This is a genomic window from Kitasatospora sp. NPDC057015 (assembly GCF_042673745.1).
GTDB lineage: Bacteria > Actinomycetota > Actinomycetes > Streptomycetales > Streptomycetaceae > Kitasatospora.
Genome location: NZ_JBHUSG010000013.1, coordinates 1 through 57,671, shown reverse-complemented (window position 1 = coordinate 57,671; position 57,671 = coordinate 1). Strand labels below are relative to the sequence as shown.

45 protein-coding genes and 3 pseudogenes (1 of these 48 running past the window's edge) are annotated in these 57,671 nt (G+C 70.7%); 23 read left to right on the top strand and 25 right to left on the bottom strand.

What is annotated here, in order from left to right:
* On the bottom strand, nt 1-1,545 hold the 5' portion of the coding sequence (locus tag ACFTWP_RS15440) for a ricin-type beta-trefoil lectin domain protein (RefSeq protein WP_380265021.1). 99 nt of this gene lie to the left of the window's left edge; the window shows 1,545 of its 1,644 coding nt (coding positions 1-1,545); it begins with the start codon at nt 1,543-1,545; its stop codon lies off the left edge, out of view.
* Nucleotides 1,546-1,934: 389 nt separating this feature from the next.
* Here ACFTWP_RS15440 and ACFTWP_RS15435 point away from each other — a divergent pair, with 389 nt between their 5' ends.
* From ACFTWP_RS15435 to ACFTWP_RS15425, 3 genes are all read left to right on the top strand, one after another.
* Entirely contained in the window at nt 1,935-3,101 is a 1,167-nt protein-coding gene (locus tag ACFTWP_RS15435) for a 4-hydroxybenzoate 3-monooxygenase (RefSeq protein ID WP_380265144.1), read from the top strand.
* A gap of 107 nt (nt 3,102-3,208) precedes the next feature.
* On the top strand, nt 3,209-4,915 hold the full coding sequence (locus tag ACFTWP_RS15430; protein ID WP_380265020.1) for a methyltransferase: 1,707 nt from the start codon (nt 3,209-3,211) through the stop codon (nt 4,913-4,915).
* A gap of 95 nt (nt 4,916-5,010) precedes the next feature.
* On the top strand, nt 5,011-5,625 hold the full coding sequence (locus ACFTWP_RS15425; protein ID WP_380265019.1) for a YdeI family protein: 615 nt from the start codon (nt 5,011-5,013) through the stop codon (nt 5,623-5,625).
* A gap of 198 nt (nt 5,626-5,823) precedes the next feature.
* On the opposite strand, the gene ACFTWP_RS15420 is transcribed toward ACFTWP_RS15425, so the two are convergent.
* The 4 genes from ACFTWP_RS15420 to ACFTWP_RS15405 form a co-directional block, all read right to left on the bottom strand.
* Nucleotides 5,824-6,678, bottom strand: coding sequence for a glutathione S-transferase C-terminal domain-containing protein (locus tag ACFTWP_RS15420; RefSeq protein WP_380265018.1), 855 nt, complete (start codon nt 6,676-6,678; stop codon nt 5,824-5,826).
* A gap of 623 nt (nt 6,679-7,301) precedes the next feature.
* Nucleotides 7,302-8,321, bottom strand: a complete 1,020-nt coding sequence (locus ACFTWP_RS15415) for an LLM class flavin-dependent oxidoreductase (protein WP_380265017.1) — start codon at nt 8,319-8,321, stop codon at nt 7,302-7,304.
* A gap of 230 nt (nt 8,322-8,551) precedes the next feature.
* On the bottom strand, nt 8,552-9,538 hold the full coding sequence (locus ACFTWP_RS15410) for an NAD-dependent epimerase/dehydratase family protein (protein ID WP_380265016.1): 987 nt from the start codon (nt 9,536-9,538) through the stop codon (nt 8,552-8,554).
* A gap of 237 nt (nt 9,539-9,775) precedes the next feature.
* Entirely contained in the window at nt 9,776-10,741 is a 966-nt protein-coding gene (locus tag ACFTWP_RS15405; protein WP_380265015.1) for a GlxA family transcriptional regulator, read from the bottom strand.
* An 82-nt stretch (nt 10,742-10,823) separates the two neighbouring features.
* On the opposite strand from ACFTWP_RS15405, the gene ACFTWP_RS15400 reads away from it, so the two are divergent.
* From ACFTWP_RS15400 to ACFTWP_RS15390, 3 genes are all read left to right on the top strand, one after another.
* Nucleotides 10,824-11,540 carry an MBL fold metallo-hydrolase gene (locus ACFTWP_RS15400; RefSeq protein ID WP_380265014.1) on the top strand — a complete coding sequence of 239 codons (717 nt, stop codon included), beginning with the start codon at nt 10,824-10,826 and terminating at the stop codon, nt 11,538-11,540.
* A gap of 61 nt (nt 11,541-11,601) precedes the next feature.
* Complete coding sequence (locus tag ACFTWP_RS15395; protein WP_380265013.1) at nt 11,602-12,501, top strand: helix-turn-helix domain-containing protein; 900 nt, start codon at nt 11,602-11,604, stop codon at nt 12,499-12,501.
* A gap of 194 nt (nt 12,502-12,695) precedes the next feature.
* Nucleotides 12,696-13,670 (top strand): hypothetical protein, encoded by a 975-nt coding sequence (locus ACFTWP_RS15390; RefSeq protein WP_380265012.1) that lies wholly within the window; start codon nt 12,696-12,698, stop codon nt 13,668-13,670.
* Between the two features lie 123 nt (nt 13,671-13,793).
* Here the strand turns inward: ACFTWP_RS15390 and ACFTWP_RS15385 are convergent, their stop codons facing one another.
* From ACFTWP_RS15385 to ACFTWP_RS15375, 3 genes and pseudogenes are all read right to left on the bottom strand, one after another.
* Complete coding sequence (locus ACFTWP_RS15385; protein ID WP_380265011.1) at nt 13,794-14,594, bottom strand: carbohydrate deacetylase; 801 nt, start codon at nt 14,592-14,594, stop codon at nt 13,794-13,796.
* 351 nt (nt 14,595-14,945) lie between these two features.
* Nucleotides 14,946-15,074 (bottom strand): annotated as a pseudogene (locus ACFTWP_RS15380) (family 1 glycosylhydrolase); the annotation flags it as partial.
* 101 nt (nt 15,075-15,175) lie between these two features.
* Nucleotides 15,176-16,531, bottom strand: coding sequence for a GH1 family beta-glucosidase (locus tag ACFTWP_RS15375; protein WP_380265010.1), 1,356 nt, complete (start codon nt 16,529-16,531; stop codon nt 15,176-15,178).
* Between the two features lie 248 nt (nt 16,532-16,779).
* Here ACFTWP_RS15375 and ACFTWP_RS15370 point away from each other — a divergent pair, with 248 nt between their 5' ends.
* Nucleotides 16,780-17,535, top strand: coding sequence for a DUF5131 family protein (locus tag ACFTWP_RS15370; protein ID WP_380265009.1), 756 nt, complete (start codon nt 16,780-16,782; stop codon nt 17,533-17,535).
* A complete protein-coding gene (locus tag ACFTWP_RS15365; RefSeq protein ID WP_380265008.1) occupies nt 17,468-18,724 on the top strand; it encodes a three-Cys-motif partner protein TcmP in 1,257 nt (418 codons plus the stop codon). The genes ACFTWP_RS15370 and ACFTWP_RS15365 overlap by 68 nt, the downstream gene beginning before the upstream one ends.
* Before the next feature lie 114 nt (nt 18,725-18,838).
* Here ACFTWP_RS15365 and ACFTWP_RS15360 read toward each other — a convergent pair whose 3' ends face one another.
* The 8 genes from ACFTWP_RS15360 to ACFTWP_RS15325 form a co-directional block, all read right to left on the bottom strand.
* Entirely contained in the window at nt 18,839-19,870 is a 1,032-nt protein-coding gene (locus ACFTWP_RS15360) for a hypothetical protein (protein WP_380265007.1), read from the bottom strand.
* A 98-nt stretch (nt 19,871-19,968) separates the two neighbouring features.
* Nucleotides 19,969-20,799 (bottom strand): thiopeptide-type bacteriocin biosynthesis protein, encoded by an 831-nt coding sequence (locus ACFTWP_RS15355; protein WP_380265006.1) that lies wholly within the window; start codon nt 20,797-20,799, stop codon nt 19,969-19,971.
* 14 nt (nt 20,800-20,813) lie between these two features.
* Entirely contained in the window at nt 20,814-22,010 is a 1,197-nt protein-coding gene (locus ACFTWP_RS15350) for a lanthionine synthetase C family protein (RefSeq protein ID WP_380265005.1), read from the bottom strand.
* Nucleotides 22,007-25,051: a lantibiotic dehydratase gene (locus tag ACFTWP_RS15345; protein ID WP_380265004.1), complete on the bottom strand. Its 3,045-nt coding sequence runs from the start codon at nt 25,049-25,051 to the stop codon at nt 22,007-22,009. Before ACFTWP_RS15345 ends, ACFTWP_RS15350 begins: the two co-directional genes overlap by 4 nt.
* 123 nt (nt 25,052-25,174) lie before the next feature.
* Nucleotides 25,175-25,342, bottom strand: coding sequence for an FxLD family lanthipeptide (locus tag ACFTWP_RS15340; RefSeq protein ID WP_380265003.1), 168 nt, complete (start codon nt 25,340-25,342; stop codon nt 25,175-25,177).
* Nucleotides 25,343-25,389: 47 nt separating this feature from the next.
* Nucleotides 25,390-26,613, bottom strand: a complete 1,224-nt coding sequence (gene fxlM / locus ACFTWP_RS15335; protein ID WP_380265002.1) for a methyltransferase, FxLD system — start codon at nt 26,611-26,613, stop codon at nt 25,390-25,392.
* Between the two features lie 300 nt (nt 26,614-26,913).
* Nucleotides 26,914-27,885 carry a hypothetical protein gene (locus tag ACFTWP_RS15330; RefSeq protein WP_380265001.1) on the bottom strand — a complete coding sequence of 324 codons (972 nt, stop codon included), beginning with the start codon at nt 27,883-27,885 and terminating at the stop codon, nt 26,914-26,916.
* Between the two features lie 487 nt (nt 27,886-28,372).
* Complete coding sequence (locus tag ACFTWP_RS15325; RefSeq protein ID WP_380265000.1) at nt 28,373-28,798, bottom strand: ATP-binding protein; 426 nt, start codon at nt 28,796-28,798, stop codon at nt 28,373-28,375.
* Nucleotides 28,799-28,997: 199 nt separating this feature from the next.
* On the opposite strand from ACFTWP_RS15325, the gene ACFTWP_RS15320 reads away from it, so the two are divergent.
* The 9 genes from ACFTWP_RS15320 (at nt 28,998) to ACFTWP_RS15280 (ending at nt 39,244) form a co-directional block, all read left to right on the top strand.
* A complete protein-coding gene (locus ACFTWP_RS15320) occupies nt 28,998-30,134 on the top strand; it encodes a helix-turn-helix domain-containing protein (protein WP_380264999.1) in 1,137 nt (378 codons plus the stop codon).
* Nucleotides 30,135-30,155: 21 nt separating this feature from the next.
* Nucleotides 30,156-30,731, top strand: coding sequence for an HD family hydrolase (locus ACFTWP_RS15315; protein ID WP_380264998.1), 576 nt, complete (start codon nt 30,156-30,158; stop codon nt 30,729-30,731).
* A 485-nt stretch (nt 30,732-31,216) separates the two neighbouring features.
* Entirely contained in the window at nt 31,217-31,486 is a 270-nt protein-coding gene (locus ACFTWP_RS15310) for a hypothetical protein (RefSeq protein ID WP_380264997.1), read from the top strand.
* A gap of 428 nt (nt 31,487-31,914) precedes the next feature.
* Entirely contained in the window at nt 31,915-34,935 is a 3,021-nt protein-coding gene (locus ACFTWP_RS15305) for an ATP-binding protein (RefSeq protein WP_380264996.1), read from the top strand.
* Between the two features lie 736 nt (nt 34,936-35,671).
* Nucleotides 35,672-35,773, top strand: coding sequence for a putative leader peptide (locus ACFTWP_RS15300; protein ID WP_380265143.1), 102 nt, complete (start codon nt 35,672-35,674; stop codon nt 35,771-35,773).
* Between the two features lie 203 nt (nt 35,774-35,976).
* Nucleotides 35,977-36,852, top strand: coding sequence for a transporter substrate-binding domain-containing protein (locus ACFTWP_RS15295; protein WP_380264995.1), 876 nt, complete (start codon nt 35,977-35,979; stop codon nt 36,850-36,852).
* On the top strand, nt 36,852-37,661 hold the full coding sequence (locus ACFTWP_RS15290; RefSeq protein ID WP_380264994.1) for an amino acid ABC transporter permease: 810 nt from the start codon (nt 36,852-36,854) through the stop codon (nt 37,659-37,661). Before ACFTWP_RS15295 ends, ACFTWP_RS15290 begins: the two co-directional genes overlap by 1 nt.
* A complete protein-coding gene (locus ACFTWP_RS15285; RefSeq protein ID WP_380264993.1) occupies nt 37,658-38,455 on the top strand; it encodes an amino acid ABC transporter ATP-binding protein in 798 nt (265 codons plus the stop codon). Before ACFTWP_RS15290 ends, ACFTWP_RS15285 begins: the two co-directional genes overlap by 4 nt.
* Nucleotides 38,456-38,872: 417 nt before the next feature.
* Entirely contained in the window at nt 38,873-39,244 is a 372-nt protein-coding gene (locus tag ACFTWP_RS15280) for a hypothetical protein (protein ID WP_380264992.1), read from the top strand.
* Between the two features lie 123 nt (nt 39,245-39,367).
* On the opposite strand, the gene ACFTWP_RS15275 is transcribed toward ACFTWP_RS15280, so the two are convergent.
* Nucleotides 39,368-42,343, bottom strand: coding sequence for an ATP-binding protein (locus ACFTWP_RS15275; RefSeq protein WP_380264991.1), 2,976 nt, complete (start codon nt 42,341-42,343; stop codon nt 39,368-39,370).
* Between the two features lie 696 nt (nt 42,344-43,039).
* Between ACFTWP_RS15275 and ACFTWP_RS15270 the strand changes: the two genes are divergently transcribed.
* Complete coding sequence (locus ACFTWP_RS15270) at nt 43,040-43,399, top strand: glycosyltransferase (RefSeq protein WP_380264990.1); 360 nt, start codon at nt 43,040-43,042, stop codon at nt 43,397-43,399.
* Nucleotides 43,400-43,463: 64 nt separating this feature from the next.
* Nucleotides 43,464-44,054: a hypothetical protein gene (locus ACFTWP_RS15265; RefSeq protein WP_380264989.1), complete on the top strand. Its 591-nt coding sequence runs from the start codon at nt 43,464-43,466 to the stop codon at nt 44,052-44,054.
* 1,041 nt (nt 44,055-45,095) lie between these two features.
* On the opposite strand, the gene ACFTWP_RS15260 is transcribed toward ACFTWP_RS15265, so the two are convergent.
* A complete protein-coding gene (locus ACFTWP_RS15260) occupies nt 45,096-45,374 on the bottom strand; it encodes a pentapeptide repeat-containing protein (protein ID WP_380265142.1) in 279 nt (92 codons plus the stop codon).
* A gap of 1 nt (nt 45,375) precedes the next feature.
* On the opposite strand from ACFTWP_RS15260, the pseudogene ACFTWP_RS15255 reads away from it, so the two are divergent.
* A pseudogene (locus ACFTWP_RS15255) lies at nt 45,376-45,540 on the top strand (transposase); the annotation flags it as partial.
* Here ACFTWP_RS15255 and fxsT read toward each other — a convergent pair.
* The 4 genes and pseudogenes from fxsT to ACFTWP_RS15235 all read right to left on the bottom strand — a co-directional run bounded on the left by fxsT (nt 45,540) and on the right by ACFTWP_RS15235 (nt 50,172).
* Nucleotides 45,540-48,425, bottom strand: coding sequence for an FxSxx-COOH system tetratricopeptide repeat protein (gene fxsT / locus ACFTWP_RS15250; protein WP_380265141.1), 2,886 nt, complete (start codon nt 48,423-48,425; stop codon nt 45,540-45,542). The pseudogene ACFTWP_RS15255 and the gene fxsT sit on opposite strands and share 1 nt — an antisense overlap.
* Before the next feature lie 95 nt (nt 48,426-48,520).
* On the bottom strand, nt 48,521-49,048 hold the full coding sequence (locus tag ACFTWP_RS15245) for a hypothetical protein (RefSeq protein WP_380265153.1): 528 nt from the start codon (nt 49,046-49,048) through the stop codon (nt 48,521-48,523).
* Between the two features lie 256 nt (nt 49,049-49,304).
* Nucleotides 49,305-49,598: pseudogene (locus tag ACFTWP_RS15240) on the bottom strand (transposase); the annotation flags it as partial.
* A 232-nt stretch (nt 49,599-49,830) separates the two neighbouring features.
* A complete protein-coding gene (locus tag ACFTWP_RS15235; RefSeq protein ID WP_380264988.1) occupies nt 49,831-50,172 on the bottom strand; it encodes a hypothetical protein in 342 nt (113 codons plus the stop codon).
* Nucleotides 50,173-51,154: 982 nt separating this feature from the next.
* On the opposite strand from ACFTWP_RS15235, the gene ACFTWP_RS15230 reads away from it, so the two are divergent.
* The gene (locus tag ACFTWP_RS15230) at nt 51,155-51,634 is read left to right on the top strand and encodes a hypothetical protein (RefSeq protein WP_380264987.1); all 480 of its coding nucleotides are present in this window, start codon (nt 51,155-51,157) and stop codon (nt 51,632-51,634) included.
* A gap of 298 nt (nt 51,635-51,932) precedes the next feature.
* Complete coding sequence (locus tag ACFTWP_RS15225) at nt 51,933-52,943, top strand: FKBP-type peptidyl-prolyl cis-trans isomerase (RefSeq protein ID WP_380264986.1); 1,011 nt, start codon at nt 51,933-51,935, stop codon at nt 52,941-52,943.
* 538 nt (nt 52,944-53,481) lie between these two features.
* On the opposite strand, the gene ACFTWP_RS15220 is transcribed toward ACFTWP_RS15225, so the two are convergent.
* Nucleotides 53,482-54,450 carry a LysR family transcriptional regulator gene (locus ACFTWP_RS15220; protein WP_380264985.1) on the bottom strand — a complete coding sequence of 323 codons (969 nt, stop codon included), beginning with the start codon at nt 54,448-54,450 and terminating at the stop codon, nt 53,482-53,484.
* Between the two features lie 751 nt (nt 54,451-55,201).
* Nucleotides 55,202-55,423: a hypothetical protein gene (locus ACFTWP_RS15215; protein WP_380264984.1), complete on the bottom strand. Its 222-nt coding sequence runs from the start codon at nt 55,421-55,423 to the stop codon at nt 55,202-55,204.
* A 716-nt stretch (nt 55,424-56,139) separates the two neighbouring features.
* On the opposite strand from ACFTWP_RS15215, the gene ACFTWP_RS15210 reads away from it, so the two are divergent.
* Nucleotides 56,140-56,532 carry a hypothetical protein gene (locus ACFTWP_RS15210; protein WP_380264983.1) on the top strand — a complete coding sequence of 131 codons (393 nt, stop codon included), beginning with the start codon at nt 56,140-56,142 and terminating at the stop codon, nt 56,530-56,532.
* Here ACFTWP_RS15210 and ACFTWP_RS15205 read toward each other — a convergent pair.
* Nucleotides 56,502-57,671 (bottom strand): hypothetical protein (locus ACFTWP_RS15205; RefSeq protein ID WP_380264982.1); only part of this gene is annotated, 1,170 nt, incomplete at its 5' end. The two genes, ACFTWP_RS15210 and ACFTWP_RS15205, sit on opposite strands and share 31 nt — an antisense overlap.

The window sequence follows — 57,671 nt, the reverse complement described above, 5'->3', positions numbered from 1 at the left end:
CGGTGGATTGGTGAACCGGTGGGTGACGGCGTCGTACTCCCATTGCTGGCCTGAGTAGTTGCCGCATGCTCTGAGCACCACGTCGAGCCCGACGACCTGAGGTCCCGCGGTGTCCAGGCACAGCCCGCTCGGCGGGTTGACGAGGTAGTGCCCCGACTCGTTGTAGTCCCAGATCTGACCGCTGTAGTACCCGCAGTCGCTGATGCGCGTGGTCACGTCGGCCCGCTGCGGGCCCTCGGTGTCGACACACAGCCCGCTGAAGGTGTTGGTGATCCGACCCGGAGCGGACGCCGACGGTACGACGGGGCTCTTCACCGGGAGTGCCGGCAACGGCGCAGGACTGTACGGAGCGGACGCCGACGGCACGCCTCGGCCGCTCGCGGGCGAGGTCGGCAGCGGCGAGGTAGGCAGCGGCGAGGGGCTCTGTTGCCGTGGGGAGGGCGCGCCGGCCTGCGCCCGATCGTCGTGGTGAACCATCGCCGTCCTGACACCGATCACCGCGCCGGAGGCGAGCGCCAGGGCGCACACCGCGATGACGGCACGCAGGGCGGTGCTGCGCGGCGGGCGCGGCACCGGTGACGCGCCCGGCGGGACGGGAGCGGGGACGTGCCCCCACGGCGTGGTTCGGGCGGCCGACGGGTCGGGAGCGGTCGCCGTGGCGGAAGGCGTGCCCAGCTGGTCCGACAGCTCGCTCTCGCGCTCGATGATCATCGTGCTGACGGCGGGCGGGACCCACGTGCCGGCCGTCGCGGAGGGCCTCGCCAGCCGGTTCAGGACGTCGGCCAGGCCGGGCCGTCGTTCCGGATCCTTGGCCAGACACGCGGAGACCAACTCGACGAGCGGCGCGGGCAGCCCGGCCAGGTCGGGGTCGGCGTGCACGATCCGGTACACGATCGACTCGACCGACCCCGCACCGAAGGGGCCGCGGCCGGTCGCGGCGAACATCAGCACCGCTCCCAGCGCGAACACGTCACCGGGCGGCCCGACGCTCAGCCCCTTCGCCTGCTCGGGGGACATGAATCCGGGAGTTCCGACGATCGTGGTCGAGACGTGCGTCGCGTCCAGGACGCGGGAGATCCCGAAGTCGATCACACGAGGGCCGTCGCCGGCCAGGATGATGTTGCCGGGCTTGAGGTCACGGTGCACCAGGCCCGCGCCGTGGATCGCGGTCAGCGCCTCCGCCAGTCCGGCCCCCAGGGCGGTGACGGCCTGAACCGGCAACGGCCCGTACACGTCGACCGCCTGCTGCAACGACGGGCCGGGAACGTAGGCGGTGACCAGCCATGGCGGGTCGGCGCCGGGATCCGCGTCGACCACCTGGGCGGTGTAGAAGCCACCGACACTCCGCGCGGCGGCGACCTCGTGGGCGAACCGGCGGCGGAACTGCGCGTCGCCGGCGATCTCGGGGTGGACCACCTTCACCGCGACCACCCGGCCGCCGCGCGACCGGCCCACGAACACCTGGCCCATCCCGCCGCGGCCGAGTCGCCCCAGCAGGTGGTACGGGCCCACCTGTCGCGGATCGCCGGCCTTGAGGGGTTCCATGCGTCTGGGTCCTGCCGAATCACGAGAAGCCGATGCCTGCCGGGTGATTCTTCCAGCAACGGGCCCGCGGCGAAGCCGGGTCGACGAAGCTGATGCCACCTCACATTCCTTACCGGGTACGCGATTGCGCAACCCGACGGCAGGCCGGACACGGTGCCGCACGGTTCGCGCGCCGCCGCTCCCCCGAGCCCACGCCGCCCCACGACGCCGACAGGAACCTCCCCCTCCAGCGGCGACGGGTCGCGACGCCGGGCACCCGACCTCCCGGCCGTCGCAGACCCGCGGCGTCCGTACGGGTGAATCCGCCCGTCCGGGGCCCCGGCCACTGTCTATGATCCATTTCCGTGACGGAGAGTCAGAGCACCAGAGCACTGCGCGACCGGGCCGACGTGGTCATCCTCGGCGCCGGACCCGCCGGGCTGGTGCTCGGGAACCTGCTGCACGCGAGCGGGGTCGACTGCGTCGTGCTGGAGCGGTCCACCCGCGCGCAGGTCCAGGCCCGGTCGCGGGCCGGCTTCCTCGCGGCGAACACCGTGCGCGTCCTGGAACGGCACGGCCTGGCCGAAGGCCTCCACCGGCGCGGCCGGGAGCACGCGACCTGCGAGTTCCGCTCCGAGGACGGCCGGTTCCGCCTCGACTACGGCACCCTGGGCCGGGGGGAACGGCACACCGTCTACCCGCAGCACGAACTGGTGACGGACCTGCTGACGCAGTACCTGGACGCCGGCGGCCGGGTGCGTTTCGGCACCGAGGCGCTCACCGTCCGGGACGCCGACGGCGACCGCCCCTCCGTCGCCGTACGGGAGGCCGACGGCCGCACCGGCAGCTGGCAGGGCAGGTACGTCGCCGGCTGCGACGGCCGGCACGGCGCCGCACGGCGCTCGCTCCCGCCCGGCGCCGTCCGCCGCCACCACCTCGACCACGGCGTCTCGTGGCTCGGTCTGCTCGCCGAGGCGCCCCCGAGCCTGGACGCGGTGGGCTACGCGGTGCACCGCCGGGGCTTCGCGGGGCACATGGCACGCACGCCCGAAGTCACGCGCTACTACCTGCAGTGCGAGCGCGGCACACCGCCCGACGCGTGGTCCGAGGACCGGATCTGGGACGAACTGTCGCTGCGGATGCGCGCCGAGGAGTACGGCCCGCTGCGCCGCGGCCGGATCGTCCACCGTGCCGTGGTCGACCTCGAATCCGACGTGCTCGAACCCCTGCGCCACGGCACCCTCCTCCTCGCGGGCGACGCCGCGAGCCTGCTCAGCCCGTCCGCGGCCAAGGGCGCGAACCTCGCGGTGCTGGAGGCCGAGATCCTCGCCCGCGCCCTGGTCGACGACCTCGTCCACGGCAGCGCCGAGGGGCTCGCACGCTACTCGGCGCAGTGCCTCGCCCACATCTGGCGCGCGCAGGAGTTCTCGCAGTGGATGCTCCGGCTGCTGCACGGCGCCCCCGGCCCGGACGGCGAGTCGATGTTCCAGGACTCCCTGCGCCGCTCCCGCCTCGCGTCCCTGGGCACCTCGCGCAGCTGCCAGGACTGGTTCGCCGAGCACTACGTCGGCGTCTGAACAACCCCTTCGCCCCACCCGGTACCCCCGCGAACTCCCCCAGCCAACTCCCCCGGCCGACTCCCCCGCCGAGTTCCTCCCGAGCACCGAATTGAGGATGCTTCACCATGACCACGTCGTTCACGACCGACACCGACCGTTTAGGCGAGACGGTCGACTTCGTCCGGGAGCAGGACGCCGCCACCCTGCTCCCGCTCCTCCTGCCGGGCCTGGACGCCCTGGAGCTGCAGGCGCTGGTGGACCGCTGCCGGTTCTCGCACGCCGCGGTGCTGGTCTTCCCGCCGGCTCCGGAGGCACTGCGCACCGCCTTCGCCGACTGCGGGCTGCCCGCCGACGTGGCCCCGCGGCCCAGCGTGGTCGTCCGGGAGCGGCTCGCCGCGCGGCACCGGCGCGACGCGGCGGAGCTCGACGTCCGCATCCTCCGCCCGCCCGTGGCCGGCCCGGACGGGACGAGCCGCACGGTCGAGGTGTTCACCCTGACCGTGCCGCCCGGCTCCGACCTCGCCGCGATCGCCGAGCGGGAGCGCGCGTGGGAGCACGAGGCGCACCTCGCCTTCGAGATCGATCGCCCGGATCCGCTGGTCCTGCGCGGCATGTGCGCGATCCTCGCGCGGCACGGCGCGACGGCCGACGGCGGCGGGTACAACCCGCACGAGGACGGCACGGTGTTCTACTTCGCCGCGCCCCCCGAGACGAAGGCCGGCTACCGGCGGGTGGAACTCTACGTACCCGGCGACCACCGGGACGTGCTCGCCGACCACCTGGCGGAGCACCGCGCACGGCACTCTGCGGAAACGCTCCTGCGCCTGATGACCGGAGCGTGGACGACCCAGGCCCTGGCCGTCTTCGCCGAGCTGCGGGTGCCCGACGCGATGCACACCGGGACGGGCACCGGCGTCGAGACCCTCGCGCGGGCGGTCGGCGCCGACCCGGGGAGCCTGGCGTCGCTGCTGCGCTACCTCGCCATGTCCGGCCTGGTGGCGACCGACCGGGACGGCTTCCGCCTCACCGAGCTCGGCGCGCTGCTCAGCGCGGACGCCCCGGACTCCATGCGGCCGCTGGCCCTCCTGTACGGCGGCCCGTTCTACCGGTCCTTCGGCGCGCTCGGTCACACGGTTCGGACCGGGGAGGTCGCCTTCGACCACCTCTTCGGCGAGAACCACTTCGACCACTTCGCCCGCCACCCCGAACTCTCCGACCTCTTCGACCGGTCCATGGCCGCCGGCTCACGCATGTTCGACCCGATCGTCGAACACCCCGTCGTCACGGCCGCGAGCGAGGCGCCCGGCCCCCGGACGGTGGTCGACGTCGCGGGCGGGAACGGAGCCCTGCTCGGCCGCATCCTCGCCGCCCACCCGCGCCTCGACGGCGTCCTGCTGGAGCGCCCGCACGTCCTCGAAGCCGCGCGCCGCTCCCTGGACGCCGCCGGCCTCGGCGGGCGCTGCGCCTACCGGGAGGGCGACTTCGCGGACGTGCCGCCGGACGGCGACGTCTACGTCCTCTCCCGGATCCTGCACGACTGGGACGACGAGCGCTGCCGCGAGATCCTGCGCCACTGCGCCCGTGCCATGCCCGCCGACGCCGACCTGCTCATCGTCGAACGGGTGCTGCCCCCCGACGACTCGGCCTCACTGGCCACGGCCTGGGACCTCCACATGCGGTGCAACGTGGGAGGCCGTGAACGCCGCGCCGACCACTACGCCCGGCTCCTCGCCGACGCCGGACTCGCCCTCGTCGGCCACGCGCCGCTGCCCCTGGACGGCAGCGTGCTGCACGCCCGCCCGGCCGCCGCGCCCCCGCCCGTCGGCGGGTAGCGGCGGTCCGCCCTCCCCCGTCCTCGCGCCCCCACCAGGAGCGGCTCGCGCCCCCGGCCCGGGGGCACGGGGTGGGCGGACCCTAGCCTGGCCGGATGGAGAACACGGAGACGATCGACGGGGTCGAGGTCCTGCCCTTCCCCGACGAACAGGCGTTCGCGCACTGGCTGAGCACCCATCACACCAGGCACGAGGGCGTGTGGCTGAAGCTGGCGAAGAAGGGCGCCGGCATCCCGTCGCTGACGAGCGACCAGGCCGTCGACGTGGGCCTGTGCTACGGCTGGATCTCCGGTCAGCGGCGCGGACTCGACGAGCGGTACTACCTGCAGAAGTACGTCCCGCGGCGCCCGGGCAGCCTCTGGTCGCAGGTCAACATCGAGAAGGTGGCGGTGCTCACCGCCGAGGGCCGGATGCGCGAACCGGGCCTCGCCGAGGTCCGCCGCGCACAGGCCGACGGGCGGTGGGCGCGCGCCTACCCGTCCCAGCGCACCGCCACCGTCCCCGACGACCTCGCCGCGGCGCTGGCCGCCGACCCCGCCGCCGACCGCGCCTTCCGAGCCCTCGACCGGACCGCCCGCTACCTCACCGTCCTCCCCCTGCTCCAGGCCCCCACGCCGGGTGTCCGGCGGACCAGGCTGGAGCGCACGGTGCGCCGCCTCGGCGCGGAGGGACACACCGGGGAGGACCCGGCGGGCGGCGCGACGCCCTAGGTCGTGTCTGACAATTCGCGTCGGATCAGCGCGCGGCGTTGGGCGCCCGGCTGGGCGTGCGCCCGGATCGTCCTCGTACTGGGCCGTACTCGGGCGATTCGGGCGTGCATTCAGATGGGATGCCCGGCGTCGCGCGCCCGGCGGGAATTGTCAGACACGGCCTAGGTCCGCCGGGCCGCGCCGCCGTGCCGCCCCCGCTCAGCCGGAGTAGACCCGCCCCTGGGCGTGCTCCGCCCAGTCCACGATCTGGATCGCCGCCCCGGCGGCCTCCTCACCCAGGCAACGGGTGTGGTGGCGGCGCGCGATGCCGTCCAGGTCGAGATGGCGGCCGAAGGCCGGATGCCCGGCCAGTCGGCGGGCGTACTCCCACACCCGGGAGTGCTCGGCGATGCGCTGCACGGCGGCGGCGTCCAGGTGCCAGCGGTGCACGGTGTCCAACTGCACCAGGGTCACCCAGAGCTCCACGTCCGCGAGGGTCATCTCCTCCCCCAGCAGGTACGTCCGGTCGTCCAGCCGGTGCTCGATCGCCGCCAGCCCGTCCAGCAGGCTCCGCAGCGCCGTCGCGCGCGCGGCCGGGGTGGCGTCGGACTGGCCCGCCTGTTGGGCCGGGGCGTTGATGCTCTGCTCGCACAGCTGCCTGACCGCCCCGATCGCCCCCTCGGCGCCGTGCGGGTAGAGGTCCGGACCGGGGAACCGCCTGACCAGGTCGGTGAGGATCTCGGCCGGGTCGTTGCTGACGATCCGTCCGCTCCAGTCGTCGCTGAGCACCGGCGCCCCGGCCCGCCCGGGGTACTGGTGCGCCGTCGCCTCGTACAGCGGTCGCAGCGCGAGGTACCCGTCGTCACCGGCGTCGGGCAGCGCCGGGAGCAGCGTGACCGGCAGGGTGTCGTCGAGGCCGAGCAGGCTGTGGGTGACGGCGATCTGCAGACAGTGCGGACAGGAGAGTGTGAGGTGGAGCCGGTAGCGGTGCGGCACGGGGTAGTAGCCGCTGCGGGCGTCGTGGCCGATCCGCCCGCGGAGGGCGGGCACGGCGAACGGGGACGTGGCGGACATGGGTCTCCCAGGAGTCGGAGGCGCGCGGACACGCCGACGCGCGGAGGCGCGGACAACGGACGGGTGAGGGGGGAGATGGGCGCAGCCCGGGGCAGGCGACCGACCGCTGTGGACCAGACGGGAGGTCGGCCGGGGAAGCAGCCGGGGAATCAGGCGGGGAGGGTTGCCGGACCGTGGAGGGTGAACGGCCCTGCCATGCTGCTGCAGACCCGCTGCAGGTCGATGTGGCGACGGCACGTCAGCATCGGGAGCGACCGGACGGCGTGAGCCACGCCTTCGATCACCGGCTCCGCGTGCCCCACGGCTCTCCCGCCTACGGTCGACGATTCCTGCTTCGGAGTGTCATCCCGCAGCCGCGTCACGTCAAGGGCCACGACAGGGGTGGGCGGACCGTCCCGCATGGTGGGACGCGCATCGCGCTCCGGTGAGACGGTGCGTCAGCTCGCGGGCGCCGGAAGCCGCGGGCCGCAGGGCTTCCGGGGGCGGCATGCCGGCGGCTCGCCCCCGCGCTCGGGAGTCGGGCCGCCCGGCCTGCCAGGGGCGGACCCGCGGCCGGGACCGGACACGACGTCAGGAGCGCCCCGACGCTGCCGGGGCGCTCCTGACCGTGGTGGTGCGGCGTCTCAGAGCGCCGGCTGCCACCCGAGCGCCGGCCCGAGACCGGTGGCGATGTCGGTGAGGATCTGCACGTAGTCCTCGTGGTCGAGGGTGAACGGCAGCGCGAAGACCACCTCGTCGACCTCCCTGAACCCGGCGTCGGCGTAGAGCTGTTCGGCGATCTCGGCGGACGTCCCGATCAGGTCGCGCGCGTACATCGTCCGTGCCGGCCCCTGCGGGGTGGCGGTGCGCGGGGTGCGGCTGCGCACGTACTCCTGGTACTTGGCACGCTGCTGCGCCGACGCACCGTCGGTGGGGATGACGACCAGCCCCTGGGAGACCCGGGCACGCGCACCCTCGGGGTGGCGGGCGCGGAAGGCGGCGATCTGCGAACGCTGGATCTCGGCGAAGTCCTCCGACTCCTCCGCCCGCAGCACGTTGCTGGTCAGCAGGCCGAGCCCCTGCTCACCCGCCCACCGGGCCGAGCGCAGGCTCCCGCCGCCGTACCAGATGCGGTCCGCCAGGCCGGCCGCGATCGGCTGGACCCGGTCGGAGAACACCTCGATGCCCTCGACCCCGCTGAAGTCGGTGGCCGGCTTGCCGCGGACGAAGTCCAGCAGCCGCCGCACCCGCTCGTAGCCGAAGTCCTCGGCCTCGGCGGTGTCGGGGTAGAGCGCGGAGGCGACCCGGTCGTACTGCCCGGGGCGGCCGACGCTGATGCCGGGATTGAGCCGGCCGCCGGACAGGATGTCGACGGTCGCCAGGTCCTCGGCCAACCGCAGCGGGTTCTCCCATCCCAGCGGGATGACGGCGGTGCCCAGTTGGATGCGGCTGGTGCGCTGCGTGGCCGCCGCCAGCACCGCGACGGGCGAGGATATCCCGTGCTGCAGGTGTCGGTGGCGCACCCAGGCGCTGTCGAATCCCAGCTGCTCGCCGAGTTCGATGATCCGGAGCGTCGACTCGTGTCCGTGGGCGGGGTCGGCCGGGTCGAACAGCCCGATGGTCAGGAATCCCAGCTTCCGCAGGGGCTGCGAGTGCGACGGCACCGATTCCTCCGTACTCCGCGACAGGCCCGGCACCGACCGGCTGCGGTTCGACTTGCACGGTCCGGATTCCGATCACCGGACGTCCGCCCCACCCTCACACACCGCTCAGCGGCGCTCAAGTGCTTCCCCGGAAACGCAATCCGGGGCAACACGCACGTGACATCCGCGCGCGGGACGCGACGGTGCCCCCGACCCGGCCCGCGCCCGGGCCGGCCGGGGGCCGCGGTCCGTCAACCGCGCAGCACGGCGGCCTCGGTCTCGGGGGCCAGCCCGAGGACCGGGCGGTCGGGGCGCTGCGGCGAGACTCCGCCCAGCTCCTTCAGCCACGCCCAGGTGTCCGCGACGGTCTCGGCGACCGGCCGGCAGCGCAGCCCGTCCGTGAACGCCCTGGACGTCTCCGCGCCGTAGAGGAACTCGTGCAGCTCGCCCGGCGGTGCCCAGATCGGCAGCTCCGTCCACGGTGCGATCCCGGCGGCGGCGATCCGCTCGGGGTCGGTCCAGCGCAGCTCCGCGTCGGATCCGGTCGCGGCCACGCACGACTCCAGCAGTTCGCCCATGGTGGCGTGGCCCGGCCTGCTCACCACGTTGTACGGGCCGGACAGTCCGCGCACGGCGGCGTCCAGGGCCCAGCCGGCGAGGTCGCGCGTGTCGACGTACTGGAGCGGCAGGTCGCGCGGGCCGGGGGCGAGCACGGGGCCGCCACGGGCGATCCGGTCCAGCCACCAGGTCAGCCGGCCGACGTCCTCGCCCGGGCCGAGGATGAGGCCGGCGCGCAGCAGCAGCGAACGGTCCGCGCCGAACGCGCCGGTGACGGCGAGCTCCCCGCCGCGCTTGGCCTGCGGATAGGGGACGTCGCCGTCGTCGGGCGAGCCGTCCAGCAGGACGCCGTTCTCGGCGGCGCCGTGGTCGACCGGGTCGGCGTACACGGAGCCGCTGGAGACGTACACGTACCGGTCGGCGCGCTTCGCGAGCGCGTCCGCCGCGTCCCGGACGGCGGAGGGCCGCGCGGACCAGGTGTCCACGACCAGGTCCCATTCACCGGCGCCGAGCGCGGCCAGTCCGTCGGGGGCGGTCCGGTCGCCCCGCAGGACGGTGGCACCGGCCGGCGGCCGGCGGCTGCCGCGGTGGAGCAGGGTCACGTCCCAGTCGCGGGACAGGGCCTCGTTGACGATGGCGCGGCCGACGAATCCGGATCCACCGAGCATGAGAAGTCGCATACCGATCACTCTCGCCACCGATGCGCCGATCGGTCCACCCCCATCCGCCATCAGCGGAATCGCCGTCAGCTGAAACCTCATCAGCCGTTCCCCGGCGGGGCGTTCTCCAGCCCGGGATCCCGGTCGCCCGCGGTGGGAGGCCGGCCTTGGTCCAGCTCCTCGGATTCCGCCGGGCCCCTGCACGGAGCCCGCCGGGGTCACCCCGGGCCTGCCCGAGTCACCGCGACCGCGCCGGAGTCACCCCGACCGTACGGTCCGGGTGAAGGCGCTGCGGTAGGCCCTCGGCGGGACGCCGCGGCGGCGGACGAACTGTTCGCGCAGGACCGCCGCACTGCCGTAGCCGACCCGGCGGGCCACCTCCTCGACCGGCAGATCGGTGCTCTCCAGCAGTTCCTCGGCGCGGCCGAGGCGCTGGTTCAGCAGCCAGGCGTACGGGGTGCTGCCGGTGGCCGCGGTGAAGCGTCGGGCGAAGGAACGCCGGCTCATCAGCGCGCGCTCGGCCAACTCGGCCACCGGCAGCGGCCGGTCGAGGTGTGCGCGTGCCCAGGCCAGGACGTCGGCGAGCCGTTCGTCCTGGCAGTCCTCGGCGACCGGCGCCACCAGGTACTGGGCCTGGCCGCCGTCCCGGTGCGGTGGCAGCACCAGATCGCGGGCGACCGCGTTCGCGACCGACGCGCCGAACTCGCGGCGCAGCAGGTGGAGGCAGAGGTCGAAGCCGGCCGCCGCACCGGCGCCCGTGACGATGTCGCCCTCGTCGATGTAGAGGGCGTCCGCCTGGACGGTGACGTCCGGATGGCGGGCGGCGAGCAGTTCGGCGAACCGCCAGTGGGTCGTCGCCCGGCGGCCGGCCAGCAGTCCGGTCCGGGCCAGGGCGAAGACGCCGACGCAGTGCGCGCCCAGCACGGCACCGCGCGCGTGAGCGGTGGCCAGGGCGTCCAGCACCGGCCCGGGCACGGGGTCGCGGAAGCCCGCCCACGGCAGCACGAGCACCAGGTCGGCCTCGGCCAGCCGTTCCGGCCCGTGCGCGACGGCGACGGGCACACCGACGTCGGTGGGGACCGGCCCCGGGCGGTCGCCGCACAGCGTGAACTCGAAACGCGGCAGGTCACCGCCTCGTTCGGCGAACACCTCGGCGACCACACCGACAGCGAGCATGCCCACCCCGGGCGGGGCGTAGGCGGCGACGGTGGCGAACTTCGGCATCCCCGGAGTTTGGCACAGAACCTGCGATCAGTGGCATGTCTGCCACTCGTCGGCCCTCCGGGACCCGGGCAGGATCGTCCTTGTGAGCAGCGCAACGACCACGAGCGAGGACAGCATGAACGGGACGAGCATGAACGAGACCGGCACGAACGGGGCCGGCGCGGACGGGGCCGGCAGCAACGCGACCGGTGTGGCCGGTGCCGCGAGGACGACCGACGCGCCGGCCGGTCGCAGCGCCAGGTACCACGTCCTGACCACCGGCTACACGCTCTCGACCGGCCCCGGCGTGGCCGCCACCGTCTCCTACGTCACCGACGGCGACCGGCGGGTGATCGTCGACCCGGGCATGGTGGCCGGACGCGACCGGATCCTCGGCCCGCTGGCCGAACTCGGGCTCTCCGCCGACGACATCACCGACGTGGTGCTCAGTCACCATCATCCGGACAACACCATGAACGTCGGCCTGTTCCAGCGGGCCCGGGTGCACGACCACAAGGCCGAGTACCTGGACGACCAGTGGCTCGACCGGGATGCCGAGGGTCTCCAACTCACCCCGTCGCTGAGGCTCATCCGCACCCCCGGACACAGCGCCGAGGACATCACCCTGCTCGCCGGGACGGCCGAGGGCGTGGTCGCGTTCGTCGGCGACCTGTGGTGGCGGCCGAACGGCCCGGTGCTCGACCCGGTCGCGCCCGATCTCGCCCGACTGCGCGCCTCCCGGCTGCGGGTGCTGGCCGGCGCGGACGTCATCGTTCCCGGCCACGGCGCGCCGTTCGCCGCCGAGACGGCCCCGCACTGACGGGGATCAGCACCCCCGCAGGGTGAGGCACCGGTCGGTGGCGCTGCGCATACTCGGTCCCATGAACAAGCACGGGCGACTCGCCGACTTCCTCCAGGCCCGCCGGGGCCTGCTGCGTCCCGAGGACGTCGGGTTGCGGACGTACGGCGAGCGGCGCCGGGTGCCCGGGCTGCGGCGGGAGGAGCTGGCGATGCTCGCGGGCATCAGCGCGCCCTACTACGCCCGGCTTGAGCAGGGCACCTCGCGCAACGCCTCGCGCGAGGTGCTCGATGCCATCGCGACCGCCCTGCGCCTGGACGAGTCCGAGCGGGTGCATCTGCACGAGCTCGCCCGTACGCCGACGCGGGGCAGGGCCGCACCCCGTCCCCGCCCCGAGCGCGTCACCCCGGCCACCGGCGCGCTGCTGGCGGCGCTCGAAGGCACACCCGCCGTCGTCCTGGGCCGCCGCAGTGACGTGCTGGCCTGGAACTCGCGGGGTCACGCGTTGTTCGCCGGCCACGTCGAGCGGGGCAGGCCCGACGAACCGGGCCGCCGGCCGAACATGGCGCGGCAGGTGTTCCTCGACGCCCACACCCGGGGCCTCTACGCCGACTGGCCCGCCAAGGCCAGGGCCGTGGTCGGCAACCTGCGCCTCACCGCCGGCCGGTTTCCGGAGGATCCGCTGCTGGCCGGGCTCGTCGGTGAACTGAGCATGCGCAGCCCGGAGTTCGCGGCCATGTGGGCCGACCACCGGATCGTGGCCTGCGACGTCGCCGACTACGAGATGCACCACCCGACGGTCGGGACCCTGACCGTCACCCAGCAGACGCTCCAGAGTCCGCAGGGAACCGGACCGGCCGTGGTGATCGCCACGGCCGCCCCCGGGTCCCCCTCCGCAGCGGCCCTCAGCCTCCTGGCCCAGGCCAGTGGGGGGAGCGAGACGGTCCGGCCCCGCAGGGGCGCAGGATCCCGTCCCACCTGACCCGAGCGCGCCCCTCTCCGGGCCCCTTCCGCGGCCGTTGACGCCCGTACGTGCGTCGACGGCGCCCCGTCCGCCTCCGATGGTCCGCCTCCGCCCGCCCCGGCACTCCCCCGGCTGCGGCATGCCCGCACGCCCGCATACCCGCCCGCCCGCATACCTCCACGCCCGCACGCCCGAGAACAGAGAAGGAACCCATGCTCAAGCGAATCAGCCTGCTCGCAACAGCCGCGGTGACGGCCGCAACGGCCATCGCCGCGGCCCACCCGGCCGACGCCGCACCGGTGACGACCAAGCCCCTGGGCCACGTTCGGATCGCCAATCACTTCGACCTGGCCGCAGGCCAGATGCCGGAGAACATCGCCCTGCTGCCCGACGGCACCGCCGACGTGACCTTCGCCGGCAGCCGCCAGGTCGCCCGGGTCACCCCCGGGGGCGGCACCCGCGTCCTCGCCACACTGCCCGCGCCCGCCGACGGCGGAGCCACGACCCCCGTCCTCGGATTCCCCCTGACCACCGGCATCGTCCGGGCCGCGAACGGAAGCACGTACGTGCTGTACGCGACCGGCACCGCCGACCTGACGGGCCTGTGGCGGCTGGCCCCCGGCCAGGCACCGGAGCGGATCGCCGCACTGCCCCCGGACGGCCTGCCGAACGGTCTGGCACTGGACCCGCACAGCGAGCAGCTCTACATCACCGACTCGGTGCTCGGCACCGTGTGGACCGTCCCCCTCTCCGGGGGCCGTCCCACCGCCTGGTCGACCGCGTCGGAGCTCGCATCGACCGGCTTCCTCGGAGCCAACGGCGCGAAGGTCCACGACGGCGCGCTCTGGGTGACCAACCTCGACCGGGGCACGCTCGTACGCATCCCGATCCGTCACGGAAACAGGGCGGGAGCACCGCAGGTGCGGGCGACCGGACTGGCCGGTGTCGACGACTTCACCTTCACCGGCCGTGGCAACGAGGTGCTCGCCACCCTCAACGCCCCCAACCAGGTCGTGCTCGTCCGCCCCGACGGCACCAGCACCACCGTGCTGAACACCGACGACGGACTCCAGAACCCGACCTCCGTCGCACTGCGCGGCGACGAGGTGTACGTCCTCAACGCCGCCTACACCACGGGCAAGGACCCGAACCTCCTCCTCGCCCACCTGCCCGGCCACCACCGCTGACGGCAGCTCGACATCCGGTGGAACGGACGATCCACCGGCTCGTGCGGGGTACGGCAGCGGAGGGGGTCTCCGTCCGAGGTCAGGCGGAACAGGAGCCGGAGAGCGGGACGACGGCCCGGACGGCTACGGGGCGAGCCGGGCGAAGTCCGTGAACACGGCGCCGGCCGCGCGGACCGCCTCCCACAGGCCGCCGTCGGTGAGCATCCGCCGGTCCGCGTCGCGGACCAAGCCCACACCCCCGTCGGGAAAGCCGGTACCGCGCAGCGCGCGCAGCGCGGGGTCGTCGAAGCCGGGGTGGGTGATCAGCACGCGCGGTCCGCCCGGCGGGCAGGCCTGCACCGCTGCGGGCAGCGCGGCGGCGGTGTCCCCCGTGGCCGGCAGGGGCAGCGGCGCCGCCCGCCGGTCCGCGTCCAGCAGGCCCTCGGCGGCGGCGACCGCGCGGACGGCCGGGCCCACTCCGTCGACCCAGCCGGCCCCCATGTGCTCGTCCAGGTAGTGGACCGTCAGACCCCAGCCCCGGAGCCGGTCGAGCTGCGCGGTGATCTCCGCGGCCACCTCGTCCGGATCCGCTCCCCCGCGCTCCTGCAGTTCCGCCGTGGTCCGCAGGAACAGCCCGTCGGCATCGACCAGGGAGGGCACCCGGGCGGGCGGCAGGACCGGCCCCCAACGGACCTGCTCCCACTCGCTGGTGAGCGTCACGTGCAGGCCGCAGACCACCCCGGGCACGGACCCGAGGAGTCCGGCGGCGTGCGCGGCCGCGGGGGCGGCCGCCATCACCGAGACACTGCGGGCGACCGGGCCCCGCAGGGCCTCCACGATCGCGTGGTTGACGCCTTCGCTCAGCCCGGCGTCGTCCACCCGGACCACCAGTTCGACGCCCCTGCCGTCCGCCGCCACCCGTTCCTCCGCCGCCTTGTCGCACACCTACCGTGGGCTGCCAGTATCCGCAGGTCACCCCCCGGACGGACATGGACGACCGTGCCCCGTCCCGGCGTTCTGCCCGCGGGGGGCGTGTCCGGGGGCGCGGACGACCCCCGTCGACGGCGCGCCCACCGCGCGCCCGGGCCCGTCCGATCGCGGGCCGAGGGCGCATGGACGAACGTGCGCGATGCCCGGCGAACCGTTCCGCCGACGCCGGGACCGGCCTGGCGTGAGCCGCCACCTCACCGACAAGCCCTCCGCGCAGGCGATCGAAACGCCGAGCTCCGTGTTCCGCCGGCTGTAGGCTCCGGAACAGGTCCGGTCCAGCCGACAGCTCCCCGCGAGGATGCCCAACTACCTCTCCCGCACCGCGCGGTGGGCTGCGATCAGGTCCCGGTACCAGGCGTACGACGCCTTCGGTGTCCGCCGCTGCGTCTCGAAGTCGACATGGACCAGGCCGAAGCGCTGGTGGTAGCCCTCGGCCCGTCGAACACCCTGTCATTGTAGACGGAGCCTCCAGAACGATCCGAAGTTGTCGCCAATATGCCTCTCAGACAGCTGAGTTGACTGATCCGGAACGCCTCCTACCCATCGGACCGACCCCGGTGCGCCGCAATCAGATCGCGGTACCACCCATAAGACGCCTTCGGCGTGCGCCGCTGAGTTTCGAAGTCAACATGGACCAGGCCGAAGCGCTGACTGAACCCCTGCGCCCACTCGAAGTTGTCGAGCAACGACCACGTGAAGTAGCCGCGGACGTCGACGCCTTCGGCGACGGCGGCGGCGAGTGCGTCGAGGTGGCCGGCGAGGTAGGCGATCCGGTCCGGGTCGGCGACGGTGCCGTCGGCGGCGGGTTCGTCGGCGACCGAGCAGCCGTTCTCAGTGATGGTGACGGGCGGGAGGGCGGCGCCGTAGCGGTCGCGGAGGCCGGTAAGGAGCTCGCGCAGGCCGTCGGGGACGACGGGCCAGTCGAAGGCGGTGCGGGGGACGCCCTCGATCGGGGCTTCGGTGAAGGGGAGGGCGGGGTCGGTGGGGGCGGCGATGCGGGTGGGGTTGTAGTAGTTGACGCCGAGGCCGTCGAGCGGCGTGGCGGCGATGAGCTCGAGGTCGCCGTCGCGGACGCTGCCGCCGAGGTCGGGGCCGACGCCGAAGGCCGACAGGTCGGGGTAGTGCCCGAGCAGGATCGGGTCGGTGAACAGCCGGTTGTGCAGGGCGTCGTAGGCCGCCGCGGCAGCCCGGTCGGCTTCCGAGGAGCTCGCCGGGCGGACCGGGGTGAGGTTGTTGGCGATCATCACGTCGAGCCCGCGCTCGCGCAGCACGGATGCCGCCAGGCCGTGGCCCAGCAGCTGGTGGTGGGCGGCGGGCAGGGCGTCGAGCATCAGGGCGCGGCCGGGGGCGTGGATGCCCAGGGCGTAGCCGTAGACCATGTGCACGAAGGGCTCGTTGAGCGTGATCCAGGCGGGGACGCGGTCGCCCAGCCGGTCCGCGACCACGGCCGTGTACTCGGCGAAGCGGTACGCGGTGTCGCGCGCGAGCCAGCCGCCACCGTCCTCCAGGGCCTGTGGGAGGTCCCAGTGGAAGAGGGTGGGCAGCGGGGTGATCCCGGCGGTGAGCAGGGCGTCCACCAGGCGGTCGTAGAAGTCGAGGCCGGCGGGGTTGGCGGGGCCGGCGCCGGTGGGCTGGATGCGGGGCCAGGCGATCGAGAACCGGTAGCCGTCCAGCCCGAGGCCCTGCATCAGGGCGACGTCCTCGGCGTAGCGGTGGTAGTGGTCGCAGGCCACGGCGCCCGTGTGGCCGTCGCGGACGGCGCCGGGGCGTGCGGCGAACGTGTCCCAGATCGAGGGGCCGCGGCCGTCCTCCTCGACCGCCCCCTCGATCTGGTAGGAGGCGGTGGAGACACCCCAGCGGAAGCCCGCGGGGAGGTCGAGTCGGTTCGGCATGGCCTGACTCCCAGCTGACGACGGCGATGGATGAGAGCATAAAACACGAGGAGTGCTCATGTTAGTGCGTCGACGCCGAAACACCAGCTCTGTCGGCATCGCCTACGATCGCGAGCCCTTCGGGGCTGGCGGAGCGGCCGTTCGATGGCAATGATGGGGCGGATCGCGTGTCCGTTCGGGTGATGGCTCGTTGGACACGGCAGACACAGGCCCGGAGCATGCCGCGGGCCGGCTGGGGAGGCCGAACCATGAGCGATCGCAGCGCCATCGAGTGGACCGAGGCGACATGGAACCCAACAACGGGATGCGATCAGGTCTCCCCCGGATGCGACAATTGCTATGCCCTCACACTTGCCAAGCGACTTAAGTCCATGGGCGCGGCCAAGTATCAGCGAGACGGGGACCTTCGAACGTCGGGTCCCGGATTCGGCCTGACGATTCATCCCGACGCCCTGAACGTGCCTCGACAGTGGAAGAGCCCGCGCAAGGTCTTCGTAAACTCGATGAGCGATCTCTTCCACGCCAAAGTGCCTCTCTCCTTCGTCCGTGACGTGTTCGACGTCATCACCGACACGCCGCAGCACACCTACCAGGTACTGACCAAGCGATCCCTGCGCCTGCGCCGGGTCGCCCAGAAGCTGGAGTGGCCGGCGAACCTATGGATGGGCGTCTCCGTCGAGAGCGTCGAACAGCTGCATCGCATCGACGACCTGCGGAAAGTACCCGCGTCCGTGAGGTTTCTGTCCCTGGAGCCGCTGCTCGGCTCGCTGCCTGGCTTGAATCTGGACGGCATCGGTTGGGTCATCGTGGGCGGCGAGTCGGGCCCTGGGCACCGGCCGATCGAGTCAGAGTGGGTCATCGAAGTCCGCGAAGCCTGCCAGGCCGCCGAGGTACCGTTCTTCTTCAAGCAGTGGGGCGGCCGAAACCCCAAGGCCGGTGGCCGAGATCTTCAAGGGCGAACCTGGGATCAACTTCCGCTCGGCAGCAGCCTCGCCCTCTCCTGAATGCGCCGTCCACGCACCCTGGTGGACCAGTGAAGGTTGTGTGATCCTCTCCCCAGGCATATTCGCGACACCGCGTGGGGGACACATGGTGGTACCGAAAGAACCTACCTGGCATAGAGATCCACATACCGCCGCCAAGCATGATGTGCTCCGGCAGTACCTGCAGGCATGGGCACCCATCCTGCTGTCCCGCAACGACATCGTTACCTACGCCGAAGGCTTCGCCGGACCCGGCATCTACAAGGGCGGCGAGGCGGGATCCCCGGTGATCGCCCACCAGGTCTTGGCGGGCTCCCTTCGCCAACGCGCGGGCAAGCGCGTCAAGATGGTGCTCGTCGAAGAGGACGGCCGACGAAAGACCGAGTTGGAACAGCAGCTCGCGCACGCCCGGGAGAATCAACCCGGCCCCGAACTCGCTCGACTGGAAACACACGTCACCCAAGGGGGCTGCCACCCCGACCTACTGCGCAACCTCGCGCAGACAGGCAGCCTCGGCCACCCGATGTTCGTTCTCCTGGACGGCTTCGGCAGCCCCGAGGTGCCCTTCGCCCTGCTGCAACAGGTGGCTCGGCACCGCAGCAGCGAGGTCATGATCACCTTCCAGCCTCAGTTCCTCGTCCGATTCGCCCAGAAGGACGGAACGCACCGCGCCGCCGGCGATGCCTTCTTCGGCAACTCCGACTGGCACTCCGTGTTCGCTCTGCCATCCAACGAGAAGGCTCCCTATCTACGAGATCAGTACCGCAGAACTCTCAGAGCCGCCGGCTTCGACCACAGCCTCTCCTTCGAGATGATCGACGAGAAGCGCCATCTGCTGTACCTCATCTTCGGCACGAGCCATGAGAAGGGCGTGGAGAAGATGAAGGAAGCCATGTGGAAGGTCGACACCACCACGGGGGTGCGTTACTGCGACCCCAAGGACCCGGACCAGCAGGTCCTGGAGCTCACACTCGAACCCGATACGGGCCCACTGCGCCGCATCCTCATCGAATACCTTCGCAGTTCGCCGGACGGGTTCACCGTGGCCGCACTCCAACGCTTCGCGCTCTTGGAGACCGTCTACCGGCCTGCTCAGGTCATTCCTGCACTCACCAGATTGCGGGAGGAGAAGCGGATCACCACAACCGCCCCTGGCCGCATCGTTCGAAGCACTCAGGTCACGGCCACCCACCAGGATGCACTGTTCTGACTGCAAGTCCACGATGAGCACACTTGCCGACAGGCTCATGGTTCGCATGAATGGCAGGACCTTGACTTCGACATCAGGCGAACCGACTTGGCCACGTACAGCGTTCGCCGACCGTCATTCGCCGTTCCTGTGGTGGAGTGTGCGGTTGATGACCTGGGTGGCCAGCGTGTTCGCAGCGGCGATGCGGTCTTCCAGGTCGGTGGACAGATCGCCCACCCCCAGGCCGGCCGTGGCGGCGACCGCGGCGAGCTGATCACGTTCGGTGGGGGCAAGGTCCCGCCCTCGGGGGTGGGTGAGTAGGTCGCGGGCACAGTAGCCCTCGGGGTTTACGAGGATTCTCGCGGCGGTGTCGGAGAAGATCCGGCGGGCCTGATCGGGGTGGCCGGCTGCCGTGGCGAGGTCCGCGACCGAGAGGGCCAGGCGAACGTCGAAGATCGGCATCTCGTCGTGGAGGGCAAGAACCCGGTGGCCGGTGAGCATCGCGTCCGTGTGCTCGACGGAGGGGCGGCCGGCGATGAGCGTGCAGGCCACCGTGAGCGCGGCAGCAACCACGTCCTCCCAGGGTTCCTCCGTCGGCGCTCCGGCCAGAACTCCGAGCGCGAGGTCGGTGTGCCCTTGGGTGGTGACGGCGACGGCACCGATCTGGCGGCCGTCGAACATCCTCCGTCCGACGTCCCCGGCCGCCTTCAGGTGTAGGTAGGCGTCCACCCAGCGTCCGGCCCGCACGAGGGCGCGGGCGCCATCGTAGATCCGGATGTTGTCCAGCCACTCGTTGACGTCCTCCCGGGCGGTGCCGGGAGTGGTCAGATCAGCCAGGCTCACCGGAAGACCTGCCAAGGTCGTGTCGTTGCTGGTGGCGACCGCGTAGGCCAGCTGATCGAGCACGGCCAGGGCCGCATCGCCGTCGCCCGCCCGCGTGAGCAGGTGAGCGAGGTTGACCAGCGGCTCCAGGGCCAGGCGGCCCCGCTCTGCAGTCAGCGGCCGGTGGGCGAGGTAGAGGTTGGCGTGGCCGCGGCACAGGGAACGTGCACGGCCGGGCAGCCCACGGTCGGCGGCGAGCAACGCGGTGAGGTTGTGGACAGCGGATGCCTGGACGAGGTTGCCGGTGGCGTCGGCCGACGTGGCAAGCTCGGTGAGGCGCTTCACGCGGTCGTCCAATGGAAGGGCAAGGGCGTGCCTGCGGGGGACGAGCGGAAGTCGGGCGAGGGCGTCAGCGAGGGGACCGGGTGGAATGGCAATCGTCATTAGGTAGCTTCCGGCTCCGGGTTCAGGTCAAGGACGGTGGTGGTGGCGGCCTCGGCGAGCAGGGCTTGCTGCTGGTGGCTGAGGCCGAGCCGGTTCGAGTGGAAAAGGTGATGGTGAGCGAGGATTACCCGTAGGCCACGATGCAGCCGCCCAGCCTCGGCAAGCTCTCGAAGGGTTCGCCCGCAGTCAGTGAAGGCTGTGAACCACTCTCTGGCGAAGGAGAGTTGGCCACGATTGAGAAGAGCTGAGGCGGAGTCTGTATCGGTGCGGAGAAGGATGCCGACGGCATTTCGCAGGCGCATGCTGGGCCCGGAATCCCGGGTTGGGGGCCGGTGGACTGCCACCTTGGCCCAGGTGTCGCCGATCTCGTACCAGTCCAGGCCTGCGCCGCGCATCATCGCGGTCCCGAGCAGAACCGACAACTCCGCTCTTTGATCGCTGAGTTGCTCACTCCGAATGGTGCGCAGGTAGGCGAGGATCTGCCGGCTGTCGCGATGGAACAGCCGGTGGGCAACCACTATGCCCTCCGCTCCCCCAAAAGCGAGGGTTTCGGGTTCGTAGATCACCGGGGTCCAGGCTGTGACCATTGCGGCCTCGCGGCACTGCTTCAGCATCGCGTCCACGGCTGAGGCGCCGTCCGGGGCGGTCAGCAGGTAGCGAAGCCGCCAGCGGTCCCCCTTGCGCAGGAAGTGCCAGGCGGCGACAACTCCTGCCTCCTCCAGGGAGGTCAGGGCAGGTCCGAGGTACTGTGCGGCCAGCGCCTCGGTGGCGCCTGGGTCGGCCAGGTGCAGGTGGTGCTGGAGCCACGGCGGCTCGGCGGGGTATGTCACGGCACTCTCCTGGGTCAGGCCAGCAGCAGGCAGGCGTCCCAGTCCGTGCGGGGCTGGTCGGTGGTGAGGGTGTGCAGGGCCAGCGAGGTGCCGGCCGCGCCGTCGAGCAGGCCCGGTTCTGCGGGGGCCGCATCGAGTACGGGCAGCGCGTCGGCGGCTGAACGCAGGTGTGCGGCAGTGGTGGAGTCGGTGGTGCGCTCTGCGAACCGGTGTGCAAGAAGGCGGACTCCGACGGTGCCGTGACACAAGCTGTTGTCGACCAGCCCGGCCCGTTGCCGGTGATCGGTGAGGCAGGCCAGCAGCGCGCGTTCTGCCAGCTGGGCGCGGGGCCTGTCGTCGGTGGCGAGTGCGGCCAGATGTTGGGCGTGGGCGATCCCCGGGGTGCCGTAGCACCAGGACGGGCGCAGCGGGCCCTTCTGGCGGGTGCGGCCGGAGGCGGACTCGGCGGGGGTGACGGCCTCCGGCCACCACGGGCCGGTGCCGGTGTCCTGGTGCCAGGTGTCGAGCCAGGCGGTGATCCGCTCGATCGCCGCCTCGTGGCCGGGGACGCGGATGCCGTCGGACCAGGTGAGGGCGAGGAGGGAGAGCGGGCCGGTGATGCCGTGGGCGAGGCCGAGGTTGCCGTGGCCGCCGGGGTAGTGCGGGGAGGGGTCCCCGGAGGGGGCGACATCGGTCCACCAGCCGGGGCGGTCGCGCAGTGGTCCGGTGATGCGGACCAGGTAGGTGAGGACATCGCGCAGGAGGTGGCCGTCGCCGCGTGTGCGCAGGTGGACGCCCAGGCCGGTCATCCCGTAGAGGAGGTCGTACTCGGCGAAGATCGGTCGGTCGAGTCGGGTGATCCGCTCGTGGGCGGCGGCCAGGCGTCGTTCGGTCATCCGGTCGATCGTGTCGTCCAGCGCGGTGATCTGGCGTCGGTAGTCGCGGGGGCCGAGGCGGGCGGCGGTGCGCACGGCGTAGGCGAGGGCGGGGGCGCCGAAGTACAGGCCGGTGCCGGGCGTGGACAGGACGGGTCGGCGCAGGCAGGCCGCGATCCAGGCGTGCACGGTGTCCCAGTTGCCGTCGCCGGTGGCAGCGCGGGCCGTGTGCAGCAGGGTGATGCCGGGGGCTCCCTTGGCCAGGGACTGGCCCCACTTGGCGGAGTTGCTGTCGGGCGGGACAAGGAGGGGTTCGATGAGCCGGGCGAGCGCGGCGTGCCCAGTGGTGGTGGTCATCGTGCCGCTCCTTCGGGGGTGCGGGCGCTGTGGGTGAGGGCAGCGGCTCGGGCGAGCCTGTGGCAGAGGCGTTCACTGTCGGGGTCAACGCCGATCGCCCGCACGTGGTGCATGTGCAGCAGCGAGGCGACCACGTCGGCGGGCTCCAGTTCGCCCTGTTGGTCGAGGTGGCGGCGGTACTCGCCGAGCGCGGCGGCGCGGGCGTGCCAGGCCCGGGACAGGGCACGGTCTGCGGCGCTGGTATCCAGGCCTGGCCAGGCGACCGGCCAGCCGGCCAGCGACACGGCTTGGCGGCGGATCTTCTGCGGCAGGGCCTGGTCGGTGTGGCGGGGTACGTACTCCAGCAGCCACCGCGTTCCGGCCTCGCCGCCGAGCAGCCCGGCGGCAATGGCAGTCATGCTCGCCGCCGCCACCGCCTGTCGATGTGCCTGCTCGGATGCGAGGTAAGCGACCTGGGCAACCACGGCCCGGGAGTCGGCGGCGAACACGGCCTCGGCCTGACGCATCACCGCACCATGGCCGTACCGGCCGGTCTCGGGCTGGTAGGTGTCGAGCTGGACCCGCGTCACCAGACCGACGGCCCGCAGGTCGGTGGCCCACTCGCCGATCCGTTCTCCGGCCAGCGTGAACGGCACCTTCTCCGGTAGCTCCAGGCGCAGCCGCAGGTGCGGTTCAGGGTCGATATGGCGCAGGAACCACCACGGCGGCCCGTCCGCCCACCGGTCGAGGAAGGCGGGTACCTGAGCCAGGATCTCGTCAGCCCGGTTGGGATTGCCGTACAGCCGGGCGTACAGCCATCGCGAGGCCCCCGGCAGGTGACCGTCGTAGCGCCCGGCGGCGTAGACGGGGCGGCGGCGGGTGGCGGGCAGCGGTGTACGGGTGGAGTGCAGCTGGAAGGTGATCTCGTGTGCCCGGCCGCCGCACCAGCCGTTCGCCTTCGCCGTAGGTGCCTCGGAGATGGTCGCGGTCTTCTGCTGGTCGAGATGGTCACGCAGCAGCACCAGCTGTTCCGGCCGGTCGAGGTCGAGCGGGAGCTTCAGGTCCTGCTGGGTCAGATGCACCCGAGCCGGAACGCGGTACAGCGTCAACCACCCGCGGGCGGCCTTCTCCCACTCGCCCCACGGTGCGCTCGAAGGCGGCAGGTCGGCTGCGGGCAGGTTCCACCGTGCCGGTGAGAGCACGATCCGGCCGTGCCGCAGCCGAGGCAGGAACGGCAGCTTTCCGGCCGCGCCCCAGTCGAAAGGGGTGAGCATGGGCGTGAAGGCGCTGGTGATCTCGCACACGAACCGGGCGACGGGCTGCGTGTGCGCCCGGAACTCGACCGCGTTCAGGACGCGCGGCTCCACCGGTCGGCGGTCGGTGAGCGACACCAGCCAAAGCCGTCTCTCGTCAGCGCACACCCCCAGGCCGTCCAGCCGCAACGGTCGCGCGCCGGAGGCCGGGTACTCGCCGAGCGACAGCACCGGCAGCAGCGCCCCAACGTGGGCGACATTCTCGACCCGGGTGAACAGCGGCGGTACCGAGACCTGCACCGGCTGCGCGTCCGCCCGCAGCGTCGGCGCCCCGCGGACCGCCCCCGCCAGCTCCGCCCGGTCATCAGGGTGGAGCAGGTGCAGGAACCTGCCGGCTGTCGTGCCGGCGGCACGTGGTGCGGCGACCACGGTCGCGGTGAACTCCCCCGTATCCAGCGCGGCGATGTCGGCGGCCGTGAGGTGGACGGTCAGCTCCGCGTGCGGCTGCACCACGTCCGGCACCGGCCCGGGCGCCAGGTGCTCCAGCGCCTCCAGGGTGAGGACGACTTCGCCCGAGCCCTCGACCGCGGCCTTCTGCGCGAGTGCGAGCAGCCTGGCATCACGCCGCCCAAGATGCGCACTGGGATGCCGGAGCAGCGAGTCGCGGTAGCGGGCGGGCAGCCCCAAGCCCGTGTCTGGGTTCACCAGATCGGCGACCGGCACCACCGCTCCCGGCCCGTAGTGCTCGACGAACCGGGCGTGGTAGTCCAGCCAGGCAGGATTCCCGCCCAGGTGGGGGCTGAGCCGGGTCAATAGCGCGGCGGCTTGCGCCGCTTCGGCGGCCGCCGATTCCGGTAACGCCAGCGGCCCGGCGTCCAGCCGGAGGTCCACCATCAGCGGCGGGGCATCGGCGACGACGTTCGCCATCGTCGCCGTGAGCCCCACCCGCATGGGGCCTTGCTCGTCCGGCTGGTCGAGCCGGTTGTGCCGCTCCAGCTCCTCCTGGACGGCTTGGAGTTCGGCGGCGATCCGGGCAGCCTGCGACACGGTGCCGACCTCGGCCTGCTTGACCGCCGCGAGGAGGTGGCCGAGCGGGTCAGCGGCGGCCATCGGCGGCCGTAAGGAGCTCAATAGCAGCCGCTGCCGCACCAGTTCCGCGAGCATCAGTCGCACCTGGCCGGGATGGGAGCCCGGGAACTGCTCCGCGAGCCGGTCGGCGAGCGCCCCCAGGGGCACGGGCTCCTCCGCCCCGGACAGGGCCGCGAGCACCGCTCGGCTGGCACGGACGGACACCTCGACCGGCGCCCCGCCGCCCGGATGCTGCGCGACCGGCAGCACTACCCGGCCACCCCTCACCACGCGCAGTTGGTTGGCCGCCACCGGAAGCCGGTCCGCCAACAGCTCCTCCAAGCGGCCCACGGTCTGCCCCAGCCATCTCGCGTCCACTCGGGCCGCCGCTCGCGCCGACCCCCACCGCGGCGCCACCGGGTGCGGCTGCACGGTGCAGGCGGTCACGCCGGCGAACAGGCCGAACGGCGTGGCCCGGCCCTGGCTGCGCAGCGCGTAGTGCATCACCGAGGCGGTCAGCCTGCGCAGTCGGGTGGTGCTGATCGCCCGACCGTCGGCCACCGCGCGCACCCTGGCGATCAGCTCGGCTCCGGCTGCCACCTCGATGGCCGCCACCAGCTGGGGATCCGAGAAGGCGTGTGCAAGCCACGACCGCCACTTGGCCGTGGCGGCGGGGGAACGGTCGGCGAGGTCGGGCCATTGGAAGTCCGCTCCGCCGGGGCGGGCGGACGCACGGATCAAGGCCGGTCCCACAACGCGGTACACGTGGTTCACCTCCGGTTCAGGCAAGGCCGAGGCCCGGGTGCGGCAGTTCTGCGCGTCGGCCGCACACCGGGCCTCGGGTCTCTCAGGGACGGGGACGGGTCAGACGTTGCCGCCGCCGCTGGCACAGGCCGATCCCGAGCAGGTGCTGCCGCAGTTGTCGTCGGTGGAACGCAGGAGCGCGGCGACCGGGTCAGCGCCCTCCACGATGCGCAGGTCGAGGTCGAAGTCGTCGGCCGCGGCGGTGGCGTCCGGGATGGTCTTGGTCATGGGGCTTGCCCTCCTTGGTGGGTGGTGCTGAGTGACCTGTCCGCAAGTCACGGCCAGGAGATCAGGATCCGAACGTCCCTCTTGTCGATGACCGGCCCGTCCGGGAGCTGGTCGTCGGGGGTGCCCGCCGGGTAGGCGGTGAAGGTCGGGCCGTCGCCGGCGCGGTGCTCGCGCGTCCACACCTCGACCTGCTCGGTGATCAGGGCGACCAGGTGGTCCCCGTCGGGGCCGAAGCCGTGTGCCCCGAACTCGAACCTCACCGGGTCCTCAGCGATCTTGCGCAGCGCCAGGTAGGCGAGGCTGCCGCCGTCCACGATGACGGGACACGCCAACTTGTTCGCCGGCACGACCGTCTTGGTGTCCAACTCCGAGTTGACGGACAGCAGACCGAAGCCAGGGAGCACGCCGGCGAGCCACAGGTACAGCGAATCGAACGGCTCCTGGTTGCCGACCGTCACCTCGGTCCACCGCTCCACCCGGGCCGTCTCCAGCACGCCCGCCAGGCCGCTGGTGTCAGGACGGTCGAGCTCGTCGAAGCGCAGCCCGATCTCCTTCGTGCCGCGCGGCAGCACCAGGAACTCGTCGTGCGCGCTGACACCCTGCATCTTCACGAAGCCGCACACCTTCGCGCTGACACTGACCAGGCGGTCGCCGTCGCGGCGGAAGGTGATCGACCTGGTCAGACCACGCATGCGCAGCGGCACGGTGATCGTCCCGCCCTCCGCGAGCCGGTCAGTCCACGCCTGCGGCAGGTCCCACGCTCCGACCGTGACGATGATCCGGTCGAACAGTCCCCCCTCCACGGGCTCGGAGCCGTCCGCCAACATCACGGACACCCGGCTGTACCCGGCAGCGTCGAGGAACTTGGCCGCGCGGTCGGTGACGAACGGGTCGATGTCGACCGTGACGACCTCGCCGGCCGGCCCGACGAGTTCGGCGATCAGCGCGGCGTTGTAGCCGCCGGAGCCGATCTCCTCCACCCGCATGCCCAGCTTCACGTCGGCCTGCTCCAGCATCAGCGCCTGGATCTGCGCGGCCGACACCGAGCTGACCGCGAGGCCGTTCTCGTCACGCTTGGTCACCAGCGCCTGGACCGGCTCGTACGCCTCCGCCAACGACACCTCCGGGGCGAAGGCGTGTCGCGGGACCTCCAGGAAGGCGTTCGCCACGCGCTCCGATCGGATCGTTCCATCGGCCCGCAGTTGGTCGACCATCGCGTGGCGCAGCTCCTCGGCCGTGGTGCCGGCGGACGGAACGGGAGTCAGGGTCATCGCGTCTCCTTGTGGTGGGTCACCGCCGGGTGGCGGTAGGTGCATGGGGGTGGGGGCCGCGCTTCCTTGTGGGCGCGCGGCGTGCCGGTTTCTCCTCGCCCCCCGCAACCTCGTACTGACGTTGGTAGGCATCGCGAGCGAGGAAGCTGTGGGGCTATCCGCCGAAAGCGGCTGGGTTTCTGTGTCGAGTGAGGTCGGCCGCCGTGATCCCGGGACGTCGGCCGCCGGCCGGTGTCCTGACCTTCGGGTGCTCGACCATGCAGGGGCCCTCCGTGCCCTCCCGGGCGGGGGCCGCTCGGGTCACCACTCGCCTCCGGTCATCCGCGTGCGGCGCGCTCTGGGCCGGGCGGCCATCCGGTGGCGCATCCACTCCAGCGCCGCCTTCGCCGGGATCTGCGTCAGAGCGTCGTGGCCGTCGTAGATCCGGCTTGAGCGGAAGACGGCGCGCCCGGCGACCGCCACGGCCAGGGCCGTCACCGCCTCCTCGTCGGCCTGGGCCAGCTCTCCGTGCTGAACGACCCACTTCTCGGCCGCCGCGGGCGAGTGCCCGGCATCCACCAGGTGGGGAACCAGCAGGGCGCTGTCGGTCCAGGCCGGACCGAAGCAGGCGGCCCGCCACCCCACGGCCGCTACCCTGCCCGCGCCGAGCAGCAAGTTCCCGGGGTGCAGGCGCGCGTGCACCACGCACGGGCCGTCCAGCCGCATCGCCGCGAAGTCCAGCGTCACCAGGCGGTTGATCTCGTCCCACTCACGCGGGTCGAGGCTGCTGTAGGCCAGGCCTGCCAGCAGGGGCCAGGACCCACCTGCAGCGAGCGCACCCCCGATGCTGCCGACCTCGCCGACCCGATCCCCGGTCAGAGCTTCGGCCGACCTCCGCAGGTAGTCACCAACCAGCCGCAGATCCGGCGAGCCCGGCGCGAGATCGACGGGCCTCCCGGCGACGTACTCATGCAGGATGAGCCGATGCCGCGCCGTGTAGATCTCACCGAACGCCTCGGGCCCGACCCGGGCGATCCGGTGAGCAACCAAGTACGCCCGACGTTGCTCCGCACCCGAGGTCGCCGTGATAGGTACTGCCCGCAGGTACAGAGGCGACCCGCTGTCCGGCCGAACAACGCCAGTGAAGACCCCACTTGAACGGCGATCGGTACCGTCGAACGAGAACGGGCCGAGCTGCTCACCGAGGCCGTGCACAACGTCCAGCGGGAGCTGCAGCGGATCCGCCTCGCCGACCGCGGTCGCTCCGGTGAAGGCGGTAGTCAGATCGGCCATCCGACACCTCTGCCCGGAAGGATCGGCTCCGTACCGGTGCTGAACTGAGCTGTGAACACGTACGTCGCCTGCTCGTCTCGTACCGTCAGAGAGTAGGACTCACCCGCCAGGAGTGCCCGCATCGCAGCCGCCGCGGCGCCCTCATCGTGGATCCACACCCACGCCGACTGCGCCTCCTTCGGATCAAGTTGCTCGGCGAGCTGGCCAACCCGCATCTGTACCCAGCGCACCGACCTCCGGGCGTCGTGGGTCACATGTGCACCGAACAGAGTCGATCGGCCTGCTCCCTGCGGATAGGCCACGGCGCTGCACCAGAAGGTGGCGGTGGAGGGACCGGCCGGGCGGATACCGGTCGTGCCCGTCTCGGAGTCGCTCCGGCACGACGGGACCCGGCCGGCCTGCTGAGCGGGTCGAGAGGGCGGGCGCGTTACTGCTGGTGACCGCCGGTGGCCCGAGCCGAAGCCCAGCGCCCGGCGTAGGCTTCCCCTCATGCCGCTCGCTCCGGATAAGTCCCGAGCAACACTTTTGCCCACACGATCTTGCTCCTTCTCGTCGTGACGACGTCCATGTCTTCTGCGAGGACTTGGACGAGTAACAGGCCGCGCCCGTGCTCCCCGCGCGGACACGGCGTCCTCGGCGGCAGCAAGTCCGGCCGTCGATCGTGTACTTCGAGACGGCACTCGCCACCGATCTCTTGGAGACGCACGCAGACCTGGTCGCCAGGTCGACTCGCGTGCATGATGGCGTTGCTGATCAGCTCCGAACTGATCAGCAACAAGTCCTCAACCTGATCAAAACCCGTCCAGCCCCACGCGGCCAGGACCTGCCGAAGTTTGTGTCGCGCCGCGGCCACCGATGCCGGATAGGCATCGAATGCCTGCTGCCACGCGTGCAGTTGCTGTGCCGTTCGCATGGTCACCACCCAGGATCACTCCGATCGGGCCGGACGTCAGTACCGCGTGAAGAACTGCCACCGCGCATCGCGCGACCGCCCCAGATCCAGGCATGATCACTGTGCGTCTTGCAATGGAGACGCTACGCTTCGCACGGGATCAAAAGGACTGACTGCCAGTACGGGTAATCCGCCTGTTCCAAACGAGGTTGGTAGAAACGTGACAGTTCACGGCGAGGCGCGGGGCCTCGAAACACTGACTGCCAGCAGCCCTCGGCCCGGCCAGCGCCTCGGCGCGGTCTCGGGCCACCTGCTCAAGGAGGTCAGGGAGCGCATCGGCGTATCCCAAGATCAACTGTCCGAACTTCTTCAGGTCGACAAGAGCACGATCCAAGGCTGGGAGTCAGGACGTCGATCGCTGAACTCCTCACGAGCCGGATCACTTCGCGCCATCAGGCGTAACTTGCTCCGCTTAGGTGGAGACCCCACACTTCTCATGCTGCTCGACCAGGCACTAGATGCCGACAGCATCATCAACTTCGTCGTGAACGACCACGCGATTCAGCGCGCCGACGAACACCCCCTCGCAAGCTGGGTACTGACCCGAGACACAACTCACATGCTGGCTTGGGCACTTACCGGAAGCAGTCCCGCCTCCCTGCCTGCTACGGAGAAGCTCCCGCGCCGGGGACCCACCCCCAGCTCCCCACAGCTTCCGCGCGATGAGCTGAACGCATTCTTCAGCCAGATGCGCAGGGCCGCCGAACTCGCGCACTGGTCCGGTGACGAGGCTGCACTCCTTCGCCGACAAGCGCTCTACCTCTGCTCGTACGACATTTCACCCGACACTGCTGGCTGGCTAGCCGAGATACGCCGCAGGCCGCCACGTACACAGACGCACGGCTGGTCTCCGAACTGGGCCGACGCCCGATCCGTCGCGACATCACTCACTCGGCATGGGGACCATGCCGCGTTGGCCGCCTTCATGGCCACCGGCATGGGCGACGAGGCTGGAGAGGCCGCCAACCTGAACTACTGGGCCTACTGGCTCGGCATCGACTCCCTACCCAAGGCCGATGATCACTTCATGATCGCCGCTCCAGCACAGTCGTGGGACGCCCTCGCCCTCTTGCGCGGACTCACCGACAGGCTGACGCCCGGCATCGGCGCGATCGACCTCAACGTCCACTCGGTGTGGGCGCTGCTGGGCTTTCGCCGAGGACTTCTCACCGCTGATCCCAACCTCAGCCGGAACCTCGAGGAGCGGGTGATGGTGCTGCTCGACTCCGATGGAATCTCCGCACAAGCACGGCAAGAGCTCGTTTCCGTGCACTACGGTCTGAGACTGACCACCTGATCTTCAGGAAGGACCACCGCAGTGAACGACCGCCAGGAAGCCGAAGGCACCGTCAGCTACCTTCTGGAAGCAGGTGCATTGAAGCGCGCCAAGCGCAGCGGCTGGTGGATCGCCGGCATCAAGGATCCCGAAACCATTGCCGAGCACTCGTGGCGGACAGCCGTCATCGGTGCGGTTCTCGCCATGATGGAAGGCGCCGACCCCGCTCGGGTCGCACTGCTCTGCACCTTCCATGACACCCAGGAGACGCGCATCGGCGACATCCCCTGGATCGGCCGACGGTACATCCAGACAAAGTCGAACGAGACGGTGACTGCTGACCAGGTAGCGGACGCGCACCCGGCTGTGGCCGACGGCATCAGCGCCATCGTTCACGACTACGAGAACGGGAAGTCCCTGGAAGTCCAGGTCGCCCACGACGCCGACAAACTGGAGTGCATGATCCAGGGACTTGAGTACCTCCAGCAGGGCTACCCCGCAGCTCAGGAGTGGGTGGACAGCACCCGGGCCAAGCTCAAACTGCCGTCCGCGATCGCTCTCGCCGACGCGGCTCAAACAATGAAGCTGGCTGACTGGCAGCGCACGTACCTCCGCTAGTCACAATGCATCTGGCCGCAAACCGAACGCCGGCCGACTATGCGGGTGAGCGGTCGGCCACTCAGCGGCTTCGTCGACAGTGCGCAGTGCTCGGACTGTCTTGTTCAGGTCACTGTGGGCAGTCCACCCGCAGTCGGGCCCATCGAAGACCTCGACGTACCGGAGGCCTACCTCTCGTGCCTGGTTCAGCGTGCCAGGGTTGTACGCCACCACCGACTTGGCGAGCACAGTTGCCTCAGCCCATGACCAGACCGGCTCTCGGGTGCCCTTCCGGGCATGGGCTGGCGGCGACCAGGTGCTCGGCACGGGCCAGGCGGCCTGGCGTGCGGTCGTGTTTTCGGCGGCGAGGAGAGGAACCTCGCCGCGGGCAGCAGCGGTTCCCGTCCCGGCGCATGGCCAGACGGGGTTCGCCGCGGCAGACGTGCGTACTACTGCTGTTGCCGTCCAGGGGTACTGCTTTGAGGGCCGCACGGCGCATCACCACGATGCCGATCGCTCCGGTGGCCGCCACCGGCGATCCCGACCAGCAGGCCCGCTGCCAGCTCGCTGCCGATGCCTATCGGGCCCTGGCCGAGACCGATCAGGCCGAGATCATGCGTACGGTCGCCACCTGCCTCACCGAGACCTCCCCCGCGCTGGCCCGGCAGAACGCCCCCGAGCAGATCGGCACAGTGCTCACCGAGCGTCGCCGGATGACCACCGAGGCCACCCGGTCCGAGCAGCCACTGACCGAGGAACGCTGTCGCCGGCCCTAGCCGAGCCGGCCACCAGGTCCACCGCGACCGGTGCCAGTAGCGGGCAGCCCGCCCGCGCTGCTCTGTCTGCACCGACCCACCGGGTCAAGCCGGCAATGAAGCAGCAGACAAAGGCCTCGCCCCACCGACGGCGGTCCATCCGCTTCCGCCGCAGGCCCGCCAGGAGCAGACGGGGCCGCGCCTGCGATGGATCCCACCGGGCGGAAGAGGCGCATGCCTTTGACACTGCCGGCCCCGGAGGTGGCGGCCGCGGGAACCCCAACCATCGGGTCGGTACGTCTCAGCAGCGATAGGCGCCCAGTACTGGGGCGGTTCACCGCCCACCGGTCCGCGTCGGCGCGTGGGCGGTGAGTGCTTGCAGTCCTCGCCCTCGGGTCCGTCGTGGCCAATGACCAGAGCCAGGGGTTAGCGTTGTAGGAGGTCAGGAGGTGGTCCTGCCCATGCGTTCCGGTGGTGGTCGTCCAGTGGTGGAGGGCGAACACGGGTTCGTGCTGGTGGGCCGCGAGGACGAGCTGAGCCTGTTGACGGCGGCGTTGCGGAGCCTGCCGGCGGTGTTGATGGTCGAGGGCGAGGCAGGGGTGGGCAAGTCCCGTCTGGTCCGGGAGGCCACTGCGCCCATGGCCGGTCAGGGAACTCGCCTGCTGACCGGCTTCTGCCACCCGCTGCGTGAGCCGTTGCCCTTCGGGCCCGTACTGGAGGCCCTGCGGCCGGTCGCCGAGTGGCTGCCTCCGCCGGAGACGCTGAATCCGCAGGTCGGGGCGTTGGCACCGTTGCTGCCGGAGCTGGCCAGGCACCTGCCCCCGGCCCCCGACCAGCTGGTGGATGCTCGTGGTCGGCGGTTCCAGTTGGTGGGTGCGGTGCGTTCGGTGCTGGAGGTGGTCGGTCCGGCGGTGCTGGTGGTGGAGGATCTGCACTGGGTCGACGAGGCGACACGGGAGTTGTTGCTGCTGTTGGCCCGTGACATGCCGAAGAGGTTGGCGCTGGTGCTGACCTACCGAGGTGAGGATCTCGCGCCTGATGTTCCTGTACTCGGTACGCCGTACCGGCGTCCGGTCGGTACCGGTGGTGCAGAGATTCACCTTGACGCCCTGGCTGAACCAGATCTCTTCGAACTGGCCTCCGCCGTCCTGGGCCGCCGCGCCACCCCGGAGCTGGCCGGAACTCTGTACGAGCGCAGCGCGGGCCTGCCCCTCATCGCCGAGGAGGACCTCCTCACCCTGCGAGAACACCAGCTGCGACACCAACGCGAAGCGGCGGGGCACTCAGGTGGCAACAGGCAACCCGACGGTAGCGAATGGCGGACGAGCGCTGCTAGGCGCGCGAGATCGGCGGACGAGGTGTTCGTGCCTCGCTACGTCAACAGAGACGAATTGGCGGTGCTGGCGCGGGCGGAGGTGCCCCGGTACCTGCGAGAGGCCATCACAGAACGACTTGCAGGTTTGTCGGTGGAGAGCCGGACGGTGGTCGAGGCGGCGGCCGTACTCGCCGTTCCGACGGATCAAGACTTGTTGACGGAGGTCACCGGCCTCGGGCCGGCTCAGGTGTCCGCCGGACTGGCCGAAGCCCTACGGGCAACAATCCTGCGCGAGATCGGGCCGGCCCGCTACGGATTCCGCCACACCCTGGCTCAGCAGGCCGTCTACCGCAACCTCCTCGGCCCGCGTCGCCTGGAACTCCACCGTCAGGCGGTCCGCAGGTTGTGGACGAGGCCGTCCCCACCGCTCGTGCAGATCGCCTACCACACGAAGGCCTTGGGAGACGTCCAGGCGTGGTTGCACCAGGCGGAGGCCGCCGCCGACCAGGCGATCGCCGTCGGCGACGACGGCACCGCCACCGCACTCATCGACGAGATCCTCGCGCAGCCCAATTTGGAGGGCGACCTCCGCACCAGGGCCGCCCTCGCGCTCGCCCGGGTCGCAAAGGAAGGCATCGAGTTCACCCGGACCATCACCACCCTGCGCAGGATCCTCATCGACCCCCAACTGCCCACCGCCGCCCGCGGCGAGATCCGCCTCACCCTGGGTGTGCTCATGCTCAACCAGAATCGCGACCGAGCGGGCTTCCCCGAGCTCGAACAGGCCGTGGAGGAACTCGACACCCGCCCGGATCTCGCTGTGCGTGCCCTGAACGCGTTGACTGCCGACGAACGCCGCCGCTACCCGCAGGGCCCACGTGTGTGGGAGCAGCGGCTGCTGGCCTGGCTCGACGCCACTGAGGAGACCCTGCGCGTCCACCCCGACGAAACCGTCTGGGCGGCGGTCTGCGCCACCCGCCTCAACATGATGGTGCTGGTGGGTGATCCGGCTGCCCGGCAGCTGGTCGACCAGCTGCCCCGGACGTCCTCCGACCATGTCGTTCAGCGGCAGATCAACCAGGCCCTGCACAACGTGGGCGCCGGCGCTGTCCAAGCGGGCCAGGACGAGCAGGCATTCCGTCTGCTGACCGAGAGCAGCGGTCTCGCGCGGCAGCTGGGCTATCACCTTCTGGAGGGCTACAGCCGCCTCGACCTTCTGCGTTTGGACTGGCTGGCCGGCCGTTGGCACAGCCTGGAGGAGGACTACGCGCGGCTCAAGGACGCCTTTCCCGACTTGACTACGCTCGCCGTCGAGGCGGCACTCACCCTGGGCCAACTGGCCGCAGCCCGCGGTCAGTGGCGGAGCGCCCTGGATCAGCTCGACCAGGTGGCCGGTGTCATCGACCGGTCCGACGAGAGCGAATGGATATCCCGGTCGGCCATGATCGCCGCGCGGGTAAATCTGGCTCGTGAGCAGCCCCGGGCCGCCTGGGACGCCGTCGCACCGGCCCTGGCCTTTCTGCGGCTCACCACCTTGGACGCACAGGGCTGGGGGCTGCTGCCGGTCGCAGTCCAGGCCGCCCTGGTCTGCGGACACCAGGACACGGCCCGCGAACTTGCCGCAGCGGCCGAGCAGGTGGTGGGGGTGCGGGGCAAGGACATGCCGGCGGTGGAGGCGGAGTTCCGCCTCGCCCACGGACTGCTCCTGCTCGACGCCGGGGACTTCGACGCGGCAGCGGATGAGTTCGACCGCGTCCGGCTCCTCTACGACGTAATCGGCCGCCCGTACGACGCGGCACAGGCCACCGAGCTCCTCGCCACCACCCGCACCGACGCCGCGCCCTACGACGCCGCCACCCACCTCACCAACGCCGCCACCGCCTTCACCGCTCTGGGGTCCGTCGCGGACGCGGCACGCTGCCAGCAGGCCCTACGGGATCTGGGCCTGGCCCGCCCCACCCCACGCGGGCGCCGTGGCTACGGCACCGAACTCTCACCCCGCGAGAAACAGGTCGCCGACCTCCTCGCCGACGGCGCCAGCAACCAGGACATCGCCCAGGCCCTCTCCCTCTCCAAGCGCACCGTCGAGATGCATGTCACCAACACTCTCAAGAAACTCCACACCACCCGCGACGCGCTCACGGACCGGAACTGACCGAGGCGCGGATTTTCCTCGTCGAAGGCCGGTACGACTCTCCCCCCGACCGTGAGTGCTGAGGCGCTAAGTGTGGAGTTGCCGTCCAGTGAGGCTGAGAGCCGGGCGACAGTTTCCAGGGATCGGCCATCACCGCCACCTGGCCGGCGTGCGGCCACGAAGCCCTGGCGGACACCCACACCGGACCGGGCATCGGCAACTGCGTGCGCCCGCGGGGCCACCGCGAACACGCCGACGCCACCGGCCTGTCCTGACTGTCCAATCGGCCCTTTCGGACAGTTTCCTGGGGACAGTAGGCGAGCCCCGCCAGCGTCCAGGACCAGCAACCGGCTACCACTCGGCCATGACCTGATATCGCTCGCGTCTGTCGCCGTGGCACTCTCCCACGACCACGACTCGTACCGGTCCTTCGGCTCGTTGACGAGGAACTGCGAACCAAGAGCGGAGACGAGCAGCCCGGAGTCGGACAGCTCCCACGCCGCCCTCGGGAGGTACCTGGGAGGAACCGGCAACGAACAGGTTTTGTGGCTGCTGAACGTCAGAAGTGCCGACAGATCAGACCGCCTTATGGGTCAGTTTGCGATCTATCTGAAGCTTCTAATTGTCGTAGCAGGTTGAATGTGCCAAGGTGTTGGCATCGCATCACTGGGAACCGGTGGCAGACCACCAAGAGGTTCCGGGCTTTTCGCGATTTCCCCCAAAGGAACGGTCGCTTTTATGTGACCGTCAAACCAATATGGTGCGCCGCATGTTTTCCACGCTGCTCGTGGCCAGATTGCACATTGACTTGCGGCGGGTCGCCAGTGCGACCTGTCCGGGGTCGTGCTGCAACCACTGACCGTCCCGCCTTCTTCGGCCCGACGGCCAGTCGCTGTGCGCGGGCCCGAGCCGTCCCGGACTCGCGACTGTTCAGCGGCGGCACGCGCACATCCGCGTCACGACGACTCGACCCAGACTGCGCCCGGACAGTCCGCACAATCCACGTCGGCAGAGTCCCGGCGGCGCAACGGGCCTGCCCACCCACCCTTCAGGAGAGCCATCATGCCCACGACCGTCTTCCATCCAACGCGCCGGCTGCTCGGCGCCACGGTGGCGTCCGCCTTGCTCCTTCTGACCGTCGGCTGCACCTCGACGGGCAGTGGCACGGCCAACACGATGGCGGGAGACGTGCAACTGGCCGGGGCCGGGCACCTCAAGACCTGCACCCACCTGCCGTACCCGCCGTTCCAGTCCGAGCAGAACGGCAAGGTAGTCGGTTTCGACGTCGACCTCATCGATCTGGTGGCGAAGAAGCTCGGCGTGACCCAGGAAATCGTGGACACTCCTTTCGAGAACTTCAAGACCGGCGCCTTTCTCAACTCCGGCCAGTGCGACATCGCCGCGGCCGGAATTACCATCACTGCGGAGCGAAAGAAGAACGTCGAGTTCTCAGTCCCGTACTTCGACGCAACACAGGCAGTGCTGGCCCGCAAGGGAGTGGGAGCCGCCTCCCTGGCGGACCTCGCGGCCAGGGGCAAGAAGCTCGGTACCCAGGCGCAGACGACGGGTGAGGAGTATGCCCAGAAGCAGGGCTTCAACCCCGTCTCCTTCGAAAGCTCGGATGCCCTCCTGAACGGGCTGCGCACCAGCCAGGTGGACGCGGTGGTCATCGACTACCCGGTGGTTCAGGGATGGCTCAAGGACAGCGCCAACTCAGCCGCGTTCGATCAGATAGACAACCTGAACACCGGTGAGCAGTACGGCTTCAGCCTGAAGAAGGGCAATGCCAAACTGCTGGCGGTCGTCAACCAGGTGATCGCGGAGGCCAGGGCCGACGGCACTTACAGGCAGAGCTACGAGAAGTGGATCGGCCCGCTCACGACCGCACAGGGCGATGCTTCGGCGATGGCGGGCGCGACCCCGAGCGCGGCACAGTAGTGGCCGCTCTGACCAGGCTGACGAAGCGTCAGAAAAGGTCGGCCGCGCGGGGTGTTCAGAACGTGCTGTTCGTCGCAACGGTGGCTGCTCTGGCGGTGGGGGCGGATTGGGGCCGGCTGGCCAGCCAGTTCGCCAAGCCCGAACTCATCAGCCGGCTGTTCCCCGACATCATCACCGTGGCCCTGCGCAACACCGTGGCGTACACACTGTCCGGCTTCTCGACCGGGCTGGCGCTCGCTCTGGTGATCGCCCTCATGCGCCTGTCCTCGGTGACGCCCTACCGGTGGGCTGCGGGCCTGTACATCGAGCTATTCCGGGGCCTGCCCGCGCTGCTGATCTTCATCTTCGTCGGGGTGGCCGTTCCGCTGGCCTTCCCCGGCACTCAGATCGCCGGGGGTACGTACGGCAAGGTGGCTCTGGCTCTTGGGCTGGTGTCGGCGGCGTACATGGCCGAGACCATCCGGGCCGGTATCCAGGCGGTGCCCAAAGGGCAGTTGGAGGCGGCTCGTTCGCTCGGGTTCTCGCACGGTCGCGCGATGGTGTCGATCATCATTCCGCAGGCATTCCGGATCGTGATCCCCCCGCTGACCAACGAACTGGTGCTGCTGTTTAAGGACTCCTCGCTGGTGCTGTTCCTCGGAGTGACGCTGCGGGAGCGCGAGCTCACCAAGTTTGGCCGGGACGCGGCCAGTGAGGCAGCGAACTCTACGCCCATTCTGGTGGCGGGCCTTTGCTACCTGCTGGTCACGGTGCCCTTGGGCTACCTGGTCAGGCGCCTCGAAGCACGCACCGTGAAGGAGAGGGTATGACCACGAGCACCACCTCGGAGCCCGGGCGCCCGGAGATCGAGATCCGAGAGCTGCGGAAGTCCTTCGGTGACCAGGACGTACTGCAGGGCATAGATCTGGAGGTCGCCCCTGGCGAGGTCATCTGCGTGATCGGCCCATCCGGATCGGGCAAGTCCACCCTGCTGCGCTGTGTCAACGCGCTGGAACAACCCACTTCGGGACGGGTACTCGTGGGTGGGACCGAGGTGACCGATCCGGACGTGGACATCGACGCGGTGCGGCGCCGGATTGGTATGGTGTTCCAGCAGTTCAACCTGTTCCCGCATCTGACGGTGACCGAGAACCTGGTGCTGCCCCAGCGTCGGGTGCTGCGGCGCGGCCGGGCTCAGGCGGCGGCGACGGCGGCTGAGAACCTGGCCCGGGTCGGCCTGGCCGACAAGGCCTCAGCGTATCCGGCGCAGCTCTCCGGTGGCCAGCAGCAGCGGGTCGCCATCGCCCGTGCCCTGGCCATGGGCCCCGAGCTGATGCTCTTCGACGAGCCGACCTCGGCACTCGACCCCGAACTCGTCGGCGACGTCTTGGCGGTGATGCAGTTGCTCGCCGAGGAAGGGATGACCATGATGGTGGTCACCCACGAAATCGGTTTCGCCCGCGAGGTGGCCGACCAGGTGGCCTTCATGGACGCCGGGACGGTCGTCGAACAGGGCCCCGCCGACCAGGTGCTCGACCGCCCCGGACACGAGCGGACCCGAGCTTTCCTCTCCCGGGTCCTCAACCCGCTCTCGGCGCGGGTCGAACAGCTCCCGGAGACCTGACCATCGCCTACTTTCAACCTGAAGTCGCAGGTCACGGGATCTGGTGTGGGGCGGGGCGGGGCACTTGGGCGTCAGAGGTTGCTGGCCGGGAGATGCTCATCGGACTGCGGCTGACCTCGGCTGTCGCCAGGACGAGCGGAGCCTGCAGGGGCTCGGCGGTGCACCGGGCCTTCGCACAGACCTTGGTGAGGTCGCGCCAAGGCTTGAGGTCCACCAGGCCGTGCTCGTTGGCGGCGCGCGACGAGCGGTCGATCACCTTCAGCGCCTCCGAAGCATGGTGAAGGCGGAGATGTCGTTGCCGCCTGCCGTGTGGGAAAGGCATGACGAGCAGGGTGATCTCCCGGATGGCAGGTTGCGCCGACGTGAGCCGATCTTCTTCAGACGGCCGCAGGTCAGGTCGCAGACCACGTCGACGAGGTGCCCACGGCGACCCGGGCAACAGCAGAGCAGCTCTGCGGGGCGGCCGGACTGGAGCTGTACGTCTACGACCGCATCCAGCTCCGGCCGCCTGCTCCCCCTAGGTCAGCGCCGGCCACCGCCTCAGACGGGCTGACCTGGATACTCGCAGCCGCCAAGGAGCTGCACGCCATCATCGCCAAGGGCAAACCGGTCGGCCAGGGGCAGGTGGCGAAGGTGCTCAAGACAGCTGCTGCAGGCGCTGCTCCGATCGGCGGCCAACTCGCTGCCCTCACTGCCGTAGTCAACCGCCACGGGACCGAACTGGACCGGCCACTCGATCAGCTGACAGGCGAAGCCAGACTACTGCTGGCCGCGTTGAAGTCACCGTAGAAGCCGACCGCCTCGTCTGACAGCTCTGAAGACTTAGCCGAATGGTAGGGCAGCCGCTCGCTGAGCCCTCCGGCAGCGGTTCGCATTCTGGGCTGGTCAGGAGTCGGGAGAATCGCCTTGCAGTTAATTCCGGTCCGTGAGCGCGTCGCGGGTGGCATGGAGTTTCTTGAGGGTGTTGGCGACGTGCATTTCGACGGTGCGTTTGGAGAGGGAGAGGGCCTGGGCGATGTCCTGGTTGCTGGCGCCGTCGGCGAGGAGTTCGGCGACCTGTTTCTCGCGGGGTGAGAGTTCGGTGCCGTAGCCACGACGGCCACGTGGTGTGGGGCGGGCCAGGCCCAGATCCCGCAGGGCCTGCTGGCAGCGCGCGGCGTCCGCGACCGCCCCGAGGGCGGTGTAGGCGGTGCCGGCCTGCGTGTATCCGGTGGCGGCGGTGCCGGGGGCGGTGGCGACCCGGGTGGCGGCGAGGAGTTCGGCGGCCTGGGCGGCGTGGTAGGGCCGGCCGATGGTGTCGTAGAGGAGTCGGGCGCGGTCGAAGTGTGCGGCCGCGCCGTCGGCGTCCGCGCCGTGCTGGAGGAGGAGGCCACGCGCGAGGTGGACTTCCGCCTCCATGGCGGGGGCGTCCTTGCCGACCAGGACCTGCTCGGCCGCCGTGACCAGATCCCGGGCCCGGTCCTGATGACCGCAGGCCAGGGCCGCCCTGACCGCGATCGACAGCAGCTCGCCGGCCTGGAGCCACACCGGGACGTCGTGCAGGAGGTGCAGGGATGGGGCGACGGCGGTCCAGGCCGCCTCGGGCTCGCCCCGGGCGAGGTGGATCCGGGCGATGCCCGCCGCCGCCCGGAAGATCGTGTCGTCCTCACTTGCCCGCCTTGCCCTGGCGGCCACCTTGCCGAGCTGATCCAGTGCCCTCTGCCACTGCCCGCGGGCCGCACTCAGCGTTCCACCCTGCAGCAACGCCTCCAGCCCGATGATGTCGACCTCGGGGAACTCCTCGCCCCACCGCGCGATGTCCTCCTCCAGGGTGCTCCACCGGCCGGCAAACCAATCCAGCCACAGGAGGGAAAGCCCGCTGAAGCACTCCAGAAGGTGGTGTCCCAGTCGCTGTGCGAGGTCGCAGCTCTCCTCCAACAGCCTGTTGGCCTGCTCGTCGTGCCCCATCCGGATCGCAGCGGAGCCCGCGTTGTGCAGGCCCCTCGCGGTATGCGACATGACCTCGCGGTCAGCCGATCCGCGGGGAAGCTTCTCGAGCATTTCCCACATCGCGGGGTCGCCAGCCGTGGCCAACAAGGAGAGGCGGGTGGCACACACCGCGGCCCACACGCGCTCGTCCGGAGCGCCCTGCTCGACCTGTTGCGTCAGGGCCTCCAGGCGGTCCATCCACACATGCGTCGCCCCTTGGCAGCGGTTCCGCTCGTCAACGGCGAGGGCGTTCATGGCGCGGGCGGCGAGGTCCGGCCGGGAGTCCAGTTCCTGCACGGCCCGCTCCAGCTCGGCCAGGCCGGAGTGGTCCAGGGCCTGGTTGAGCAGGAGCAGCCCCAGGGTGAGGCGGATCTCGCCGCGGGCCGCGGCGGGCAGTTGGGGGTCGATGAGGATCTTGCGCAGGGTAATGGCCGTGGCACGTTCGACGCCTTCCTTGGCGATGCGGGCGAGTGCGAGGGCGGCGCGGGTGCGCAGATCGCCTTCGAGGTCGGGCTGGGCAAGGATTTCGTTGATGAGTGTGGCGGCGGTGCCGTCGTCGCCGACCGCGATGGCCTGGTCGGCCGCGGCCTCGGCCTGGCGCAGCCACCCCTGGACGTCGCCGAGTGCGCGCGTGTGGTGGGCGATCTGGACAAGCGGAGGCGAGGGTCTGGTCCACAGGGTGCGGACGGCCTGGCGGTGGAGGGCTTCCCGGCGGGGGCCGAGGAGGTCGCGGTAGACGGTCTGCTGGGCGAGGGTGTGGCGAAAGCCGTAGCGGGCGGGGGCGCTCTCGCGCAGGAGCGTCAGCTGCAGGGCTTCGGTCAGGCCGGTGGCGGCCCGGTCGGACGGCAGGCCGGCGACCTCCGTCAACAGGCTCTGGTCCGCCGGAACGGCGAGGACGGCCGCGGCCTCGACCATCGCCATGCCCTCCGCCGTCAGACTCGCGAGCCGCGCCGCCAACGCCTCCCGCAGATACCGGGGCACCTCCGCCCCCGTCAGCACCGCCACATCATCACCACCGCCGGGATCCCCGGCAGCTCCCGTGCCCGGCCGGCGGCTACCCCTCTCGAAAGCGCGGGGACCGCGTCCGCCGGCCTGTCGGCCTCCGGCGCGCAGCGTCTCTTCGTGTCGGTGGTGCAGTTGCAGGGTGAGGAGGTCTTCCTCGACGACGAGGGGCAGCCCGGCGCTGCGCTCGTAGAGCACGCGGGCCAGCCCTCGGGTGGCCCGGTGGCCCAGGACGGTGGAGGCCAGTTCGAAGAGGTCGGGCTCGGCGAGGGCGTCCAGGTGAACTTCGACGCCGGCGGTGCCGACCGGGCGCCGATAAGGGGCGCCGAGCACAGGCGTATCGGGGGCCAGATCCTCTCCGCGGTACGTCAGGGTCAGGGCGAGCTTCTTCGGCGGGTCGCGGGCCAGCAGGAGGAGTAGTTCCCGGGTGGCGTCGTCGACCCAGTGCAGGTCCTCCACCACCAGAACCACCGGGCCGATCGCTTCCAGGACCGAGCGCACCGCGCCGACCAGCTGGAAGCGCCGGCTGCGGGCGTCACCCGGTTGGTCGGGGGCCGGGGGCAGGTGCCTGGCCAGCTCCGGCAGCAACGGTGCCAACGCCCCGGCCTGCGGATTCAGCGTCTCCGGCGGAGGCAGCCACTCGGCGACCGGCCGCAGGGCCTCCAGTACGGGCCCGAAGGGCAACGGCTCACGCAGCGGGTGGCAGAAGCCGGTCAGCAGGCGAGTTCCCTGACCGGCCATGGCCGCGGTGGCCTCCCGGACCAGACGGGACTTGCCCACCCCTGCCTCGCCCTCGACCAACACCACCGCCGGCAGGCTCCGCAACGCCGCCCTCAGCAGGGCCAACTCGTCCTCGCGGCCCACCAGCACGAACCCCCGCTCGCCCTCCACCGCTGGACGACCACCACCGGAACGCATGGCAGAACCACCTCTCTCCAACAACGCTAACCCTGGCTCTGGTCATTGGCCACGACGGACCCGAGGGCGAACACCGCACGCACTCACCACCCACGCGCCGACGCGGACCGGTGGGCGGTGAACCGCCCCAGTACTGGGCGCCTATCGCTGCTGAGACGTACCGACCCGATGGTTGGGAGTTCCCGCGGCCGCCACCTCCGGGGCCGGCAGTGTAAAGGCATGCGCCCCTTCCGCCCGGTGGGATCTACCGCAGGCGCGGACCATTCTGGTCCTGGTCCTGGCGGACCTGCGGCGGAAGCAGATGGACCGCCGTCGGTGGGCGAAGCCTGGGTCTGCCGCGTCATGTCCGGCTTGACCCGGCGGGTCGGCGCCGGCAGAGCAGCGCGGGCGGGCTGCCCGCTACTGGCACCGGTCGCGGTGGACCTGGTGGCCGGCTCGGCTAGGGCCGGCGACAGCGTTCCTCGGTCAGTGGCTGCTCGGACCGGGTGGCCTCGGTGGTCATCCGGCGACGCTCGGTGAGCACTGTGCCGACCTGCTCGGGGGCGTTCTGCCGGGCCAGCGCCTGTCGTCCCAGCGGGGGAGGTCTCGGTGAGGCAGGTGGCGACCGTACGCATGATCTCGGCCTGATCGGTCTCGGGCAGGACCCGATAGGCATCGGCAGCGAGCTGGCAGCGGGCCTGCTGATCGGGATCGCCGGTGGCGGCCACCGTAGCGGTCGGCATCGTGGTGATCCTGGGGGACGTGTTCGTGGCCAGGCACCGTCACCACACGGAGATGCCCGACGTCTTCCGCGCCGCCGACGCCTACCTCACCACCGCGACCACGACCGGCTCCGCCCTGTGGGAGGCGATGGCGTCCGGCTGCCCGCCCATCGCTCTGACCCGCACCGGCGCGGAACACGCGATCGTCAATGGCGGCTACGACGCCAACGGCTGGATCGCCGACGCCCGGACCGAGTACCTGGCCGCTGCGATCGCCCAGGTCTGTATCGCGCCCGCCGAGCGGGGCCGCCGCGGTGCCGCCGCCGCCACCTGGGCCCGCCGCCACCTCCGCTAGACCTGCGCGCCCCGCACGGCGCGCCGTTGGCACCGCCATGCCCGAACCCGAACCCGAGGACCCCATGAACGCGCCCCAGCCCGCTGCCACCCCCGCCCCGGCCCGGGCCGCTGGACGCCGCCCGCCCCCGGCGCCGTCTACCTCGTCGTCCGCCGCCCCCAGCCCCCCGCCGCACAGTGAGCACCCCGCCCGCGCCGATGCCTCGCCGCATCCCCGGCCAGAAGCTCCCCGCAGCCCAGAACAGCCCCGCAGCGGGAAGTGGACTCGACATGTTCGAACCCCGCGTGCCCGTCACCACCCCGCTCGGCCGCCGCCCCCTCGTGGACCTCCTGCGGCCCACCACCCCACCCTCGGCAGGATCGCCGATACCCGGCCCGACGAGGACCTGACGGCCGCCGGATACGTCGACCTCGCCCACCACTATGGCGACCGCATCGGCGGCAACTCCCCGCTCACCCCGACCGCCGGGTACAGCAAAGCTGGCCAGGGCGGCGAACAGCGCATCGACCGCGCCTACGCCGACCCGCAGATCGCCCGCGCACTGCTGTCCTTCGACGTGGTCCGTGCTCTCGAACACATCAGCGACCATCGGCCGCTGCTCACCGAATTCGACCTGGACCGGCTGCGTGCCGCCGTCGGCGCTGCCCCGTGCTGACCCTCACCGCGACGACCAGCCGCGCAGCAGTGTTCAGCTCGTCGACTTCCGGGACCCGCTCATTCGGTTCGTCGTCGCCGTCCACCTCGTCGTCGCCTTGGAGGGCTGCACGGTCATCCGCCGGACCCCGCCCCGCAGCGGACCCCCGCCGTGATCCACAGCCAGCAACTCGCCGATCGTGAAACCGATTTACCCGAATCGAGTGAGAGTGCCGCCGACACGCCGCAACACCCCACCGCCCGCTGACAGGATCAGTGCCGCACCAGCAGCCCCCTCCTTGCAGCCTGCCGACCGGCACCGCTGTAACCCGAGCACGCCCGCCGCCAGAGCCCGCCGACCGCGCCCAGCCGCCCCGGCTATCCGCCCTGCCCGCACGCACCTGCCGCCCAGCCGCCGAACCAGGGAGCAACGTGACCGAGACCAGCCAGACCCCCACCGGGGTAGCCGACACCCAGACCGACGACGAACCCGATCAACGCGACGAGGAGTTGCGCTACAGCTTCCCCGGAGACAAGCGTCGAGAAGTCGGCGAGTCCATCTCCACCCGCACCATGATCCGGCGCCTACCGGAGTTGATCCGACGCTCCCTTGCCCTCGCCTGGCACGCCGACCGCCGCTCCGCCCTGCTGCTCCTCCTCGCCCAGGCTGCGAGCGGCGTGTTCGGAGCACTCGCCCTGTACGCGACCACCGGCACCCTCACCGCGCTCCTGCAACCCGGCCCGGTGACCGACCATCTGCGCGAAGCCGCAACGTCGCTGACCGTCCTGACCGCCTCCGCTGCGCTCCGGGCCGCCCTCGGTATCGCGGTGATGACGCTCGCTGGCCGAGTCGCGCCCCGCGTCAACCGCAAGGCCGACTTGGCGCTCATCGAGGCCGGGTGCTCCGCCGAACTCGCCGCCTACGACGAACCCGCCTACAACGAACGCTGGGAGTCCTGGCCACGGCCGCCGGAGTCCTGCACGACTCACTCATCTCGCTTGCCTGTGCGCTCATCTGCTGGAGAAGGCTCAACAAGCCAACGGCGTGATCGTGTTACGAGCTCTAAGGCACTGGAACTGGGGGAATGGAAAGATCGGCCCCGCTGTTTCCCGAGCCTTGCACTACGTAGCCGCCGCCTCCGAGCGGCTCAGAGCGCGCCAACAGGTCTTCAACCAATCCGCGAGGCCAAAGGGTTCCGACGGACCACTTCACACCCACAAGGTTGGCGTCGGTCAGGTTGGCGTCGGTCAGGTCTGCGCCGCGCAGGTCCGCACTGCGCAGGTTGGCGTTGACCAGGGTGGCGTCGCAAAAATTCGCGCCGCGGAGGTCCGCACCGCGCAGGTTGGCGTCGGTCAGGTTGGCGACGGTCAGGGATAAGCGGTGGGCGCTGATCGAGCCGGTGATCTCGGCGTGGAAGGCCGAGCACGCCTCCCCGACTGGGCATCAGGGTCCTTACGAGATGCGGGAGATCGTCAACGCGATCCTGTACCAAGGCAGGACCGGCTGTTATTGCCGGTTCCGGCTCAGGTCGATGCCGTCCTCGCGCTGGGTTGCCAATCCGGCGATGACGGCGAAGGCCCGCTGCCGATATTCGGTGGCGGCCCCGGGCTGTCGGTCGGCGTCCAGAGCGTCGGCGGCGAGCAGGTACGCACCGGCGAGCGCGGCCCCGTACTCGCCCGGATCGTCCGCCAGATGAGGACCGACCGACGAGACTGCCTCCGTGGCATCCCGCCAGGCCCCCGCTACGTCGCCGGGCAGCAGACCTTCTCCCCGCTCGACCAGCATCATCGACAGTCCCGCCCGGGCGGCAGCCGTGCCCGGATGCGCAGGCCCCAGCACCCGTTCCCGGCCTTCCACTACGGTGCGCATCAACACGATGGCCTCATCGGTGCGCCCGGCGTCCCAGTAGGAGCCGGCGAGGTTGTTGCGGGCGCTGAGAGTGTCGGGGTGAGGCCCGACGAGACGCTCGAAGTCGGCCAGGACCTGCTCCTGTACCGCGATGGCCTCATCGGTGCGTCCGGCCCGGCGGTAGGAGATGCCGAGGTTGGCCCGGATGGTCAGACTCTCGGGGTGGTCGGCTCCGACGATGCGCTCGGAGTCGGCCAGGACCTGTTCCTGCATCGTGATGGCTTCCTCGATGAGCCCGGCGTCCCGGTAGGACCCGGCGAGGTTTCCCCGGCCGATCAGGGTCTCGGGGTGGTCGGGGCCCAGGACGCGCTCGTAGTCGGCCAGGACCTGTTCCTGCATCGTGATGGCTTCCTCGATGAGCCCGGCACTCCGGTAGGAACGGGCGAGGTTTCCCCGGGTGGTGAGGGTGTCGGGGTGGTCGGGGCCCAAGAGGCGTTCGCGGTCGGCCAGGACCTGCTCCTGCAAGGCGATGGCCTCATTGATGCGCCCGGCCTCCCCGTAGGAGCCGGCGAGGTTTCCCCGGGTGGTGAGGGTGTCGGGATGGTCGGGGCCCAAGAGGCGTTCGGAGTCGGCCAGGACCTGCTCCAGCAGGTTGATGGCTTCTGTGGTGCGTCCGGCCTGTCCGTAGAAGTCGGCGAGGTTTCCCCGGGCGATGAGGGTGTCGGGGTCGTCGGGGCCCAAGAGGCGTTCGGAGTCGGCCAGGACCCGCTCCTGCAGGACGATGGCTTCTGTGGTGCGTCCGGCACGTCCGTAGGAACTGGCGAGGTTGCCCCGGGCGATGAGGGTGTCGGTGTGATCCGGTCCCAGGAGGTGCTCGGCGGTCGTGGCGAGGTGTTCCCAGTGCCGGGTCGCGGCCTGGTGAAGCCCTGCCTGGAGAAGGCTGACACCGGCGCGGAGAAGAACCAGGTGGACACCGTCGGGGGGACACCAGAGGGCGTCGGCGTCGTGTTGGGTGAGGCTGTCGGTATTGGTCCTCAGAGCGGCGGCCAGGTTCCGGTCCAAGTTGTTCTCCTCGGGCCAGACGGCGCAGAGGGCGTCCGCCGCGGCCCGGACGAGGACGCGCATGCGGGGCCGGAACCGGTCGCTCTCGCGGACGGCGCGTTGGACGAGCCGGTGGACGCGCACCGTCCCGTAGCCGATGGTCCCGTTCTGCTGGTCGGCGGTGGTGTGGTCGATGAGGTTGAGGCGGTGCAGCACACGCAGCGCGTCCTCGGCGTCCTCCTGCGGCACGAGGCCGCTACCGTCCCGGTCGCCGCCCGCCTGCCCGGGTAACTCCTTGTCGGCGGCCCACGCCGCCCGTGCTGCGCCGCCACCCTCGTCGGCGGGCGCCGCCTGTCCGTCGGTGGTGAGGTGGACACGGGCTGCCTCGTTGGTGAGGACGGTATCGGGGATGTGGTCGGGGTTGAGGAGCGCGGTGAGTTCGAGCAGCGGCCGGGCCAGACCGTACGGGTGCTGTGCGTCGGCCTGTTCGACGGAGATGTCCCACAGGGCGGCGACGGTGCGCCGCTGCTGGTCGGGGCCGGTGATGTCCGGCAGGCTCCGGTCCAGTCGCCTGGCGCGGTCGGCGAGCATGACGCGGTAACGGGGGATGCTGCGGCCACTGTTCACGAGGTAGGCGGCGGCCAGGGCGAGCGCGATGGGCAGGTGCCCCAAGTCCTCGGCCAGCGCCGCGAGGTGCTCGTCGCCGTCCCCGAAGCCGGCGCGCTCGGCCCGTTCCAGGGCCCCGCGCAGATAGGCGACGGACTGCTCGGGGGGGTAGAGGCCGAGGGGCAGGAGGGTGCGGGTCGAGGTGGTCCAGTCGGCGTCGCGGCTGCGGGTGGTGATCACCGTCCGGCCCTGGGTCTCGTCGGGGGGCGGCAGGAGACCGGTCAGCGCGGTGGGTGAGGCGACGTTGTCCAGCACGATCAGCCATTTGCGGCCGCCGCCTTCGAGCCAGGTGAGGAACCATCGTGCGGCGTCCTCCGTGTCCTCCGTCCTGAACCGGCCGGGCTGCACCGCTTGGGCGGCTTGGGCGTAGGTGGCGATGATGGCCTGCGGATCGGCGGCGTTTACCCACACCACCAGGTCCACCACCTCGCGTGCCCCTGCGGGGGAGTGCCCGCCGGTCCCGCCCGGCTCTACGGGCGCCGGCCCCGTGGACGGAGGGCCGGGGGGAGCCTGTGCCGCGGCGCGGGCTGCCTGCCAGACCTGGCGGGCGTAGTGGGCGGCGAGTTGGGTCTTTCCGACGCCGCCGGTGCCGGTGATGACCTGGCCGAGCACGGTCGCGCCGCCGTCCGCGAGTGCCGCCTCCAGGGCGTCGACCTCGGGACGGTGCTGGAAGAACCCGGCGCGGCCCGGGATCTGTCCCACCTTGACCGGCCACTCCACGGCCGGGGCTGCGCTGTGATGGTGGTTGGTGATCGTCACGTCCCGGCCGGCGGCGATTGCCCCTCTGTCCGCCGTGACCTGCACCGGTGCCGTCCCGGTGCTACCGGTGTCAGGCACCGGGACACGGTCACGGTCGCCTACCGCGTCCTGTGCGGCCGTGGGGCTGTCGCCCTCCGGGGGCTTCTTGCGCCAAGGCCAGGTCGGGGGTGGGGTCATGGCCGGTTCCTTTGGGGGTCGATGCCGTGGATGTCGTTGCCGGCGGCGATTGCTCCGGGGCCGGTGGCGCGTACGTCGCGTACCTCGCTCCGCGGGGCGGCGCCATCTCGGGCGGCGGACGGCGGGCCGGGTTCGGGCGGGGCAGCCGTAGTGGGGGTTTCGGTGGGTAGCTGGCCAGCTCCGGTCACGGTGATGTTTCTGCCAGCGGCGGTCGATCTGGGGCCGGTGGCGTGCACGTGGCGCGTCTCGCTGCGCGGCTGCGGGCCGTCGCCATCGGGCCGGTCCGGGCGCCCGGCCATGCCTGCGGTGTAGTCGTTGCCGGCCGCGGTGCCTCCGTTCTCCGCGTGCACCCGGATCTCCCGCACACCACCACCATCGTCGGTGGCAGGCGGTGTCTGCTCGCCGCCCGTCGGGGCGCTGTTGCCCTGGTCGCGCAGCAGTCCGCGCACCGTGACCGCCAGGCCCACCAGCGCGATGAGCGCGCCGCCCACACTCGCGACCTTGTCCGCGCTCTCCAGGTCCACCAGGACCGCGACCGCCACCAACCCGGCCCCGGCCGCTGTGAACAGCCCTGCCGCACTCCACCACACCCACCGGCGCATCCGGCGCCCACCCCCAACTCCTCGCCAGTACAGCTCCCGTGGCCAGGAGTGTCTCACCCGTCGGCCCGTCCCGGGTCGAGAATCGGTGCGCCTGTCGTCGGCGGGTGCTCCTATCGCTGTCAAGCCGTTGGAGCGAGGCTGGTTTGAGTGATCTATGGGGCGCGCGTGTCAGGGCGCGATAGACCTCGGGGGCGACGAATCGCTTGAGGCATCGCATGATGTCGCTCTTGGACAGGCCTTCCTCGGTAAGGCGTTCGACGTAAGCGAGGGTGCGCGCATCGAAGCGCATGCGGGCCAGGACGATGGTGTGGAGGGCCTTATTCGCGGCCCGGTCGCCGCCGCGGTTGAGACGGTGGCGATGGGTGCGGCCCGAGGAGGCGGGGATCGGGGCGACACCGGCCAAGTCGGCGAACGCGGCCACCGAACGCATCCGTTCGGGGTTGTCGCTGGCGTAGGCCTCGAGCTGGCCCGCTGTTCGGTGCCGACACCGAACAGCGGGTGGCGTCGCAGAAGTCGATCCGTGGCCCCTCGGTGGCCACGAAGTCAGAGAAGGTCTGGATCGTCGGCATCGTCCGACTGTAGGGCGCAGCCCGACCAGCCGCGACTGGGTTCGTAGTGCCCGGGGAGCCCCGAGTTGAGGCCGCCTGGCGAGGCGGGTCTGCGGCCCGGCACGGGTGGGTGCCGGGCCACAGACGTGGCCAGTGCTACGAGCGGCGGTTGCCCGGCCGGCGGCGGTTCGCCATCCGGCTGCTCGCGGCACGCCCCGGCTGCGCGATCAAGCGCACCGTGCCGGTGGAGGGGACGTTGGCCGCGATCCGGCGGCGGCGGGCGGCGGCGCGATGCAGCTCGCCGACGCGACGGGAAGGGTAGAGGGGAGCGGCCGGGTCGGCCGCGATCGGCGGCTCGTCGGCGGGAAGCGGCTGGCCGGGCCGGGCCTTTCGCTGGGCCACGGTCTGGCGAAGCAGGTCCAGGACGAGGCTCAGGGCCAGCCCGAGCACCTTCCAGGCGTTCTCGTCGGTGATGAGCGAATGGACGACGTGGATCACGTCGGAACCCCCAGGGTTGTAAGTATCTACCGGGATGGCGGAGTTGTTGTCGGCACGTCCGGCTGGCGGCCGGCGGTGCCAGTGCGCACGGTGCTGTCGGGTGTTCGGGCCGACGTTGGCCCGGCGTGTGCGAGATGCCTCTAGTGCGACCTGGCCTGGGGTTTCCGCAGGCAGGGGCGGTCGGACATACTGGGGGCGCTCCTGTTCAGTGAGATGGGCGGCGAGCCGCACTCGCGGAGCCTGAGAAACCGCGCGAGTAGCTGGAAGTGATCTGAGGCCGGGGGCGGGAACCCCTGGCCTCAGTGCTTGCTGGACGCGAATCCGCCTGTGTCCGGGTCGGGCCAGATGACCTCGATGGTCCCTTCTGAGTCCGTTGCCGCCACGCGCCCGAGCAGCTCGCGCACCACGAGGTCGCCGCGCGCAGGTCGCACCACAGCGCAATCCCAAATACCCAAGGAATCATGCGAATTGTTGTGACCTCAGGTGGCGCTCTCTCATCTTGCCGTGGTTGCTTCCCGCTCCGCCGAGGCGGGTGAGGAGGTCACGTCGATCACGGTCCATGAAGTCGGCCGTACCGGCTGGCAAGGAAGTTTTCTGTTGCGGGAAAGAGATCGATGAGCCGGAAGTTGTTGCCCTTGATCTTCTTTCAGCATTCGCGTTATGGACATCTTCGATTTGCATGTGGATCAAGTGCCCTCGCATGCGGAAACGCCAAGGCGCACCGGCAGTGCTCCACGGCCATCGAGCACCAAAGCGCTGGCAACGAATCAAGAAAGCTGATAGGTCAGTCGGCAATCCATCTGGAATCCCTGATTGTCACTGAAGGCGGAACCTGCCACAGTGTTGGCAACACATAAAGAGGAAATCAGCAACGGCCGCAAAGACATTCCGGCTATTGAGCGATTCCCTTCGAGGTGTAATCCAATCCCCATTCAGGCAGCCTCTCACAGTGGTCCTGCCTTCTAATGGAAGGTGTCTTGCCATGGATACCCAGGTTCTCGAACCCGTCCCCGAAACCGCACTCGCAACCCCGGCCATGCGCGGACGCACCGGCCCGGTCGGCATCAAGCAGCTGGCCGTCAAGCTCGGCATCATGATGGCCGTCGTGGTGAGCCTCTTCACCCTGACGCCCGCCACCCAGAGCCACGCTGCCCAGCGGCAGATCGACCTCTACGTGGGCAGCAGTGGTGCCTACGTCGGCAATGTCTCGGTCTACCGCGGCCAGTACCCCAACGGCGGCGCCACCGTCGGCCAGCGCCTCACGTACGGCCAGGTGACCGCGGGTGGGACGTTCTACCGTCGGCTGTACTTCGACGACAACTGGGGCTGGACCATCTACGGCGCTGCCTCGTTCGGCAAGAGCCGGTGGTTCGTGTTCGGTCAGGGCTCCGCGGACCGGGTGTGCATGTGGTTCAGCGGTACCACCATCGTCGGCTTCAACTTCTACAACTACAACTGCTGATCACAGCAAGCGGGGTGTCTGTGCCCGGGAGCATTCTCCCGGGCGCAGGCGCCTGCCGTCATCGGAGCCACCCGTGTACCTGCGGAGGCTCGTATCACGTAGGGCGCGCGGAGGAATCATGTCGAGCAGCAAACGAGAAGCGACGGCAGACCGGACGGGCGCTCCCCATACGCTGCGCCCTGGTCGGGGAAGCGCCGGGCCGATGAGCGCCGAGGCCGAGGCCGATGGCCCCCGTTCTCGACCCAGAGCCGATCCACGACGGTCCACTGCCGGCCGTCTGCGCCGAGGAGGCTGGGCGGTGTTCACCACGGTGGTGGTCTTGGTGGTCGCAGGTCTCGTCATCACCTCCATCAGCTACCGCTCGGGCGGGACTCCGAAGGACGAGGGCTGGAAGCCGACAGCGATGCCGTCACGCACCGGCGGGCCTCCGCTGCATGATTTCGGAGCTATCGTCCCCACCGTCACCGGGGAGTTCGGCAAGCGGGCGGACATCACCCTGCCCGACGCCGCACCCGACGGCACCTTCGCCGCCAGGACCCTCATCGAGGGCACCGGACCGGTGATCACCGACAAGACGTACGTGAACGTCGCCTTCACCGCGAAGAACTGGACGACCGGAGCGAGCATCCCCGGCAGCTACGACCAGGGCGGCACTCCGCACGTCTACCAGAACGGCGTGCACGAGGTCGTGCCCGCCATGGAGGATCCCCTAGTCGGCCACAGGGTCGGCAGCCGCATCGTGGTCGCCGCCCCGCCGGCGGCGGCCTTCCGCGACGCAGGCAACAAGGAGATGAAGGTCGGCCCGAAGGACACCCTCGTCTTCGTCCTCGACGTCCTGGACGCCGCCCCGCCCGCCGGCACCGTCCAAGGGCAGATGACGCCCGCACCCGCCGACATGCCGAAGGTCACCGCCGACAGCGCGAACCGCCCCCTCATCGCGGTGTCCTCGCAGGTGCCCGCACCCACGGCACTCAAGTCCACGGTCCTCGTCAAGGGCACCGGACCCGTACTCGGCAAGAACCAGCCCGTCGTCGTCCAGTACACCGGCGTCCTCTACGCCAACGGCAAGCGGTTCGACTCCTCCTTCGAGCGGGGGGAGGCACTCGGCTTCATCATGGGCGGCCAGCAGGTCATCCAGGGGTGGGAGGACGGCCTGATCGGGCAGACCGTCGGCAGCCGTGTCGAACTCGTGGTCCCGCCCGCTCTCGCCTACAAGGACAAGGCCAGCGGCGACATCCCTCCGAATGCCACTCTGGTGTTCGTCGTCGACATCCTCCTTACCGGCTCGCCGGTAGAACCCGTAGGCTGATATTTCCCGGACGATGGAAATAGTCTTGGTCTCCGCAGCACCCGCTGCGGAGACCAAGACTTTGTGGTAACCGGCCTGGCGTTTCACTGTCGGGTTCTTCCGCCTGATCGCGATCAAGCAGCGTCCGCCGACAGGTGGCACCGGATTCATTCTGCTCCCGCACATCGATGCCGATGGCAAGCGGACAGCACCTTTCCGGTCACTTCTGGAATCAGTGTCGGTGGAGCAATCGGAACCGACTCCGCGACGCGGCGGGGGAAAGGTGCACTCCGGACCGGCCATGACCCGCTGCGCGGTGAGTCTGGGAGGGTGGGGAACGGGAGGCTGGCCCGGACCTGGGCATCCTGGGTGCTCCGCGCGTCCACGCGGCCGCCGAGGCGCCCGCCTCCGTAGGCAGGCCGGCCCCGGCGCAGAACGTGTCGCACCGCACACGGAATCCAGCCCCGGACGTGATCGTGTCGGGCCGGCGGCGCGGGGCGCCACCACCGAATCCGCGACAGAGCCGAAGCAGTGCAGCCGACATGCCGTGGGGCCGACGTCAGCCGTCCTCGCTGCTTCCGCAGGTATCGGTGGCAGGGCCGCCGGATCCCTCAGGTAGGGCGGGCGGACCCAGGCGCAGGCGGCTCGCGGCCATGCGGATAGCCTTGAGAGCGGCTGCGACGGTGGGGACCGTGGCCATCTCGGGCCACAGCAGTGCATAGGTGTGGCGGGTCGGCCAATTACGCAGGGGACGGGCGACCAACTGCGGGTCGAGATGGAAGGCGAGAGCGAGCTCGTCCAGGAAGCCGATCCCGAGACCCGCGGCGACGAGTTGCTGCATCGCGAGAACATCACCCAGCGAGGCGGCGATCCGAGGCCGGCAACCCCGGCGGGCACAGGCCGCCACGAAGGACTCCTGCCGGCCTACCAGGACCCAGTCCTCGGCACCCAGATCGGCGAGATCGACCTCCTCGGCGGAGGCGAGCGGATGGTCGTACCGCATGATCACGCAGCGGCGCTCACGCAGCAGCGGCACCGACAGCAACCGGCTCTCGCCCTCCGGCGCCAGGTCGTCGTCCCAACTGCAGAGCAGGCCAAGGTCGGCGTCCCCGTTGCGAAGGAGGACCAAGGTTTCAGAAGGATCGACCTGGTCGATCCTGAGATTCACCCCGGGAGCGTACTCCTGCAGCAACCGCAGAGCCCCTGGGACCAGGCCCGAACAGGCGCCCTGGAACGCGGCCAGCCTCACCTGCGCCATTCCGTGCGGTTGGAGGGACGACAAGCTCTCCTCGGCTGCGCGCAGCACGGCCAGCGCGGTGAGCGCGTGTTGGGCCAGTGACTGTCCTGCGGGAGTCAGTTGGACACCTCGCCCGACCTTGACGGCCAGCGGCACGCCGGCCCTTCGCTGGAGCTGCGCCATCTGGTAGCTGACGGCGGACTGCGTGTAACCGAGCGACAGTGCGGCGGCGGTGTACGAGCCTGTGCGCGCGACCTCTACGAGAACCCTCAACTGACGAAGGTCGAACATGATGCCATCCGGTTGTGACTCGCTGGGTGACCCGACCCTCGGCTACGTCACCGTGCGAGGAGCGGCTGTAGTGGCCTCTGAAGGCAACGATGGCCAGGTCAGTTTGAAGGTCCGCCTGAGCGGACGTGCAGTTAGGCCAGGCTGCAGGCTCAATCGCTTCGCGGGGCGTGCTTGGGTGTTGCCCCGGGGTGTGGATCAGCCGGCCACGGGCTAGCGTCGATGCCCTCGCGGGCCAACGCCGCGAGGTGCACGCGGGCGCCAGCCGCCATGAGGGAGGAGAAGCCGTAGCTCATCTCGATCACGGCCGGCCACCTCCTCCCCCGCCTTCCCGCGAGGGAATGCGTATCCCGCGGTGACAGCCGGGAACTGGACGGGGGCGTCGCGGCCCCGACTGTGGGAGGCCGCTCGCTTGGCGCTACGGGCTCCGTGGCCGGTTTCACTGTCCGCCGACAGGCAGCACCACGAGGTTCCGGGCTTGGGGTGCGAGGGAAGCGCCATGGCGACAACACCGGAGCGGGTCCCGCGTGTTGGGGTGGAGCTCAGGAATCGAGCGCTAGGTGGGCGCATCTACGACGGGGCCAGGGCGATCGGACGACGTGGTGCATGGTGCCGTGCTGATCGACCGCCCAGAGTGCGTCTGCTGCGGTTCCGCGGCGGGCCATCCGCACGATCGCGGTCGTGCCGTTCGGCAGGAGGATAGTGCGACCGACCCAGACGGGCCATGCGGGGTCATAGCTGGACAGCACGACACTCACCATCCTCCGGTCTCGGCCCCGCGGGGAGGCAGTTCGAGCAGGAGGCAGCCCGCCTCGTCGAACTGCCGGGCCACCGAACTGGCCTGGCCGTCGTCGAGTGAGAAGACAAACGGGCCGGGGATCAGCACGACCTGGTAGCCGCCGGCCTCGACGAGGCCCACCAGCTGCTCCAGCGCGGGACGCGGATGCCGGGAGCGGCAGCCGTTGTCGATGAACACGGCCGGCTCCGGGAAACCGATCCTCTCCGCATAGAGACACAGCGCCCTGCGGTGGGTTTCCATCTGCCACCGGTCGTACGGGTAGCACCTGAGGTACACGGCGGCACGGACGGGATGAGAACTCTCCACGGCGGACATGTGGTTCAACCTCCTCCGGCGAGAGAGGTTCCGCATTTCTCGCTTGATACCACGAAACCTCGGTCAACTTCTTCTCCCTCCATGGAAGCGAAGCAAGATGACGAATTCCAGTAATTCCGACACCCGAAAGGGTCACGGAATATACCGATCCCCGGGGAATCAACAGTAAATACCCCGTACGCGATTATTAACGGAGTTGCAAATAGCAGCTGGAGCCGCCGTCGTGCCGGACGGCTCCGATCCAAGCGCCAGCGCTCCCGCTTGCGTGCGCATCCCAGATCCGGTCGTTCTGCACCACTCCCACCAGGACTGATGCACCCACCCCGGGCCGCAGCCGCAGGAGGCCTGCGTGTCCCGCGACGACGTCTTCAGACAGGCCCACGAGGGCCACTACGGGGTGTTTTCTGCCTATTCCCCGGGTGCCGGGCCGGACCGTGACGGCATCCACTCGGTCCGGCTCTGGATCTCATCCCCCGGGTGCGTTTTCCTGGAATCAGGAGGGAAGCCCCCGGGAAGCCCTGGCGATCGAGGCCGGGAGGACGGTGGCGCCTTCGTTCCCCCGAGGAGGAGGTCGACGGATGTGGAAGACAGCACCGCCCAATTCGTCCCGGGTCGCCGCCTACCTGCGGTGCTACCCCCACGACAGATGGCAGATGGCCCCACATTTCTACGCCCTGAGCCGGCTTGCGGAATCGATGGGCTTTGACGAACCGGTGCTGTTCATGGACAACGGGTACCGCTACGAGGGGCGCCCCCCGGCGCTCAACCGGCTGCTGGACTTCGTGTCCGCAGGCCGCTACCGCGTACTACTCATCCCGGGCCCGTTCGTCTTCGCCTTGGACGACCGCATGGCCCGGGCCGTGGCCATCCGGTTCGACAGCGCCGGCTGTCGGGTACTGGAACTAGCCTCCCCGCGAACACGGACGAACCGTGGCGGGCCTCAACCTGCACCGGCGACCGGATGCCGGTGATGGCTCACCGCAGCAGGAACCGCCCAGATCCGGTGCACCGGCACCTGCGGTCCCGGCAGCATCCCGATCGTGGGTCGGGGTGGTTGGGGGTTGGTTGTGGTCGTGGCGTGGCGTTGGTTGAGGATGCTGCGCAGTGCGGGGTTCATGGGGTACCACCTGCGGCTTCGGCCTGCTTGTTTGCGGCGTCGGAGCTGTCCGGTCTCGGCGTACATGGCGGCGACGTGGGCGAGGAGTGTGCTCTGGGCGTCGAGGATGTCGGTGCGCAGGTCGGCGCTGTTGCCGGTGACCGTTGCGGTGGCGAGGAGGTCCCCGTCGGGGTGGGGGCGCCCGGACAGTGCCTGGACGGTGCACACCGGGTTGGCGCCGGCGAGCAGCGACCAGGCCACCGGGTCGGCGCCCGTGTAGTCGGGGAGCGCGCCGGGATGGGCCCGGATGGCCGCTGTTCGCGGGATGTTCAGCAGGCTGGGAGGAAGGGTGTCGTGTTCGAGGACGACGAGCAGTTGTGTGTCCCATTGCCGTATGTGCTCCTCGACCGTGTTCCAGTTCCGGGGGCGGACGGTGAGCGTGGGAATGGGCTCGGGCGGGGGGACGGGCGCGCAGCGTCGGGCCGTGGGGTGGGCGGGTGGGTACCAGTCGTCGGTTGGCATGGGGTCGTGGTCGTGCAGCACCACGCCTTGCAGTGGCAGGCACGCGCGGCGTGCCGCGTCGAGGAAGTGGGCCAGGGCCGGGCCGGTGCGGGTTGCCAGGACGGTGACCCGGCCCTGGAGCGCCTGTGGGGTGACCAGGGCGGGCAGGCGTGCGCCGCGCCGGGAGGGCAGCGCGGGCAGTGGGTTGTCCTGCATCGTCTCCAGTGCTTCAAGGGCGCTGTCGGCGAGGTCCAGGGCCCGGGAACTGTGTCCGCGTGGCCGGCCCGAGAGGACGATGACGGTGGCCAGGTCGAGGACGGCGTTGAGGTAGCGCGCGTCGCCGCTGCGGCGGGTGATGGTCATCCAGTGCTCGGCGAGGCGCAGGAGCAGCCAGAGGTGGCCGTCGTCCGGCGGCTGCGTGGCGTCGGGGTTGCGGACGATGGGCGAGGTTTCCACGGCGTGCAGGAGGGCGCTCTCGTCGGCGTCGTCCGGGTGGGCGGTGTCCGCCAGGGC

Bases quoted from the DNA above. Each gene is read 5' to 3' on its own strand.
- ACFTWP_RS15395 (WP_380265013.1), top strand. From the start codon at position 11,602: ATGAACAAGCACGGGCGACTCGCCGACTTCCTCCAGGCCCGCCGGGGC.
- ACFTWP_RS15310 (WP_380264997.1), top strand. From the start codon at position 31,217: ATGCCGATCGCTCCGGTGGCCGCCACCGGCGATCCCGACCAGCAGGCC.
- ACFTWP_RS15300 (WP_380265143.1), top strand. From the start codon at position 35,672: ATGGTGCGCCGCATGTTTTCCACGCTGCTCGTGGCCAGATTGCACATT.
- ACFTWP_RS15285 (WP_380264993.1), top strand. From the start codon at position 37,658: ATGACCACGAGCACCACCTCGGAGCCCGGGCGCCCGGAGATCGAGATC.
- fxlM (WP_380265002.1), bottom strand. From the start codon at position 26,613: ATGACCCTGACTCCCGTTCCGTCCGCCGGCACCACGGCCGAGGAGCTG.
- ACFTWP_RS15420 (WP_380265018.1), bottom strand. From the start codon at position 6,678: ATGTCCGCCACGTCCCCGTTCGCCGTGCCCGCCCTCCGCGGGCGGATC.
- ACFTWP_RS15375 (WP_380265010.1), bottom strand. From the start codon at position 16,531: ATGCCGAACCGACTCGACCTCCCCGCGGGCTTCCGCTGGGGTGTCTCC.
- ACFTWP_RS15425 (WP_380265019.1), top strand. From the start codon at position 5,011: ATGGAGAACACGGAGACGATCGACGGGGTCGAGGTCCTGCCCTTCCCC.
- ACFTWP_RS15295 (WP_380264995.1), top strand. From the start codon at position 35,977: ATGCCCACGACCGTCTTCCATCCAACGCGCCGGCTGCTCGGCGCCACG.
- ACFTWP_RS15325 (WP_380265000.1), bottom strand. From the start codon at position 28,798: ATGCGAACGGCACAGCAACTGCACGCGTGGCAGCAGGCATTCGATGCC.
- ACFTWP_RS15220 (WP_380264985.1), bottom strand. From the start codon at position 54,450: ATGTTCGACCTTCGTCAGTTGAGGGTTCTCGTAGAGGTCGCGCGCACA.
- ACFTWP_RS15330 (WP_380265001.1), bottom strand. From the start codon at position 27,885: ATGGCCGATCTGACTACCGCCTTCACCGGAGCGACCGCGGTCGGCGAG.
- ACFTWP_RS15275 (WP_380264991.1), bottom strand. From the start codon at position 42,343: ATGCGTTCCGGTGGTGGTCGTCCAGCGGTGGAGGGCGAGCGGGGGTTC.
- ACFTWP_RS15350 (WP_380265005.1), bottom strand. From the start codon at position 22,010: ATGACCACCACCACTGGGCACGCCGCGCTCGCCCGGCTCATCGAACCC.
- ACFTWP_RS15390 (WP_380265012.1), top strand. From the start codon at position 12,696: ATGCTCAAGCGAATCAGCCTGCTCGCAACAGCCGCGGTGACGGCCGCA.
- ACFTWP_RS15340 (WP_380265003.1), bottom strand. From the start codon at position 25,342: ATGACCAAGACCATCCCGGACGCCACCGCCGCGGCCGACGACTTCGAC.
- ACFTWP_RS15210 (WP_380264983.1), top strand. From the start codon at position 56,140: ATGTGGAAGACAGCACCGCCCAATTCGTCCCGGGTCGCCGCCTACCTG.
- ACFTWP_RS15370 (WP_380265009.1), top strand. From the start codon at position 16,780: ATGAGCGATCGCAGCGCCATCGAGTGGACCGAGGCGACATGGAACCCA.
- ACFTWP_RS15265 (WP_380264989.1), top strand. From the start codon at position 43,464: ATGAACGCGCCCCAGCCCGCTGCCACCCCCGCCCCGGCCCGGGCCGCT.
- ACFTWP_RS15230 (WP_380264987.1), top strand. From the start codon at position 51,155: ATGGATACCCAGGTTCTCGAACCCGTCCCCGAAACCGCACTCGCAACC.
- ACFTWP_RS15410 (WP_380265016.1), bottom strand. From the start codon at position 9,538: ATGCGACTTCTCATGCTCGGTGGATCCGGATTCGTCGGCCGCGCCATC.
- ACFTWP_RS15405 (WP_380265015.1), bottom strand. From the start codon at position 10,741: ATGCCGAAGTTCGCCACCGTCGCCGCCTACGCCCCGCCCGGGGTGGGC.
- ACFTWP_RS15430 (WP_380265020.1), top strand. From the start codon at position 3,209: ATGACCACGTCGTTCACGACCGACACCGACCGTTTAGGCGAGACGGTC.